This window comes from Massilia norwichensis (genome assembly GCF_024753245.1).
GTDB classification, from domain to species: Bacteria; Pseudomonadota; Gammaproteobacteria; order Burkholderiales; family Burkholderiaceae_D; genus Telluria; species Telluria norwichensis.
Map to the genome: position 1 here is coordinate 57039 of NZ_JANUGX010000006.1, position 55156 is coordinate 112194.

Here is a 55156-nt window from a genome sequence, read left to right on the forward strand (position 1 = left end):
GTCTTCGCTGCGGCGCAGGCGCAGGGCTGCTTCGACGATGTCGGCCGCGCGCGGCGTGCCGCCGGCCTGGGCCAGGCTGGCGGCCTGCACGTCGAGCTGCTCGCCGAACTGCGGCTCGTCGAACAGGCGCCGCAGCTGGCGTTCGATGGTGCCGGGGCCGGCCAGCCGTGCCGAGGCGCGCAAGCCGATCCCGGCGTGCAGGACGCGGGTCGCGGTGCCGGGCTGGTCGAAGGTGACCGGCATCGCCAGGATCGGCGTGCGCGCTTCGACCGCGTCCATCACCGTGTTGATGCCGGCGTGCGAGACCACGGCATCGGCCTGCGCCAGCGCTTGCCGTTGCGGCGCGAACGCGCAGACCCAGCTGGCGCCGGCGCGCTTGAGCGCCTCTTCCTGCGCCGCGTCGAGGCCGCCGCAATGGGCCACCAGCAGCTGGGCGTCGAGCCGGCGGCAGGCCTTGGCGACGCGCTTGAAGATGCCGAAGCGGTGGCCCTGCAGCGTGCCGAGCGAGGCGAACACGAAGGGCCGGCCGGCGTCGATGTTGGGGAGCGGCGTCGGCGCCGTGGCACCGGTGTCGGCGGCGGCGCGCAGCGGCCCCACGTGGTGGAAATGCGGCGGCAAGGCGCGGCGCGGGAAATCGAAGGCGACAGTGGTCTGGCTGACCTGGGCCAGCGGCGACAGGCAATCGTGCAGGCCGCTGCGATTCGACAAGCCGAGACGGCGCGCCTGCGCGGCGATCACCGCGCCGTGCGGCCGCATCATCCAGTCGTAGACACGGGTACTGCCCTCGACAACCTGTGCGGCCTGTTCGGTGTCGGCGTAGGCGAAGGGCATCACGGCCAACGGGATGCCGGGCTCGCGGTTGACCGGCATCGCGCAGGCCACCGAGACGAAAGGCAGGCCGAGCGCCTCCGCCACCAGGCCGCCGGCTGCTTCCATCTGGTCGGCAAGCAGCGCGTCGACGCCCAGGCCGTGCAGCGCGGCCGGCAGTTCGCGGCACAGCATCTCGGTGCCGCGCGCCATGTCGAGGATCACCTGGCGCAGCCCGAGCGGGCCACCGGGATTGGCCGCGCGGCGCAGCGAAGCCGCCAGCGATCCGGGCGGATGGGTGTCGGCGCCGACCGCGTGGAAGCCGATGCGCGCGTCCTTCAGATACGCGGCAGCGTCCGGCCGCTGCAGGAAGGTGACGCGGTGGCCGCGTTTGAGCAGTTCGAGGCTGAGCGCGGCCAGCGCGCTGAAATGGCTGTAGAACGCCGGTGCAACCACGCCGAAGTGGGCCATGCGCTTCCCCGCTCCGCTTCAGTGACGGGCCAGGCTGACGCCGGCGCCGGCCGCATGCAGGTGCGCCGTCGCGGCCGGCGTGAAGGCTTCCACGCCATTGGTGCGCGTGAACAGGCCGGCGACGAAACGGCGGGTATGGCCCTTGCCGCCCAGCGCCGCGCTCAGGTGGCGTTCGGCCTCGAGCAGGTGGTGGTCGAGCCGGCGCCGCGCCTCGTCGTGGCCGAGGGTGTTGACGAAGGTCCGCTTGCCGAGGTCCTTGCCGGTGTCCTTGCCGGTGATGGCGCTGTCGTTGGCGACGTCGTCCTGGAAGTCGTCGCGGATCTGGAAGGCCTGGCCGGCCGCCAGCGCGAAGGCGCGCAGCGACTGGGCCACGCAATCGTCGGTCTCGGCGATGATCGCGGCCATGTCGACCGCCACGCCCAGCAGCACGCCGGTCTTGAGTTCGTTGGTGACGGCGATGTCGGCCGCGCTCTGGCGGCTGCCGCGCAGGTCGAGGAACTGGCCCTTGACCAGGCCCTGGTCGCCGACCGTCTCGGCCAGCTTGGCAACCAGCCGTGCGCGGACCTCGGCCGGCACTTCGCGCGCCGTGGCCAGCAGGCCGAAGGCGCGGCTGAGCAGGCCGATCGCGGCCAGCACCGCGACGTCTTCGCCGAACTGCACGTGGATGGTCGGCTTGCCGCGCCGGAGCATGGCGTTGTCCATGCACGGCATGTCGTCGAGGATCAGCGAGGCCGCATGCACCATCTCGACCGCGCAGGCGACGTCGACCAGGGCTTCCGATTCGCAGCCGAGGTCGCGCGCGACCAGCATCAGCAGCAGCGGCCGCATGCGCTTGCCGGCGCTCAGCGCCCCCGCGCGCATCGCCAAAGTCAGGAGGTCGGCCTGGTCCGGGCTGTGCGCCAGGTGCTGACCGATACGTTCTTCCAATTGCTGGCGCAGCTGGTCGATACCGAACCCGCCAAACCGCCGTGTCTGTGTCGTCATGCGCCTCCCTGCCGGACGGAAATTGATGAAATTGAGCCTCATGATACCGGATTCATGTTAAACAATAGTTAATTTTGTTTAAACGTGCGCACCTGCCTGCCACACTTGCGCAACATGCCTGCAACATGCCCCCGGCACACGCATGACCTGCTCTGCCTGGCAACTTTGCTATGATTGGCTTTCCGCACATAACCGGAAAGACGCGATGAAGTTGCTTGTCCCGCTCGTCCTGCTTGGCCTGGCCGGCTGCGCCGCCGCGCCGCTCAAGGACGGCATTTATCCCTTGCAGCCCAACCAGCGCGTTGCCTTGTCCGGCACCACCACCCTCACCTACGACAGCTTCAGCGACAGCCGCTGCCCGGCCAACGCGCGCTGCATCTGGGCCGGGCGGCTGAGTTTCCAGTTCGTGCTGGACGGCCCCGACGGCCGCGAAGAGTTCTCGCTGGGCCCGGACCAGCTGGCGGCCATGCCGAAGTCCCTGCATGGCGCCCGCGTCGCGCTCGACCCGGCCGGCATCCCGCCCATCCGCACGACCAATGCGACGCGCCCCGGCGACGTCATCCCCGTCACGCTCAAGATCACCAGCCCATGACCACCTCCTGCAAAGCGCTTGCCGGCGCCCTGATCCTGTCCATCGTCCTCGCGCCGCCGCTGGCGCTGGCCAAGACCCCGGTCGCCACCGGTACCGGCGGCGCCGTCGCCACCATCAGCGAAAAGGCGTCCGAATCGGCGCTCGCCATCCTGAACAAGGGCGGCAATGCGATCGATGCCGCCGTCGCCGCGGCCGCCACGCTGGGCGTGACCGACCCGTTCAGCTGCGGCATCGGTGGTGGCGGCTTCATGGTCATCTACCTGGCCAAGGACAAGCGCGTGATCACGATCGACCACCGCGAGACCGCCCCCAGCTCGTTCAGCCCGGCCGTGTTCCAGGAAAACGGCAAGGCGATCGACTTCGACACGGCAGTCGCCAGCGGCGCCGCGGTCGGCGTGCCGGGCACGGTGCGCGGCTGGCACGAAGCCCTGCAGCGCTACGGCACGATGAGCTTCAAGCAGGTGCTGGCGCCGGCCATCGATGTGGCCACCAGGGGCTTTCCTGTTAGTGAAACTTTTCACAAATTAACAGCCGAAAATGAAAGGAAATTTCAGCTGTTTACGAGCACCAGCCAGCTCTACCTTCGCAACGGCAAGGCGGTCCCGACCGGCACCGTGCTGAAGAATCCGGACATGGCCAAGGCCTACCGCGAGATCGCCGCGCGCGGCTACAAGGCTTTCTATGAAGGGCCGATGGCGCAGGCGATGGTCGACGCCGTCAACCGTCCGCCGCTGGCCAAGGGCGCGCAGGTCCGGCCCGGCACGATGTCGCTGGCCGACCTGGCCAACTACGAGGCGCGCATCCGCCAGCCGATCCGGTCGACCTACCGCGGCTACGACGTGTACGGCATGCCCCTGCCCAGCAGCGGCGGGATCGCCGTGGCCGAGGCGCTCAACATCCTCGAAGGCTACGACCTGAAGAACCTGCCGCGCCCGAACGTCGAGCATCTCTACCTGGAAGCCAGCCGCCTGGCCTTCGCCGACCGCAACGCCTACCTGGCCGACCCGGAATACGTCGACGCGCCGGTCGACGGCATCCTGTCCAAGCAGTTCGCGGCCCAGCGCCGCTCGCTGATCCGTCCCGACAAGGCCGCCGGCGTGGTCCCGGCCGGCGACGCCTTCCTGTACGAGAACGACCAGAGCTTTCCGCTGCGTCCGCAGCAGAAGCTGATCCAGGAAGGCACGCACACCACCCACCTGACGGTCTCGGACAAGGAGGGCAACGTGGTCTCCTACACCTTCACCATCGAATCCTGGGGCGGCAGCGGGATCGTGGTGCCGGGCTATGGCTTCCTGCTGAATAACGAGATGACCGACTTCGACTTCACCGGCCCGGCGCCGAACATCCCGGAAGCCGGCAAGCGTCCACGCAGCAGCATGGCGCCGACCATCGTCATGAAGGACGGCAAACCGGCCTTCAGCATCGGCAGCCCGGGCGGCGCGACCATCATCACCACCGTGCTGCAGACCATCGTCAACCATATCGATCTCGGCATGAGCATGGACAAGGCGATCGATGCGCCGCGCCTGTCGCAGCGGAACGCCAGGGAAACCTCGGTGGAACCGGGCTTCATCGGCACCCAGCAGGCCAAGGGCCTGGAGAACTTCGGCCACAAATGGGAGACCAGCCCGGCGCCGGAAGAAATCGGCGCGGCCAACGCCATCGTGTTCAATCCGGACGGCACGGTGACGGCGGTCAGCGAAGGCCACCGCCACGGCATCGGCACCGCCCTGGTGCAGAAGCGCGGACATTGAGGAGACCAGGCATGAGCATGCAGGATTACCAGAACAAGCTGAAAGCCGCGCGAGCGGACTACCCCTTCAAACGCTGGGGCGAGAGCGGGCTGGATCAGTACACGCCGGAGGCCTGCGCGGCCTTCACCCGGATCTTCGACAAGCTGATCGCCGACCTCGGAAAACTCGGCGTGAACGCGGCGGACGACGCCAAGCTGGCGGCCTTCGAACAGGCGGTCCTGGCCCTGAACGACCTCGACGACGAGGACGAGCGCCTGATCGAGACCGACGAACGCGAACAGCTCTGCGAACTGGTCAACACCATCGCCCGTGCCGCGGGCCTGGACCCGAAGGACTACGGCGACGGCGAAGGGCCGGCCAGCGAATGGCGCGAGTGGTAAGCCGCACGGCCGGCATCGTGTGACATTTCGCGGGTTTTTCTCTTGTTGCCATCTGGTACGCTTGCGGCACTCGCAACCGTTTCAGACAAGGACCTCATGGTAATCAAGAAAGGATGGGCAATCGCTTCCCTGTGCGCGCTCGGCAGCACGATCGCCTCCGCCACCGAAGCGCCGATCCAGAGCGTGACGCTGTATCCCGGCAGCGCGACGGTCGAACGCGCGGTCGAGATCGCGCCCGGCATGACCCAGGTCGAGATCACCGGCCTGCTCGCCAACTTCAATACCGACACCATCCGCCTGCAGGCCGACCCCGGCATCCAGATCGGCCAGGTGCTCACGCGCGACCGCACGAATGCGGACAGCCCGAGCCCGCGCGAAGCGGAACTCGAAGCGAAGATCCTGGCGCTGCAGGACCAGATCGCCGCCATCGAGGTCGATGCCAAGTCGGCCCAGACCGCCCAGGCCTGGCTCGAGCACCTGGGCAGCGGCGACGGCGCGCTGCGCCCCGCCCCCAGCGATCCGAAGACTTTGCTGGGCACCGTCGACGCCATCCGCAAAGGCAGCGGCGATGCCCTCGAACGCATCCGCAACGACGACATCAAGAAGCGTGCGCTGGCCAGGCAGCTCGACGCCCTGAAGCGCGACCTCGGCAAGCTGCAGGCGAACACGCGCGACAGCCGCAGCATCACGGTCCACCTGGCCGCGAAGCAGGCCGGCCGCCTGGTCCTGAGCTACCAGGTCAACCGCGCAGGCTGGAAACCGGCCTACCGCGCCGCCCTCGATTCGAATGCCTCCACCGTGGCCCTGGAGCGGCTGGCGACGATCTCGCAGAAGACCGGCGAGGACTGGAGCCGGGTCAAACTGACCTTGTCGACCGGGCAGCCGACGCTGTCCGTGTATCCGCCGAACCCGCAGCCGTGGTTGCTGAACTACCGGCCGCCGGTGGAACGCGCGACCTTGCAGTACGCGCCGCCCCCGCCCGCCGCCCCGGCAGCGCCGGCGCCCTTATTCGCGCGTGCCGCCAGGAACAGCGAGGACGACGATTACGTGGCACCGGTGCTGCAGACCCAGGGTAACTTCAGCACCGAGTACCAGGTCCCGGCACGGGTCGACCTGGCGGCGGACGGGCGTGAGATTTCGGTCGGGCTGACGAAACAGTCGCTGCAGGTGAAACAGCGCGTGCAGATCTCGCCGCGCACCAGCAGGGACCTGGCGGTGCTGACCGCCGAGACGCCGCGGCCCGAAGGGGTCTGGCTGCCGGGCCAGGTGCAGCTGCAGCGCGACGGTTCGTATGTGGGCGCGCTGTACTGGGATCCGCAGGCGAAGGACCGCTTCGAGTTCGCCTTCGGGCGCGATCCGCTGGTCCGCGTCGCGGTCGAGCACCGCAACGAGCAGTCCGGCCAGACGGGCCTGTTCAAGCGCGACAACCAGCGCCGCGTCGACGACAGCTATGTGGTGACGAGCTTCCACCGCCAGCCGGTCGAGATCCTGGTGCTGGAACCGACCCCGGTCAGCCAGTCGGACAAGGTCGAGGTGAAGGCGACCCTGGTGCCGGAACCCAGCGTGAAGGATTGGGATCAGCGGCGCGGCCTGGTCGGCTGGGAACGCACGCTCAAATCCAACGAGACGGCGCGCTTCAACGTCGGCTACGTGATCGACTATCCGAAAGAAGGCAACGTGCTCGGGCTGCCATGAAGCACATGTTCACATCGGCGAGCGCTTTTCGCCGATGTGAGAAAGTGTGATTATTTCTTTTGGTTAAACTGTCACAATGACGGGGTTGCCGTTTGCCAGAGCCTCGCCATGCCCTTCCCGTCCCTCGCCGACATCGACGCGCTGACCGGCGAGTTCGCGTCACGCAAGAGCGAAGCCGCGTTTCTCCAGCACAGGCAAACACAGATCCAGCCCCTGCTCGGCTTCACCCTGGTCTTCTGTACGCTGTTCTATCTGGCGTTTGCGCTCACCGACCTGGCCGCGCTCGGATTCGGCACGGATTTCCTGTCGCTGCTGGCCGCGCGCATGCTGGTCGCGCTCACGGCCGGCAGCTGCGCGTGGCTGGCTTACCGGCGCCGCCTGAGGGTACGCGCGCTCCGGCTGGCCGCTTCGCTGTCGGAAGCGGTGGCGCTGGGCTGCTTCATGCTCGTCGCCACCCTGCGCCCGGCCGAATTCCACTGGCATGCGATGTCGCTGGCAATCATGCTGATCGTGGTCTACCTGTACATCCCGAACAGTTTCGTCAACGCGGCGCTGCTGGCATTCGCGTCGACCGCCATCCTCCTCGTGCTCGCGCTGCGCCTGGGCCGGATGAGCCACGCCGACGTGATCACGATGAGCATGCTGCTGGTGCTCGCCAACGCCTTCGGCGCACTGGCGGCGCGGCGCTTCAACCGCGTCTCGCGCGAGGAATACCGTGCCCAGATCGAGCTGCAGCATGCGGCCGAGCGCGACCACCTGACCGGTTGCCACAACCGGCGCTACCTGCACGACAGCCTGATGCGGACCGGGACGCGGCATGCCGGCCTGTGCGTGGTCCTGTGCGACATCGACAACTTCAAACGCATCAACGACACCTGGGGCCATGCCGACGGCGACGAAGTCATCCGCAGCTTTGCGCGCCTGCTCGGCGCCATGACGCGCGACGGGGTGGACAGCGTGATCCGCTACGGCGGCGAGGAATTCCTCGCGATCCTGCCCGCGACCTCGCTCGAAGAAGGCATCGCCTTCGCCGAGCGCCTGCGCACGCGCTTTGCCGCCAGCGCCACCCCGTCGGCCGACGGGCGCGACAGCATCCTCACCACCGCCAGTTTCGGCGTGGCCGCCGCCGGCATGCGCGGCGACGGTGCGGCGCCGCTGCTGCAGGACCTGATCTCGGCTGCGGACAAGCTGATGTACGAAGCCAAGCGCAGCGGCCGCGATTGCGTACGCGCCATGCACCTGGCTTGAAGGGGAAGACGGACAAAAAAAGACGGCTCCTCGAAAGGAGCCGTTAAAAGAACCCGGACGCCAAGCCGCCCGGGCCGGGAACTACTGGAGACGGGTGATGCGATTACAGGTGCGGCGTCATCAGCGGCATCAGGTCGTCGAAGGTACGGCCGCTGCCGTTCTCGCCGATCGCATGCATCTTCCATTCGCCGTTATGGCGGTACAGCTTGGCCATGATCTGGGCCGTGTGCGAGCCCTGCACCGACAGGTCGTAGCGTGCGATCTCCTTGCCGTTGTTGGTGTCGAAGATGCGGCAGAAGGCGTTCTCCACGGTCGAGAAGTTCTGGCCGGTGAAGCTGTTCACGGTGAACACCAGCGACTTCACGCCGGGCGGCACGCTGCGCAGGTCGACGATGATCTGCTCGTCGTCGCCGTCGCCGGCGCCGGTGCGGTTGTCGCCGGTGTGCACGATGCTGCCGTCCTTGCTCTTCAGCTGGCGGAACCAGACCACGTCGACCGGGCGGTTCGATTCGTCGAACATCACCACCGACGCATCCAGGTCGACCGGCTGGCCGGCGCCGCCGCCGAAGCCGAAGAAGCCCTTGCTCTTGGCGACGTCCCAGCCCAGGCCCATCGTGACGCGCGACAGTGCGCCGCCGGCTTCCTTCTCGAGCGAGATCTTCTGCCCTTTTTGCAGGTTGACTGCCATGTCCTTACTCCTTCTTTGTAGGTTGAATCCGTTCAGCGTGCCGGCGTCTGCATCCAGGCTTTGAATGCGGCGCGGTTGCGCGAACAGACGTAAATCTTGCCGCGACCGGAAAAGCGCAGGACGATGCCTTCGCCGCTGGTCTGGCTGTTGATCAGGTTGCCCAGGAAGCCGCTGCTCTGGCCGGTCGTCACCGAGACTTCGTAGTGCAAGGTCGAGTCCCAGGCCACGACGTGCGAGTTGTCGATGATCGCGTCCTTGCCCGGCTCGACCTCCAGCATGCTCATCGAACCGAAGCCCGACACCACCACCTGTCCACTGCCCTGGGTTTCAGTGACGAAGAAGCCGCCGCTGCCCGCGAACAGGGCGTTGCCGACGCCCTGGGTGCGCACCTTCAGGTCCACGCCCGAGCTGGCGGCGACGAAAGCGCCGTCGCTGATGATGTACTGGCTGCCCGGGCCGCAGTCGACGATCTGCATCGCGCCCGGCAGGGTCGGCGACAGCAGGCAGTCGCCGTCGCCGCGGGCGGCTTCGATGTGCTGCTGGAAGAAGGACTCGCCGTTGGCGAAGGTGCGCATCAGCGCGCTGCCCAGGCCACCGCGCATCTTGCCCTTCAGGTCGAGCGTCGATTCCATCATGACCATCGCGTCGGATTCGCAGTAGATGGTCTCGCCGTGGCGCATGGACACGTGCAGGAAGGGATCGACGTCACCGGTAACGGTAAATTTAGGCATAACTTGGCTTCCTTTTGTTTTGGTGTTACCGCCCCACCCGCGGACAAGGGTGAGGCGGCTGGATCGATGCTTAGACGTTCACGCCGTAGTTCTTGGCGAGGGGGCCCAGACCGCCGTTGAAGCCCTGGCCCACCGCGCGGAACTTCCAGTCCGCGCCATTACGATATACCTCGCCGAAGATCATGGCCGATTCGGTAGAGCCGTCTTCCGACAGGTCGTAGCGGGCGACTTCGGTGTCGTTGGCTTCGTTCACGCAGCGGATGAAGGCCTTGCCCACCATGCCGAAGTTCTGGCGGCGGGTATCGCCGTCGTGGATGGTCACGGCCAGCACCACGCGGTCGACGTCGGCCGGTACCTTGCTCAGGTCGATGCTGATGCTCTCGTCATCGCCTTCGCCGGCGCCGGTGCGGTTGTCGCCCGAGTGGACGATCGAACCGTCGGCCGACTTGGCGTTGTTGTAGAAGATGAAGTCGGCATCCGAGCGTACTTTGCCCGATTGGTTCAGCAGGAACGCGACACCGTCCAGGTCGAACGCAGCGCCATCGGTGGCGCGCACGTCCCAGCCCAGGCCCAGCTTCAGGCGGGTCAGGCCCGGTGCTTCTTTCGACAGGTTGACGTTACCGCCTTTTTGCAGACTGATTGCCATTTGAGACTCCTTGTTTTGGTTGAACACCTTCGGTACTGCTGCAGCGAACTGGTGTTCTGCCGTTCGCCGCAGATTCTTGGCGTGGGCACGGCGTGCCCACCCTACGTCACTGAATTTCTGCTACTTCCTTGTGGCCCGCGCCCATCGCTTCCATACGCTTGCGGTAGCGGATCGAGCTCCACACCGAGGCGGCGATGAAGGCCACGCCAGCCAGGCCGGTCACCAGTTCGGGCACGTGGTACTTCATGCTTGCCAACATGATCGCGGCCAGGATACCGATCGCGTAGTGGGCGCCGTGCTCCAGGTAGACGAATTCATCGAGCGTGCCCTTTTCCACCAGGTAGACCGTCATCGAACGCACGAACATCGCACCGATCGCCAGGCCCAGCATGATGATCACGACGTCGTTGGTGATCGCGAAGGCGCCGATCACGCCGTCGAAGCTGAACGATGCATCCAGCACTTCCAGGTACAGGAAGCCGCCGATACCGCCGCGCTTGACCATGTCGCCGACCTCGCCGCCACCCTCTTCCGACTTCTCGAGCATGTTCGACAGCACATCCACGCCGACGTAGACCAGGATGCCCCACAGGCCGGACATCAGCACCACCATCTTCTGGGCTTCGGTCACCAGCGCCAGGCTGGCCATCAGGACGCCGATCGCGATCATCACCGAGATCGAAGACACCTTGCCGAGCGAACCGAGCTTCTCTTCGAAGTGGCCCAGCCAGTGGTGTTCCTTCTCGTCGTCGAACAGGAAGTTCAGGAACACCAGCAGCAGGAACATGCCGCCGAAAGCCGCCACCTCAGCGTGGTGGTTGGTCAGGTGCATCGAGTACTCTTTCGGGTTCTCCAGCGCCATCCGCCAGACGTCGCCCATGCCCAGGTCGGCCGCCACCGCCACGATCACCAGCGGGAACAGCAGGCGCATGCCGAACACGGCGATGATGATGCCCACGCCCAGGAACAGCTTTTTCCAGAACGCGTCCCAGGTCTTCAGGACCGAGGCGTTCACCACCGCGTTATCGAAGGACAGCGACACTTCCATCACGGCCAGGATCGCGGCGACGCCCATCGCCGTCAGCGCGGTTGCCCATCCGCCGTGCGTGTAGCCCCACCACGCCGAGCCGATCAGGCACAGCGCGGTGACAAAAAATGACACCCTGAAATGCTTCATCTTGGTTTCCCCTTGTTGTGTTTCGTTATTGACTTAGCGCAGTGTAGAGAGGTGACGAGAAAGGAAAAAGCGAAGATAATGAGAGAATTACTTCGATAAAACCTGAGACACTCATCCACACCATGAAAAGCGACCTGAATTACCGCCACCTTTATTACTTCTGGGTGGTCGCCAAGGAAGGCGGCATCACGCGCGCCGCCGAGCGCCTGAGCCTGGCTGTGCAGACCGTCAGTTCGCAACTGACCCTGCTGGAGCAATCGCTGGGCAAGGCCCTGTTCTCGCAGCAGGGCCGGCGCCTGGTGCTGACCGAGGCCGGGCGGGTGGCGATGAACTACGCCGACCAGATCTTCCTGCTGGGCCTGCAGATGCAGGAAGCGGTGAGCGAGGCGGACAGCGGCCGCATCCGGCTCTCGGTCGGCATCTCGGACTCGCTGCCCAAGCTGTCGGCCTACCGCATGCTCGAGCAGGCGATGAAGATCGACAAGAAGGTGCGCCTGGTCTGCTACGAAGACCAGTTCGAGGCGCTGCTGGCCGACCTCGCCCTGCACAAGCTGGACGTGGTGCTGACCGACCGCGAAGTGCAGCCGGGCAGCGCGCTGAAGGTGTTCAGCCACCAGTTGTTCGAAAGCGAGATGCTGGTCGTGGGCGTACCCGGACTGGCGGCCGATTACGGAAAAGATTTCCCGAAGAATCTGAACGGCGCGCCCTTCCTGCTGCCGACGCGTAATAATGCCCTGCGCGGCAAGATCGACGAGTGGTTCCTGCAGGAGAACGTGAAACCCGACGTGGTCGGCGAGTTCGAAGACAACGCCCTGCTGAGCACCTTCGGACGGCGCGGCCTCGGCCTGTTCTTCGCCCCGGCGGCGCTGGCGGGCGAGATCGAAGCGCAGTTCGGCGCGGTGCAGGTGGGTGCGGTGCCGGGCGTGCGCGAGCAGTTCTTCGTGATCTCGAACGAACGCAAGATCAAGCACCCCGCGGTCGAAGCCATTCTCGCGACGGCGGCGGCTGAGCTGTACAATGGTGCCGGCATTGCCCCTTGATTAACCCTACATTTGTATGCAAAACCTCTTATTCGTCGTTCTGGCCTTGTTCCTGGTGGCGCTGAACGGCTTCTTCGTGGCAGCCGAATTCGGCATCGTCACCCTCCGCAAAACCCGCGTGCGCGCGATTGCGAAAAGCGGCGGCCTGCGCGGCCGCATCCTCTACAAAGTCCATAGCCAGCTCGACGCCTACCTGTCGGCCTGCCAGCTCGGCATCACCCTGGCCTCGCTGGGCCTGGGCTGGGTCGGCGAGCCGGCGTTTGCCCGCATCCTCGAACCGGCCTTCGGCCTGCTCGGCGTCACCAACGAACAGCTGATCCACGGCGTGTCCTTCGTGATCGCGTTCGGCGTGATCTCCTTCCTGCACATCGTAGTCGGCGAACTGGCGCCGAAGTCGCTGGCGATCCGTACCCCGGAAGTGGTCGGCCTGTGGAGCGCGATCCCCCTGTACGGCTTCTACTGGGCGATGTACCCGGCGATCTGGGTGCTGAACGCCAGCGCCAACATGGTGCTGCGGGTTGCCGGCCTGTCCGGCGCCGGCGGCCACGAGACCCATTACTCGAACGAAGAACTCAAGATGATCCTGCGTACAAACACCAGTACGACAGGCGAGAAGGAAAAGTTCACCCACGACGAGCGCCACATCCTGGCGCAGTCGCTGGAGTTCGGCGAGCATTCGGTGGCGGACCTGATGCGCCCGATTAACGAGGTGAGCGCGCTGTACGCCAGCCGTTCGCTCGAGCAGAACCTCGACACGATGCGCCGCAACCGCTTCTCGCGCTACCCCTACTTCGACGAGGAAGGCGAGGAAGTGCTGGGCGTGATCCACCTGAAGGATCTGTTCCTGGCCGAGCAGTCCGGCAAGGACGTCACCGTGCTGTCCGAATACCTGCGCCCGGTCGAGACCTTCTCGGCGCGCACCCCGGCGATCGAGCTGTTCCGCCGCTTCCGCACCGGCGCCCCGCACTTCGCGCTGATCGGCGAAAAGGGCAAGCGCCCGGTCGGCTTCATCACGCTGGACAACATGCTCGGCGCCATCGTCGGCGAGATCCGCGACGAGTTCCGCATGAACGAGAACGACTGGATGCGCCAGACCGACGGTACCTTCATCGGCAAGGCCAGCCTGCCGATCGTCTCGCTGGAACGCGTGCTCGGCATCGACATCGACAACGAAGCGATGGGCCTGGACGAGGTGGAATCGGTCGGCGGCCTGCTGATGGCCAAGCTGGGCGACATTCCCAAGCAGGGCCAGCGCATCGAGTTCCCGCGCTTCGACGTGGTGGTCAAGAAGACCAACGGCCCGCGCATCCTGCTGGTGAAGGTGATTCCGCGCCTCGAGCGCGGCGCCGACGAGGACGAGCTGGACTGATCGAGCCCGATCCCGCTGCGCTGCGTTGCGCATTTGCCGCAGCGCGGCGGGATCCCGGCAGACAGGCGTGGTAAAGCGTGGCATCATCCGGGGTTTTTCCCACCGGCAATTCCGATGTCCGCTGCGGTCCGCCTGCTTGTCCTTCTCTCCCTGATTCTTGCCGCGGCCTTCGCCCGCGCCGAAGCGCCCAGTCCCAAGCCCACGCCTACGCCCACGGCCAAACTCGCCGTCGGCGCGCGCACCATCTTCGTGTTCAGGTCGGCCATCGCCGGCTTTCCGCCCCAGGACCGCGCCGACGGCGCGCGCAAGCGCCTCGACCGCGTGCTGGCCGCGGGCGGCGCGCAACGGCCCAGCATCCGCTCGATCGGCGAAGGGACGCAGGTGCTGCTGGACGGGCAGCTGCTGTTCCTGGTCACGCCGGCCGACGTCAACGCCCTGGCCGGCGATACCACCGATGCCGTCGCCGCCGACAGCGCGGCAATGCTCGGCAAGGCCCTGCTGGAACAGCGCGAGCAAGGCAGCCCGCGCTACCTGCTGACCGCCGGCGCCTGGTGCCTGGCCGCCACCGTCGCCTATGTGCTGGGTTTGCGCGGCCTCGGCGCGCTGCACCGGCGCATCCGGGTCTGGACCACGCGTTCGGTGGGGCGCCGGCTCGACCGCATCCGGGTTCGCAACGTGGCCTTGCTGGACGCCGGCCACGTGGTCCGCTTCGTGCGCCAGGGCTCCGGCGTGCTGGCGTGGTCGCTGCGGCTGTTCGCGACCTTCCTGTGGGCCAGCTTCCTGCTGGGGCACATCCCGTATTTCCGCAGCTGGCACGAGCGCCTGAGCGACTATCTGCTGGAGACCGCCCTCGAGGCCGCCGCCAGCGCGGCGCGGGCCGTGCCCGGCCTGCTGGTGGTGGCCGCGATCGCGGCGCTGGCGCGCCTGGCGATCCTGACCGCCGGCTCGCTGCTGCGGCGGGTCGAAAGCGGCGAACTGCAGGTCGGCTGGCTCGACCGCGACACGGCGCTGCCGACGCGCCGGCTGCTCAACGTCGGCATCGTCCTGTTTGCGCTGGCAATGGCCTATCCCTACCTGCCGGGCGCGCATACGGCCGCGTTCCAGGGCGTGACCGTGCTGGCCGGCCTGATGGTGTCGATCGGCGGCTCGAGCCTGGTCGCGCAGGGCGCGTCGGGACTGATTCTGACCTACACGCGCTCGCTGCGCAAAGGCGACTACGTGCGCATCGGCGAGTCCGAAGGCACGGTCCTCGAGATCGGCATGTTCGAAACCCGCCTGCACACCGGACTGGGTGCCGAAGTCTCGATCCCGAATGCGCTGGTGCTGTCCCACACGACCAAAAATTTCTCGCGTACCGCGCCCGGCGCCGGCCACGCGCTCGAGGCGGCGGTCACGGTCGGCTACGACACGCCGTGGCGCCAGGTGCACGCGATGCTGCGCCAGGCGGCGCGCGAGACCGACGGCATCCTCGCCGACCCGGCGCCCTACGTGATCCAGGCGGCGCTGTCCGACTTCTACATCGGCTACCGGCTGGTGGCCCAGGCCGGCGCCGCCTCGCCGCGCGGCCGCGCCGAGCTGCAGGGCCGCCTGCACCAGCGCATCGTCGACGTCTTCAACCTGAACGGCGTGTCCATGACCTCGCCGCACTTCGTGCAGGAGCCGGTGAAGCCGCACGTGGTGCCGCCGTCGTCCTGGTCGCCGCCACCGGCAGCGGCCCAGGCAGCGGCACCGGGAACGGAGCAGCAGCCGGGCTGAACGCAGTTCATCCCCCATTTTGTGCAGCCTGTCGCAAGCCGGACGTCCGGACGTCCGCTTGTGCCTACAGTAGCGTATCGCCACTGGCCACGCTACGGAGCTCGCACCATGCTGGAACTGCAGGACGTCACCAAAACCTTCGGCAAACAGGCCACGGCCGTCGCCGACCTGTCCCTGCGCCTGGCACCGGGCGTGGTCGGCCTGATCGGCCACAACGGCGCCGGCAAGACCACGCTGATGCAGATGATCGCCACGCTGACGAAACCGAGCAGCGGCCGCATCCTGCTGGACGGCACCGACATCGTCGCCAGGCCCGAAGCGATGCGGCGGCGCCTGGGTTACCTGCCGCAGGACTTCGGCGTCTACCGCAATGTCTCGGCGCTCGAATTCATGCAGTACTTCGCGGCGCTCAAGGGCGTGCGCGATCCCGCCCGCGTCCGCCGCCTGCTGGAACTGGTCAACCTGCACGACCAGGCCGGACGCCAGGCCAGCAGCTTCTCGGGCGGCATGCTGCGCCGCCTCGGCATCGCCCAGGCCCTGCTCAACGACCCGGACGTGCTGGTGATCGACGAGCCCACCGCCGGCCTCGATCCGGAAGAGCGGCTGCGCTTTCGCAACCTGCTGGCGGAGCTGGGCTTCAATAAACTTGTCATCATCTCCACCCACATCGTCTCCGACGTCGAGAGCATCGCCGGCCAGCTGGCCATCATGCGCAAGGGCCGCCTGGTGGCCTGCGACACGCCGGACGCCATCCTCGGCCGCGCGCGCGGCCAGGTGTGGTCGGCGAATGTCGACAACGACGAATACGAGCGCCTGCGCGCCAGCACCCACGTGCTGCATGCGGCGCGCCAGGATGGCCGGATGCAGCTGCGCATCGCGCATCCGGGCCAGCCCTGCGCCGGCGCCCAGCCTTCGGAGCCCAGCCTGGAGGAAGCGCTGATGGCGCAGCGCTACGCCGTGAAGGAAGCGGCATGAAGCGTCACCCGCGCGCCGATGCGATCCGCACCCTGGCGCTGCTGGAGGCGCGCGTGCGCCTGCGCCGGCTGTCGACGCTGGCGACGCTGCTGGCGGTGGTGGCGCTGAGCTGGCTATTGATCACGGACCCGGCCGGCGGTTACAGCCTGATCACGACGGCCGGCGCGCGCGCGCGTTACACCAGTTCCGCGCTGGCGATCGGCAGCGCCATGCAGGGCTCGCTGCTGTTCGCGCTGGCCGGCTTCTACCTGCTGCGCGGACGCATGGGCGAAGACCTGCGCAGCGGCCTCGGTGGTGCGATCGGCGCCTGCCCGGTGAGCAGCGCGCTGTTCGTGCTGGGCCGCTGGTGTGGCGGCGTGCTGTATCTGTTTGCCCTGATCGGCGCCTTCATGCTGACCGTGATGGCCTGCCACGCGGTGCGCGGCGAGGGCGCGATCGAAGCGCTGGTCTACCTGCAGACCTATGTGCTGGTACTGGGACCGATGGCGCTGTTCACCGCCGGCTGCGCGATGCTGTTCGACAGCTGGGCGCCGCTGATGGGCAAGCGCGGCGACATCCTGTATTTCTCCCTCTGGGTCGGCCAGGGGGCGATGCTGCCCATAGCCACCGAGGGCATGGGCAATGCGCCTTTCGCCATCCCGGTCGACTTCACCGGCATGAGCGCCAGCATTGCCGCCCTGGCCGCGCAGCTGGACTTCCATCGCACGACGGTCGGCTTCGGCGAATACGATCCCGCCAGGGCGCCGATCACGCTGGCGACCTGGATGTGGAGCGGCGAAGTCACGGCGATCCGCTGCCTCAGCGCGCTGCTGGCCTGCCTGCCGCTGCTGCTGGCCGTGCGCCTGTTCCACCGCTATTCGCCGGACCGCGTCAAGCCGGCCGGTTCGCGCGCGCGGCGCTCGCCGCTGGCCTTGCTGAACGGCTGGCTGCGCCCGCTGGCGCGGCTGACGCGGCCCCTGTTTGCGTTGTCGGCGCGTCTGCCGGGCATCGCCGGCCAGGCCCTGGCCGACGTCGCCCTGACCCTGGCCTCGGCGCCGGCGGCGATCGCCCTGCTGCTGGCTGCGTCGCTGGCGGCGCTGTGCGTCGGCCTGCAGGCCCTGCCGCCGCTGGCGCTGGGCTGCGTGGCCTGCTGGGGCGTGCTGGCCAGTGACCTGCCGACGCGCGACCTCGACGCCGGCTGCGCCCTACTCGGCGCCGCCGTCCCCGGCGGCAATGCGCGCCGTTACTGGCGCCAGCTGGCAGGCAGCTTCGTCCTGGGCCTGCTGTTCACCGGCGTGGCGATGCTGCGCCTGGCAGCAAGCGACCCGCTGCGCGCATCGGCCCTGCTGGCCGGCGTGTTCGCGCTGGCCGCCCTGGCCAGCCTCTTGGGCCGTACCAGCGGCACCGGGCGTACCTTCCTGGTGCTGTTCCTGCTCGGGCTGTACATGGGCACCCAGGTCGACAACGTGGCGCTGGCCGACGTCGTCGGCTTCCACGGCACGGCCACCGGCGCCTCGGTGCTGGCCTGGCTGGGCCTGGGCCTGCTGTCCGCCTGGGGCGGGCATCTGTGGAACCGCCACCGTCGCCTCTCATGACACCCGCAGGCTGCGCGGCACCCCGCCATGCACCGTTCACCGCATCGCATGCACGGGTCGGCGCACGACGATGGACCGCCGGCCCGCGCCTGCTTATCGTGAGGACTTTCCATCACAGGAGGTCCCATGCGCGTATTCCTTTCCGCAGTCCTGATCGCCGCTGCCTGCCTGGCCGCCCCGGTGCACGCCGCCGACCATCCGCACGCGGCGGATGTGGCCGCGATCAACCGGGTGGTCGAGCAGTTCAAGGCTGCCATCGTCGCCCATGACGGCAAGACGCTCGATACCCTGTTCCTGCAAGACCATGACAGCTGGCTGGTGGTGGCCGCGGTCGACGACGCGACCTGGGCCACCGTCAAGGAGCGCAACCCGAAGGCGCGCAGGGTGCTCGCAGACTCGCGCAAGCAGTTCGTGGAGTTCGTCCAGAACAATCCGAAATCCATCGAGGAGCGCTTCTACAACGTCCGCATCGACACCAACGGCGCGGTCGGTTCGGTCTGGTTCGACTTCGATTTCGTCCAGGACGGCAAGGTCACCAACCGCGGCAGCGAAACCTGGCAGATGGTGCGGGCGGAAGATGGCTGGAAAATCGGCGCGATGCTGTATTCGATGGGCAAATGAGACGGTAGAATTGCAAGATCGTCAGTATCCGGAAGCCGTGGCGTGAAAGTCGAAACACCCCTGCTCGTCCCCATGCTCGCCGCTCTGCCGGTGTGCGCCTGCATGGCCATCCTCGGCTTGCCGGATCTCGGCCACGTCTATGCCACCGCCTTCCGCAGCCTGTTCTTCGTGGCCTGCCTGGTGTGGATCGTGCCGCTGGCATGGCTGCAGCGCGCCCTGTGGCGCCGCGAATGGCGCTGGCTGCCGACCGCGCTGATCCTGCTCGGCGCCAGCTATGCGATGTCGGTCGCGAATGCCGTGCTTGGGCAGCGCCTGGCCATCTCGCTGGGGCTGGAGACCGGGTATCGCTGGTCCCGGCTGGTGCAGGGCCTGGACGGCTGCTGGCTGGCGCTGATCGCGTTCTGCGCGATGCACGCGGTGGCGGTCTACTACCTGTCGCTGCAGCGCACCCAGCTGCAGCTGGCCCAGGCCCAGGCCGCGGCGCGCGACGCCGAACTGCGCGCGCTGCGCCTGCAGGTCAATCCGCACTTCCTGTTCAACTCCCTGAACGCGATCTCGGCGCTGGTAGCGAACCAGGCCAACCGCGAAGCGAACCGCATGCTGGCCTGCGTCTCGGACTTCCTGCGCGCCACGCTCGCGCACGACGGCCGCCACGAACACACGCTGGCCGAAGAACTGGCCCTGCTCGACGCCTACCTCGAGATCGAAAAGGCGCGCCTCGGCGAGCGCCTGCGCCTGACGATGAAGGCCGGCCCCGACCTGCTCGACAGCGCCGTGCCCTACCTGATGCTGCAGCCGCTGGTCGAGAACGCGATCCGCCACGGCATCGCGCCGCTTAGCGCGCCGGGCCGGCTCGACATCCTGGTCGAGCGTGCCGGCGCGCGCCTGCTGCTCGACGTCCGCAACGACGGCCGCCGGCCGGCGCAGACGGGTGCCGACGGCATCGGCCTGGCCAACGTGGCGCAGCGCCTGCGCCACCTGTACGGCGATGCCCAGCAGGTCGATGCCGGCTGGGGCGAGGATGGCCGCTTCGGCGTGCGCATCGCCCTGCCGCTGCGCGCCGTGGAGGCCGCGGCATGAGCGGCGTGCGCATCCGGGTGGCGATCGTCGACGACGAACCGCTGGCACGGCTGGCGGTCAAGGTCCGCCTGGCGGCGCGCAGCGAGTTCGAACTGGTCGCGGAATACGGCGACGGCGACAGCGCGCTCGAGGGCATCGCGGCGTTGCGCCCGGACCTGGTGTTCATCGACGTCGAAATGCCGGGCCGCAGCGGCATCGAGGTGCTGTCCGCGCTGCCGCGCCGGCAGCGCCCGATGACGGTCCTGCTGACCGCCTGGGACAACTACGCGGTGCAGGCCTTCGACCTGGCCGCGCTCGACTACCTGCTCAAGCCGGTCGACGACGAGCGCCTCGACGAAGCGCTGGACCGTGCGCTGCACGCCTTCCCCTACCGCCGCGATACGCAGGCCACAACGATGCCGTCGCAGTGGCTGCGCAGCTTCGCGGTGCGCAGCGGCACGCGCACGCTGCTGGTCCCGACCGGCGAGGTCGAACGCATCGAGGCCGACGGCGACTACGCCACCCTGCACGCGGGCGGCAAGACCTGGCTGGTGCGCGAACGCCTGCACACCCTGGCGACCAGGCTCGATCCGCGCGTCTTCCAGCGCGTGCACCGCTCGACCATCGTGCGGCTCGACCAGATTGCCGAGCTGCGCGCCCTCACCAACCGCGACGCCCTGCTGCGCCTGCGCGACGGCAGCCTGCTGCGCGCCAGCCGCACCTATATGCCGGCGCTCGCGGACGCACTCGATTACCTCAACCAGAAAACCGCCTGATGCACACTGCAATGCAAGCGCCCCGGCTCCAGGGCCTGGACACCCTGCGCGCCCTCGCCATCGCGCTGGTGCTGATGTCCCACTACAACGGCTTCGTGGCCCAGGGCTCCATGTTCGGCTTCATCGGCGAGGTCGGCTGGGCCGGCGTCGACCTGTTTTTCGTCCTGAGCGGCTACCTGATCGGCAACCAGCTGCTGGCGCCGGCCGCGCGCGGCGAGTCGCTGCAGCTGAAGACCTTCTTCGCGCGCCGCCTGCTGCGCACCCTGCCCAACTACTACGTGGTGCTGGCGGTCTACCTGCTGCTGCCGCATAGCGTCATCTGGGGCAAGACCATGGCGCCGGCCTGGCGTTATCTCACCTTTACCCAGAACTTCGGGCTGCGTTACGGCGAGACCTTTACCCATTCGTGGTCGCTGTGCATCGAGGAGCAGTTCTACCTGGTGCTGCCGCTGCTGGTGCTGGTGGGCACGCGGCGTTCAGCGCGCCTGCTGTGGTGCGCCCTGGTGGCCGCCATCGGCGCCGGCATCGCCACGCGCGGGTTCAACTTCATGCATGGGCAGGAAGCGTTCTCGGCGCCGGCGTATTACTCGACCTGGTGCCGCGCCGACGAACTGCTGCCGGGCGTGGCCATCGCGATGCTGAAGAACTTCCATCCCGGCCTGTTCGAACGCCTCCTCCAGCGCGGCAATGTCCTGCTGGCGGCCGGCCTCGCGATGGCGGGGGCGGTGCTGTACGGCGTGCGCTACGACGCGCCGAATCTGTTCCTGGCCTCGACCTTCGGTTTCTCGCTGGTGGCGATCGGCTTCGCGCTGCTGACCTGCGCCGCGCTCAGCCCTTCGTCGCTGCTGAATCGGGTGCGCCTGCCCGGCGCCGCCAGCCTGGCGCTGTGGTCGTATGCGGTTTACCTGGTGCACAAGCCGGCATTCATGGCGCTGCGGCCGGAACTGGTCCGGCGCGGCATCGATACCGGGGCGCCGCTGACCATCGCCGCCGTGATGGCGGCCGGTGTGTTCGGCGGCTGGCTGCTTTACCGTCTGGTGGAGACGCCGTTCATGCGGCTGCGGGCGCGCTGGTTCCCGGTGGCGAAGACAGCGCCTTGCGTGACGAAACCTGCTCAGGAAGCGTCCGGCGCCTTGACCGTACGATAGGAAACGCTCACTTCCTTCATGAAGAAGGCCAGCTTCCTGCTGTCCTGCGCCGACGGTGCGGCCGGCGCCTGGTGCTGGAGCTGAATATGCAAGGCATCGCCAATGTCGACCCCTTGCAGCGGAATCCGGTTTGGCCGGTCGAGATGCCAGGTGCCGAGATCCTTGCCGTTGATCGACACCCGGGTGCCGGTATTGCCGATCCTGTAGACGCCCCGAATCGTGATCGCCTCGGCATCCACCTTGGCGACGGCCGCGCGAATCGTCAAGCGCGAGGTGTCGCCAACCGACCAGACGCCGCTTTCCGTCGGCGCGCCGATTTCGAAACGGCTCCAGCCATCCCGCAGCAGCGCAGCGTCCTGCTGCTGGAACCTGACCATGTCGAAGCGCTCGACGTAGGGCCGCGTGCTGTCGCATTCGAGCTCGCCATTCAGATACGTCCAGCCGTCGTACGACGCCTGCACGATGGAGGCCGCGCCGGGCCGCCCGCCGTCCGGGCAGAGCGTGGCGATCCCTTTCTCGGAGCCGGCGTAATACAGGGTTTTCGGTATTGCGCCCAGTTGAGCACGATAGACCGTATCGAAGTCCAGAATGGGTTCCGCATGCGTGGAACGGTCGACGAAAATTTCCGGCTCCGGATTGTAATATTGCGGCGCGTGCACCAGGAACCAGCGTGCGACCGGGCTGAATTCGGTGTGGACGTACTGCCGGCTATGTGCCAGGCAGGCAAACTGCACAAGGAAAAACACGATCGCCACGCCTGCGCCCCATTTGGCGCGTTGGCGCAAACAGGCAAACAAGAGATAAAGGACCGGCGCCGAGCCCCAGGTGATGTAGCGCATCATGCCGGCGGAACCGGCATTCCAGTTTTGCGTGCTCAATGCCGGCACTGCCAGCATGACCGCACAGAGAAGGGTCGGCACCAGAATCGGCAACAGCCGCCTGTCACGCACCAGGAGCCAGGCGGCGATCAGCCAGACCCCTGGAATGGCGACGATCACTCCCTGGTTCAGGTCCAGATAATAAGAAACGAAGCGCGACAGGCTGACCATGCGGGGGTCGGTCGCGCCGGTGGCAATCACATTCCAGGTGCCGAAGTGCTGCATGCTGAAATAGACCGGCACGAGGGCCAGCGCGCAACCGAGCAGAAAAGCCAGCGCGACAGGTCGCGCCTGGGCGCGTATGGCTGCCAGCGAGACCGCCGCCCTGCCCTGGGTCGCCAGCCGTTCTGCCATGACAATCATGGGCCCCATCCCGAGCAGGCCGAGAATGGGGGGGTTCTGCATGGACGCCATACCGACTAACAGCCCGGCGACGATGTACGCCGAATTGGCCATCAGCATGAGTGCTGCCAGGCTCAAGGCGGCGGAAAAGAATTCGGGACTGGCCCAGTTCCAATACGGGATACCGACACCCATGAGGAAAATGAGGGCCGCGCCCCCGGCCCGTTTCGTCGAGCCGAAATAGGTATGCGCTGCCAACAGCAGAATCAACAGGCAGAACCAGTCTACCCACAGGAAGCACTTCATCGGATTCAGTCCCGCCATCTGCAGCAGCTTGAATGGAATCGCTGCAATTGCCGAATAGCCGAAGTGATGGATGGCGTGTACTTTCTTGTCCTGGCCCTCGAGAAACCCGGGCGGCAGATGGGCGCCCTCGGTCCAGTGCTTCTCGATCGATTCATGGAACCAGGCAAATTCGGGCACCAGGCGCTTGGCCAGTGCCATGTCCGACGGACGGATGTCCGGACTTCCATGCTCCGCAACGGCGATGGTGAGGGCGGTGTATTCCGCCGCATCGCCTTTGAAGCTTGGCTTCGTGATCCCGATCAGCAGCAAGCCCAGAAGAAAGTGAACGACGAGAATGCGCAGCTTCGATGTACGCAATCCGATGCGTAGGTCGATACCGAGAGCATGCTGGAGCCGGCCGCTTGCGCGCGGCAGGAAGGGATTTGTTGGAATCATCCGTTTTTACTGATCGAGTACACAGGGCTGACAGGCGGCTATGGCTGTGGCCGGTTGCCGAGCAGTGTACAGAGAGAAAACGGATGAAAATGCGCACAAATTCACAGCCAAAGGCCGTCATTTCCTCAACTCCGCCGGCTCAAGGGTGCCAGCCGGTGTCCCGACTGCTCGTCAGCGGACATAACGTCGCTTAAATCAAACAGTTCCTGGTTGCAACAAGCGATTCGGCGCAATCAACTGGGCATTCTTCATCTTCGCACTTGATTGATGTTCATCATGCAAGATATGATCGATAAAAAGTTCCTGAAAGAAACATAAATCAGGTACCGACAACTATTTTTGTAACCGACTCAAACACGCTAGAACTCAAGGAATTACACATGGCAAACGATTTGGACGAAGTGACAGGCCCAATTAACACGGATGGGCGCGACGTCAACGTCATCAGCAGACAAATCCCCGTTCAAATCGGTGTCGGCTCCCTGATCTTCGAAATCGCACTCTGGGCCGTGCTTCCCGTGATTGGCCTCTTGAGCTTGATGACTGGTGCCTTGCCGCGCGAGTACAGCCTGGGGCTTCTCATTCTGGGCGCCCTGCCGGGCCTGGTCTTCCTGTTCATGAAGATCTCTGCCCTGGCGTATCTGCGCAAGCTGCAGCAGAAAATCCAGGCCGATGCCTCGCAGATCGACAATTATCTGGAGCAGCGCGTCGTCGTCTTGAACAATGTCGTTGGGCTGGTCGCAAAAGCGATCGATCTCGACAAGGATGTGATGAAGTCGGTAGCGGCTTACCGGAGCGGACATAACGCCGATGCCGAGCGCAATCAGGCTTCCCAGAAGATCGACGGTATTTTTTCCCGCATCAACCTGGCCTGCGAAGCCTATCCGGATCTGAAAGCGCAAGCCGTGATCGCGGATGCCATGCGCCAGAACAGTTACCTTCAAAAGGAGGTCACCGCAGCGCGCTCGCTTTATAACGATACCGTCGGCATGTGGAACCAGGACATCTTTGCCTGGCCGACCAAGCAGATCGTTGCGGCGCGGGCCGGCTATACCACGCGCATTCCTTTCACCGCCTCGGCTGAAACCAAAGCTGCCGCCAGGAGTGTGTTCTTTTGATCGATGACGTCCACGAGCCGCTGGGGCAGTATTCGTCCCAGTTCAAGGCTGCCCACATCAACCATACATCGGACTTTTTCGAGGATCTTGTTCGCCAGTCCGGTGTAGACGAAAACGCCAACATCAAGACGGTGCGGGAGTTGCGTGAACTCGAGAAGCAGGCTGCAGGCGCGGGTTCGACCAACAAGTGGTGGCGCATTCTGCGCGGCGTCACCATCGCGGCCGCGGTGCTGGCGGCGCTCTACATCTTTGCCAATTACTGGTGGCCGTGGCTCGCGCTTCCTGCGGTCGTGTTTGGGGTTGCTGTCTATATGCTCAACCGCGTCATCAACGACTCCGACGCCCAGTTAAAGCGGCTACGGGAAGCCTGTGACGCGAAGCGCGCGGTGGCGTGGGGCCAGATGGCGCCGCTGAACCGCCTGTTCGACTGGGATATCGTGGCGAAGCTGATGGCAAAAACGGTGCCCCGCATCGCATTCGACCCGTATTTCAGCAATGGGCGCATGCAGGAACTGCAGAATACCTTTGGCTGGTCCGGGCATCTCGGGGAGGCGCATTCGATTGTGTTTTCACACAGCGGCGTCCTGAATGGCAACCCGTTCATTCTTGCGCGAACCTTGTCGCATTGGATGGGCAGCAAGACCTACCATGGCTCCCTTCAGATCAGCTGGACAGAGCAGTACCGCAATTCGCAAGGCAAATGGGAAACCAGAACCCGTCACGAGACGCTGCACGCATCGATCGAGCGCCCGTTCCCGGAATACGAAAACCAGACGTTCATCGTCTACGGCAACGAAGCCGCGCCCGACCTGGTGTTCAGCCGTCACCCTTCAAAACTTTCGAAGCTGGAAGACGGCTTATTCGACAAATGGCGGAAAAATCGCGCCATCAAGAAGCTGGAAGCGAAATCCCGTGACGTTAGCGAGGGCAACACGTTCACGGTAATGGCCAACCGCGAATTCGACGCCTTGTTCGGTGCGACGGATCGCAACCATGAGGTGCAGTTCCGGCTGCTGTTCACGCCCCTGGCGCAGCAAGAAATGCTGAAGCTGCTCAAGGACAGTCAAACAGGTTTCGGCGACACCTTCGTGTTCGAAAAAACGCACATGATCAACGTCGTGCAATCCGGGCATATGCGCCATACCGATATCAGCGGCGACCCGGGTAAATTTCATGCTTACGAACTCGCCCAGGCACGGATGTTTTTCAACGGCTACCACAACGACTTTTTCAAGTCGTTCTACTTCGGGATTGCCCCGCTGCTTACCATTCCCTTGTACCAGCAACATCGCCCGCACTCGGACATTTACAAGGACACCTACTCGCAAAATCCCTGCTTCTGGGAGCATGAAGCGATTGCCAATTACCACGGCGAGGCGGCATTCAAGCACCCCGAGTGCGTTACCCGAAGTATCTTGAAGACAAGCGCGCAACACGAAGCCGACGGCTCGCAAAAAGTGCACGTGACGGCCAGCGGCTTTGGCAGCGTCGAACGGGTTCAGTATGTCTCGGTCCGTGGTGGAGATGGGCGCTCGCATCAGGTACCGGTGCGTTGGGACGAGTATTTCGAAGTCCAGAACAGCGCCAGCATGCTGGTAAAGGAAATGGCTTCGCCCGGTAATAGGGACGCATTGCCGGCAGCGTTTTCACAGCATGACATCGATGCCGGGAAGGCTGTCCTGCGCCGGTCGATCGTTTCGGCCGTCTTGCCTGCTTAAGCGGTATGGCGCGGGGCCTTCGACTCAAGTCCCCTCGCCGTCCTGCTTCACGATCGGATTCCTGGTGTGCGTCCACCCGCTCATCAAGGAATACCCCACCGCCAGTAAAGTCGGCCCGATGAACAAGCCGACGAAGCCGAACGCGATCACCCCGCCCAGCACGCCGAGCAAGGTCAGCAGGAAGGGCAAACTCGAGCCGTGACTGATCAGCATCGGCCGCACCACGTTGTCGACGCTGCTGATGCCGAAGAATCCCCACACCAGCATGAAGATGCCCCAGCCGGTGCTGCCCTGGGCGAACAGCCAGACCGCGGCGCCGCCCCAGATCACGGGCGGGCCGACAGGGATGAGGGAGGAAACGAATACCAGCACCGACAGCAGCAGCACCGCCGGCACGCCGGCGATGGCAAAGCCGATCGCCGCCACCAGGGCCTGGGCCAGCGCGGTGCCCAGCAAGCCGTACATCACGCCGCGCACGGTGTTGGCGACGGTGTCCATGACCGCCCCGGCTTCCTCGTTCATGATGCGCCTGACCGCCCCATCGATGACGGCTTTCAAGGCTTCGCCGTCGCGGTAGAAGAAGAAGCTCACAAAAGCTGCCAGCGCCATCTGCACCACGCCGGTGCCCAGCACGATGCCGCCGGCGACCAGGTAGTGGCGCGCCGGCTCGGCCAGGCGGCGCGCCAGGTCCATCATGCGGTCGCGGCTGGCGAGCAGCTCGTCCAGGTAGGTGGCCAGTTGTTCGCCGACCAATGGCAGGCCGCGAATCCAGGGCGGCGGGTGCAGGTCGCCGGCGCCCAGCCGGCGCAGCTCGTCGAAGGCGGCGGCGGCATTGTCGGCCAGGTTCCAGGCGACCAGCGCCAGCGGGATCACCACCAGCAGCGTCAGCGTGAGGGTCATGGTCAGCGCCGCCAGCGTGCGGCGGCCGCGCATCCGCAGCCGCAGGCGCAGATACAGCGGCCAGGACGAGATGACGACGGCGGCGGCGAACAGGATCGCCGCCAGGAAGGGCCGCAGGACGTACAGGCAGCCGAGCGTGAGAAGAATGACGGCGGCGGCGCGGGTCGTGTTCCTGCCTGGACGCTGGTCCATGGCCCGGGCTTAGCTCAGCAGCTGGCGGATGTCGTGGACGATCGCATCGGCGCTGCCGCCGTGGCGGATGAACAGGCGCAGCCTGCCGTCGCGGTCGAACACATAGCTGCCGGCCATGTGGTCGATGGTATAGCTGCCGGGGTCCTTGCCCGGTACCTTCGAGAAGAACACCTTGAAGTCCTTGGCGGTCTTCGCGGTCTGTTCAGGCGTGCCGTACAGGCCGACGAAGCGCCTGTCGAAGGCCGGCACGTAGCTGGCCAGCAGCGGCTGGGTGTCGCGTTCGGGGTCGAGGGTGATGAACAGCACCTGCACCTGGTCGGCCTGCGGGCCCAGCTTCTGCATCACGCCGGCCATTTCCGCCATCGTGGTCGGGCACACGTCCGGGCACTGGGTGTAGCCGAAGAAGACGATCACGACCTTGCCCTTGTAGTCGGCCAGGGTGCGCGGCTTGCCGGTATGGTCGGTGAGCGAGAAACCCTTGGCGTAATCGAGGCCGGTGACGTCGGCGTTCTGGAAGCTGGCGGCCTGCTTGCCCGGCAGCTTGTCGCATGCGGAGAGAGAAAACGCCAGCGCGGCGGCGACAAGAATGGGCAGCAGTTTTCGCATATCAGAATTTGAAGTAGTGATCGACCAGCAGCGCCGCGAACAGCAGCGACAGGTAGATGACGGACCAGCTGAAGGCCTTGCGCGCGATCTGGTCGCTGTAGCGCTTGTGCACCAGCCAGCCGTAGCGCAGGAACACCGCGTTCAGGACGATCGCGGCGCCCAGGTACAGCAGGCCGCTCATGCCGACCGCGAACGGGAACAGGGTGCAGGCGGCCAGCGCGATCGAATACAGCCAGACCTGCTGGCCGGTGTACTGCATGCCGTGGGTGACCGGCAGCATCGGCAGGCCGGAGCGCACGTAGTCGTCGCGGCGGTACATGGCCAGCGCCCAGAAGTGCGGCGGGGTCCAGACGAAGATGATCAGCACCAGCAGCCAGGCTTCCATCGGCACGTTGTCGGCGACCGCGGCCCAGCCCAGTGCCGGCGGCATCGCGCCCGAGAGTCCGCCGATCACGATGTTCTGCGGCGTGTTGGGTTTCAGCAGGATGGTGTAGATCAGCGCATAGCCGACGAAGGTGACGAAGGTCAGCCACATGGTCAGCGGGTTGACCATCGTGTACAGGATGCCCATGCCGGCGCCGCCGAGGACGGCCGAGAACAACAGGGTCTGGGTGGTCGAGAGTTCGCCCATCGCGGTGGCGCGGCGCGCAGTGCGGGCCATGCGGGCGTCGACTTCGGCTTCGATCAGGCAGTTGACGGCAAACGCGGCGCCGGCCAGCAGCCAGATGCCGAGCGTGGCCCAGAACAGCACGTGCCAGCCGGGGAAGCCATCGGTGGCGAGGAACATGCCGATCACGGCGCAGAAGACGGCCAGCTGGGTGACGCGCGGCTTGGTCAGCGCCCAGTACTGCGAGATGCGGCTGGGCGGTTTGTGGGTAGCAGTTTGGGTAATCATGAATGGCCCGCAGGCGCCGCTACTGCGTGAGCACGGGCTTGCGGCTTCGTTCCGAGTTGATACTGTACCTTGTAGTTTAACATGGTCACCAACAGGACAAGGAGGGCTGCCCCTGCGTTATGCAACACGGCAATGGCAAGCGGGAAGTTAAAAAACACGGTCGCGACGCCCGTAAAAGCTTGCATGAATAATACTAGAGCCAGGTTGCGCGCGGTGCCATGCAGGCCCGGCAGACGCCAGGCGCGCCAGGCCGCAAGCCCCAGAACCAGCACCACGACTGCCGCGAAGTTGCGGTGGACCCAGTGGATGGCCGTCAGTGCCGAAAATGGCAGGTAATGGCCGGCGGCGGTCTTGCCGAGTTCGCGCCACAGCGTGAAGCCGTGTTCGAAGTCCATTTCTGGGACAATTTGTCCTTGGCAGAGTGGAAAGTCGTTACAGGCCAACGTCGCATAATTGGTACTCACCCACCCGCCCAGGGCCAGCTGGACCAGCAGCACGGCACCGGCGAGCCAGGCCAGCGGGCGCAGGCTGCGCAGTTTTGCGGCCTCGAGCGGGGCCAGCGCCGGGCCCGGTCGCAGCAGATGATCCTCGCGCCCGCCCAGCCAGGCGGCCAGTGCCAGCAGGGTCATGCCGAACAGCAGGTGCAGGGTCACGATGACCGGCTGCAGTTTCAAAGTCACGGTCCAGGCGCCGAACGCGCCCTGCACGATCACCCAGAAGAACAGCAGCGTCGGCAGCCAGGGCGAGGCTGCGCGCCCTTCCGTGCGCCCGTTCGAGCGGCGCCACTGCATCCAGGATGCGATCATCAGCCCGATGATCAGGAAGCCGATGCCCATCGCCAGGAAGCGGTGGATCATTTCGATCCAGGCTTTCACTTTCGTCACCGGGCCGGTCGGCATCAGGGCCTCGGCGGCGGCGATGTGTTCGTGGGCCAGGAAGGGATTGGCTTCGCCGTAGCAGCCCGGCCAGTCCGGGCAGCCGAGTCCCGAATCGGTCAGGCGCGTAAAACCGCCGAACACGATCAGGTCGAAGGTGAAGAAAACGATGACCCAGGCCAGCTTGCGGTAGCGGTGGGTGCCGGTCGCCATCCAGACCATGCACAGGGGTACGGAGGCGGCCAGGATGCCGGTCAGGGCCAGCAGGATGAAATTCGTCGCTTGCATTGTTGCTCAGTGTTGATGCGTTCAGCCGACCGAAGAAGCCTTCAGCAGCTTGTAGATGTCCTTGTGTACCTTGCGCGGTTCCGGGTCCTTCGGGAAGCGCATCATCAGGTGACCCAGCGGATCGATCATGTAGATATGGTCGGACACGCTGGTACCCGGATCGACCGGCAGCCAGTTGGCGATGGCTTGCGCATCGGCGCGCAGCATGTGGGTGCCGTCGTATTCGCGGATGACCATGGTGTCGAGCGGTTCGCGGTCCGTGATCAGCCACACCCGCTCGATCCGGTCCATCTCCTTGCCCTGCATGGTGCGCAGCTGGCGCATCGCGAACAGCTGCTTGTGGCAGGCCTCGTTGCAGGCGCCGGGAGCCGCCATCAGCATCACCCACTTGCCCTTGAACTGTTCCAGCGCCGCCGGCTTGCCATCCAGGGTGGTGGTCGCCATGGCCGGGATCGGGTGCGCGCGCTGGTCGATCAGGGTGCCGTAGTTGTTGCGCTTTTCCGGCTTGATCACGTAGTAGGTGAAATACGAAGCGATTATCGGCGAGGCGCAGACCAGCAGCACCAGCCAGAGCATCCAGCGGCCGCGCTTGCGTTGTTGGGGTTTATCCACGTCGGAATCCTGTGATTACAAAAAATAAAAAGGCCATCGCCGCCAGCGCATACCACTGCAGCGCATAGCCCTTGTGGCGATCGATGTCCAGGCTGGGTGCGGGCCAGTTGCGCTGCAGGCCTTCGCCCGCCACCTCGGGCCCGGTCTGTTCGACCACGACCGGCAGCAGGTCCAGGCCGCTGGCACGGGCCAGCTCGGCCGGCTCGAGGTTCTGCACCAGCGCGTTCGGTGTCAAAGGCCCCGGCGCCCCCAGCTGCATCACGCGCGCCAGCTGGCGCACCGCCCTGCCCTCGAGCGTGATCTGCCCGGCCGGCGTGGCGTACGGCGGCAGCCGGTCATGCTCGGCCGTATTGCGTGGCAGCCAACCGCGCGCCACCAGGACAGCCTTGTCCGATCCCGCTATTTTAAACGGCATCAGCAGAATGAACCCGGTGCGGCCACTTTGCGGCCGGTTATCGAGGAACACCGGCCAGTTGGGGACGAACTCGCCGCGCACAATGACACGATGAAACGCCAGCCGCGCCGGATCGACCGCGCCGCCGTCGAGCACCAGCGGGGCCGCGGCCATGCCTTGCTCCAGCCTGGCCTGCAGTGCGGTTTTCTCGGCCGCGCGGCGGGTCTGCCAGTTGCCGAGCACGATCCCGAGCAGCACGAGAACCAGGGTGGCGACGAAGGGAACTGTCCTGAAACGGAAGCGAAGTGGCATACAATGATTGTTACTATTCCATCTCGGGACACACCATGAAAATCGTCGTCGCGGTCGCTTTCGTGCTCATCATCGGCAGCCTGGCCTCCGCCCTGTTCTTCCTGATGCGCGACAAGGGGCGCAGCAACCGCACCGTGCAGGCGCTGGCGATGCGTGTGGGACTGTCGATCACGCTGTTCCTGCTGGTGCTGTTTTCTTACAAGATGGGGTGGATACAGCCGACGGGTATTCGCTAAAACGTCATTCCCGCGGAAGCGGGAACCCATACTGAATCGATCGAAGACACTCAGCATGGATTCCCGCTTCCGCGGGAATGACGTGCATACCTTGCGGATTACAGCCAGTAGACGACGACGTACAAGCCCAGCCAGACCACGTCCACGAAGTGCCAGTACCAGGCCGCGCCTTCGAAGCCGAAGTGGTGGTCCGCCGTGAAGTGGCCCTTCATTACCCGGTACAGCACCACCGACAGCATGATCGCGCCCATGGTCACGTGGAAGCCGTGGAAGCCGGTCAGCATGAAGAAGGTCGAACCGTAGATGCCGGACGTGAGCTTCAGGTTCAACTCGGTGTAGGCATGGTGGTATTCGTAGGCCTGGAAGCCCATGAAGATCGCGCCCAGCAGGATGGTGGCGAACAGCCAGAACGCGGTCTTGCTGCGGTGGCCGGCGCGCAGGGCGTGGTGGGCGATGGTCAGCGTCACGCCCGAGGTCAGCAGCAGCGCGGTGTTGATGGTCGGGATCGGGAACGGGCCCATGGTGTTGAAGGACTCGACGGTGCCGGCCGGGCCGACGTTGCCCCAGTGGCCGGCGAAGTCCGGCCAGATCACCTTGTGGTCGAGGTCCGACAGCCAGGGCATGGTCACCGCGCGGGCGTAGAACAGCGCGCCGAAGAAGGCGCCGAAGAACATCACTTCCGAGAAGATGAACCAGCTCATCGACCAGCGGTAGGAGGTGTCGATGCGGGCGCTGTACTGGCCCGATTCCGATTCGCCGATGGCGTCGCCGAACCAGAAATACAGCACCACCAGCATGGCCAGGATGCCGGCGACGCACACGCCCGGGCCCCAGGACGCGCCGTTCACCCAGCCGGCGGCGCCGGCCATCGTGACCAGCATCGACAAGCCGCCAGCCATCGGCCACCGCGAGGGGCCGGGGACGAAATAGTACGGCGCATTGTGTGGCGAACTCATTCTCATCTCCTCAAACGAACTTTTGATTTATCGAATTTCTGTTGCAGCCTGGTTCCGTATTTCTTATTTCGCTACCGCCATCCGTACCACCAGCATCAGGATGCCGATGAAGATCGCCACGCCGATCAGCGCGCCGACGATCACATGGATCGGGTTCAGGTTGGCGGCGTCGTGCTCGTAATCCTTGCGCTTGCGTACCCCGAAGAAGGACCAGAACACGGCCTTCATCGTGGCGCTGAAGTTGGCCCTACCTTCGCTGGCTTTCCTTGGTTCGTTCATTTCGTCGCCACCACCGCCCCACCGATCTCGAAGAAGGTGTACGACAGCGTGATGTTCTTCACTTCGCGCGGCAGCGCCGGATCGATGAAGAACACGACCGGCATCTGGCGCGCCTCGTTCGGTTTCAGCACCTGCTCCTTGAAGCAGAAGCACTCGACCTTCTTGAAATGCGGGGTCACCAACTGCGGCGCGTAGCTCGGGATGGCCTGGGCCTTCACGGTGCGCGCCTGGGTGTTGACGACTTCGTAGACCACCGTCGCCATCTCGCCCGGGTGCACGGCTATGCTGCGCTGGGTCGGGCGGAAGCGCCACGGTCCCTGCGCATTGCCGTCGAGTTCCACGGTGACGGTACGCGTCATGTCGACCTGGGTGTTGGCGGGCCGCTCGACCGTGCCGTCCTTCTGCGTCAGCACGTTAATGCCGAGCACCTCGCACACCTGGCGGTAGACCGGCACCAGCGCATAGCCGAAGCCGAACATCAGAACCGCCACCACCACCAGCTTGGTGAAGGTGCTGCGGTTCAGCGCGAGGCGGCCGCTTGGCTCAGTACTGCTCCCGGTGCTCATCTCAGTTCAGCCAGAGCCGCTTGACGAACAGCAGCACGAAGAAGAACAGCGCCAGGCCGCCTACAGCCAGGGCCGTGCGCAGGTTCTTCCTGCGCATCTCCCCGTCCCTGCCGTGCTTGTGGCCATGCTCAGCCATCATCATCTCACTTCACCAGCGGCGGGTTCTCGAAGGTGTGGAACGGTGCCGGGCTCGGCACGGTCCACTCGAGGCCTTCCGCGCCTTCCCAGGGCTTGGCGTCCGCCTTCTGGCCACCGCGGATGGTCGGGATCACCACGAAGAACAGGAAGTACACCTGCGACAGGCCGAAGCCGAAGGCGCCGATCGACACGATCTGGTTGAAGTCGGTGAACTGCACCGCGTAGTCCGCATAGCGGCGCGGCATGCCGGCCAGGCCCAGGAAGTGCATCGGGAAGAAGGTGATGTTGAAGGTGATCAGCGACAGCCAGAAGTGCATCTTGCCGCGGAATTCAGGGTACATGTGGCCGGTCCACTTCGGTGCCCAGTAGTAGAAGCCGGCGAACAGCGCGAACAGCGAGCCGGCCACCAGCACGTAGTGGAAGTGGGCCACCACGTAATAGGTGTCCTGCACCTGGATGTCGATCGGGGTCACGGCCAGGATCAGGCCGGTGAAGCCGCCCATCGTGAACACGAAGATGAAGCCGACCGCGAACAGCATCGGCGTCTCGAAGGTCATCGAGCCCTTCCACATGGTGGCGACCCAGTTGAACACCTTCACGCCGGTCGGCACCGCGATCAGCATGGTGGCGTACATGAAGAACAGCTGGCTGGTCACCGGCATGCCGGTGGTGAACATGTGGTGAGCCCAGACGATGAAGGACAGGATCGCGATCGACGCGGTCGCGTACACCATCGAGGCGTAGCCGAACAGCGGCTTGCGGGCGAAGGCCGGGATGATCTGCGAGACGATGCCGAAGGCCGGCAGGATCATGATGTAGACCTCGGGGTGGCCGAAGAACCAGAAGATGTGCTGGTACATGACCGGGTCGCCGCCGCCTGCCGCGTTGAAGAAGGAGGTGCCGAAGTGGCGATCGGTCAGGGTCATGGTGATCGCGCCTGCCAGCACCGGCATCACGGCGATCAGCAGATAGGCGGTAATCAGCCAGGTCCAGCAGAACATCGGCATCTTCATCAGGGTCATGCCCGGTGCGCGCATGTTCAGGATGGTGACGATGATGTTGATCGAGCCCATGATCGACGAGGCGCCCATGATGTGCAGCGCGAAGATCGCCATGTCCATGCCCGGCCCCATCTGGGTCGACAGCGGCGCGTACAGCGTCCAGCCGGCGGCGGTGGCGCCGCCCGGCGAGAAGAAGGACGCGGCCAGCAGGATCGCGGCCGGCGGCAGCAGCCAGAACGAGAAGTTGTTCATGCGCGCGAAGGCCATGTCGGAGGCGCCCACCTGCAGCGGGATCATCCAGTTGGCGAAGCCGACGAAGGCCGGCATGATCGCGCCGAACACCATCACGATGCCGTGCATGGTGGTCAGCTGGTTGAAGAACTCCGGACGGAAGAACTGCAGGCCGGGCTGGAACAGCTCGGTGCGGATCATCAGCGCCAGCACGCCGCCCGAGAGCAGCATGGTGAACGAGAACCACAGGTACAGGGTACCGATGTCCTTGTGGTTGGTGGCGAACAGCCAGCGGCGCAGGCCGGTCGGGTGGTCGTGGTCGTGGGCGTGATCGTGCGCGTGGTCGTGGCCGTGTGCGTGATCGTCGTGTGCGTGATCGATGGTGGAACTCATGTCAGTGTCTCCGATTCCAAACGCTTATTTGCCGCGGGCGGCCAGGACTTCCGACGGCTGCACGATGTTCTCGTCGGCCTTGTTGGTCCAGTTGTTACGGGTATAGGTGATCACGGACGCGATGTCGGAATCCGACAGCTGCTTCCATGCGGGCATCGCGCTCGGGTACTTGCCGCTGTGCTTACCGTTCAGCAGCACATTGATCTGCTCGGCTTTCGGACCCGTCACGACCGGCGAGCCGACCAGCGAGGCGAAGGCGTTCGGCACGCCCTGGCCGCTGGCCTGGTGGCAGGCCACGCAGTTGGCGGCATAGATCTTCTCGCCCTTGGTCTTCAGTTCGTCGATGGTCCAGACCTTGTTCGGATCGTCGGCCAGGGCCGCCATTTCCTTCTTCTTGACGTTGACCCAGTTGGTGTACTCCTCTGCCGACACGACTTTCACGACGATCGGCATGAAGGCGTGTTCCTTGCCGCACAGCTCGACGCAGTTGCCGCGGTAGGTGCCGACTTTTTCGGCCTTGAACCAGGCGTCGCGCACGAAGCCCGGGATCGCATCCTGCTTGACGGCGAAGGCCGGGATGGTCCACGAGTGGATGACGTCGTTGGCGGTCAGGACCAGGCGGACCTTCTTGTTGACCGGGACCACGACCTCGTTGTCGACTTCCAGCAGGTAGGTTTCGGTACGCTTGGTGGTCGGCTCGACGCCCGGCTCGCCGACGGCGGTGCGCGGGGTCGACAGGTTGGACATGAAGGAAATGCCTTCGCCCTCGCCCTTCAGGTAGTCGTAACCCCATTTCCACTGCATGCCGGTGACCTTGATGGTCAGGTCCGGGTTCGAGGTGTCCTTCATGGCGACGACCGCATGGGTGGCGGGCAGCGCCATGCCGATCACGATCAGGAAGGGAACGACGGTCCAGGCGATTTCGACGGCGGTGGATTCGTGGAAGGTGGCCGGCTTGTGGCCCAGCGATTTGCGGTGCTTGAACACCGAATAGAACATGACGCCGAACACACCGATGAAGATGATCAGGCAGACCAGCATCATCCAGTTGTGCAGGCTGTAGATGTAGTCGCCGATTCCCGTGACGGGAGGCTGCATGCCGAACTGGTGCTCGACCGGCCGGCCGGTAATGTCAGGCTCCGGCCGCGCCAGGGCCGGGATGCTGGCCGCTACCGCGAGACCGAACATCAACGCTTTTAATCGCTTTGCATAAGTCATGTTGTCCCCAACCACCCAAAAAAATATGAATTTTCTTAAACGGTCGGCATTTCCATGAACGAACTGCCGCCGCTCCGAAATCCTTTACTGCAAACATCGACCATCAGGACTCCAAGGACCTCGATGAACGCCGGCTTGCTCGGGCCCCGGCACCGCGATCACGGTTTGCCGAAGCCTTTGGTGTTGCTGCAACCAGTTCGACTACACGCTGTTTTTGCTGATGTTTTTAGCGCGATGACTGCTTCAGTCGAAAAAAGTGTCTTTGATTATACTTAAATCGCTAATTTTTATTCAAGGAAAATTACCTCACCGGCATGGCTGTTGCATGATGCACTGCGGCAAAAATGCCTTCTATTCGGGACGCGGCGGCTGCGGGCGTGGCTGGAAACGCACAATCGCCTCGCCGGCGGCGGTGACCTTGGGCGCCGGCCGGAAGGCGTGGCCGTAGATGACCTCGAAGCTCAGCCCCAGCTTGCCGTCCGGACGACGCTGGGCCTCCAATGCATCCAGCATGCGCTGCCAGGCGGCGCGCCCGACCAGGCCGCGGCGGCGCGTGGCCAGCGGATTGCCGCCGAAGGCGCGGACGTCGGCCAGCAGGGCCTGGGCCGTATCGTAGGTGACCGTGATCTGCTCCATGTCCATCACCGGCGTCGTGAAGCCCGCCTCCACCAGCTGGTCGCCGAAATCGTGCATGTCGACGAAAGGCAGGGTGTGCGGCGTCTCGTCCATGGCGGCGAAGGCGTTGCGCAGCTCGCGGAAGGTGTCCGGGCCGAAGTTCGAGAACATCAGCAGGCCGTCCACGCGCAGCACGCGCCGCCATTCCGCGAACACGCGGTCGGGTTGGGGATGCCAGTGCAATGCCAGGTTGGACCAGACGAGGTCGATGGAGTTCGGTCCCAGAGGCAGTTGGCCGAAGTCGGCGCAAAGCAGATCGATGCCGCTCTTGGCCGGCAGCAAACGGCTGAGGAAAGAGCGCGGCGCCTGGTTGCCGCCGCCGGCCGCGGCCAGCATCGCCGGAACGGCATCCACGCCCAGCACCTGGGCGGCGGGATAGGTCTTCTGCAGCTGCGCCAGGTCGGTGCCGATGCCGCAGCCGGCATCCAGCACTTGTTGCGGGGAATTCTTCACCAGCGCCAGGCGTTCGAACATGCGGGTCGCGATCTCGCGGCGCAGGAAATCGGAGGGAGCGATGCGTGCCGGCTCGGCAAACAGCTGGCACACGCGCGCCTGGTCGATCGGCGCGCTCATCTTGGAGGGGGATTGGGGTGAGGCCATGATTAACTGCGGTCAAATGGGACGATGGCGGCAGTGTACATGATGGGGGCCGAACCGATCGGAAGCCCTCCCATGACTCACGCTACCTACCGCTGGCCACGCGCCCTGCTCTCCCTGCTCATGCCTTCCAGCTGCGCCCTGTGCGGCGCCGGCTGCGCGGGCGTGGTCTGCGCGCCCTGCCGGGATCATTTTTGCTTGCCAGTCACAAATCGCTGTGCGCGGTGCGCCAACCCGATTGCGGGCGGCGACACCTGCAACGGCTGCCAGGCCTACCCACCCGCCTACGAAGCCACGGTCTGCGCCGCCGACTATGCCCCGCCACTCGACCACCTGGTGCTGCAGCTCAAATTCAGCGCCCGCCTGCCGCTGGCGCCCTGGTTTGCCGAGATGCTGCGCGACGCCGTGCTGGCCCGCCCCGGCCTGCCCCTGCCCGATCTGCTGTGCCCGGTGCCGCTGGGCCCTGCCAGGCTGGCCGAGCGCGGCTACAACCAGGCGCTGGAAATCGCCCGGCCGCTGGGCCGGCTGCTGGGCGTCGCCGTGCATGCGCGGCTGGCGCTGCGCCAGCTCGACACCCGCGCCCAGTCCGGCGTCTCGCCGCACGAGCGCGCCGAGAACATCCGCGGCGCCTTCGCCATCGAAGACCCCGGCCTGATCGAAGGACGCCACGTCGGCCTGGTCGACGACGTCATGACCAGCGGCCACACGCTGGAAGAACTGGCGGCCACCTGCAAGCGCTTCGGCGCGGCGCGCGTGAGCAATCTGGTGTTTGCGCGTACGCCGCCGCGTGGCGCGACACTATAATGGCGCCTTCATGCAAGGAGAACCATCTTGTTTCACGTCGTCCTGGTCGAACCCGAAATCCCGCCGAACACCGGCAACGTCATCCGCCTGTGCGCCAACACCGGCGCCCAGCTGCACCTGATCGAACCGCTGGGCTTTCAGCTGGACGACGCCAAGATGCGCCGCGCCGGCCTCGACTACCACGATTACGCCACCATGAAGGTGCACAAGAACTGGGACGCGTTCCTGGAAGACACCAAGCCGGACACGACCCGCATGTTCGCCATGACCACCCACGGCTCCTCGCCCTTCGCCGACGCCGCCTTCCGGCCCGGCGACGTGTTCGTGTTCGGCGCCGAGTCGCGCGGCCTGGATCCGGCGCTGCGCGAATCCTTCCCGCCGGCCCAGCGCATCCGCCTGCCGATGATGCCGGGGAACCGCAGCCTGAATCTGTCGAACACGGTGGCGGTGGTGGTGTATGAGGCCTGGCGCCAGAACGGCTACGCCGGCGGCTCGTAAATACGCCAGCACGTCAGCATGCCGGCGCACAGGCCGGGCTGGTAAATCTGCCAGCTATACCCCAGGCGGGTCGGCGGATAGGATGAAGCCTTTCTACTTCATCCATTTTCCGCAATGCGTAGATTCATCGCTCTTGTACTGCTGGCCGCCTCGCACACCGCCCAGGCCGGCGACGACGCAGCGCTGCTGGACCTGCTGCTCTGCCGTCAACCAAGCGACCCGGCGCGCGCGGCGGCAGCGTCCGGCGAACTCGAGGCCAAAGGCCGGAAACTTGGCCGCAACGGCGACAATGGCCGCTACCTGGAGGGCCCGATCCGCAGCGGCGAGGTCTGCATCGAGCACGCCACGGCGAGCGCCGCGTTCGGCGTGATGATGGTGAGTGCCAGCGTCTGCGAGGGAAAAACCGGGCCGCTGGAAGCCTACCTGGCGCGCACTGTCGGCCAGCTCAAGCCCAAGGCCAGGCCGGCGGGACCCGGCGTGATCAAGGCCCTCGAAGCGGGGAATTATTCGATCGTCCTGTTCCACGGGGCGCCGGACATTGCGATCCGCCCCGACCCCGCCAGCAAGACCGTTTCGTATATCTGTGGCGTGCACGGCGGCGGCCCGCAATAACCAAGGGCCGAACTAAGCGCCGAACTGCCTGATCCTGGCCACCAGCTTGGTGGTCGAGCGGTCGTGCGCGAAGTCGATCGCGACCGCCTTGCCGCCCTGGGCGATGACTTCCTTCCCTTCCGGGATGTCGGTCATGACGTAGTCGCCGCCCTTGGCGTAGATGTCGGGGCGGGCTTCCTGCACCACGGCCAAAGCGGTGTCCTCGTCGAATTCGACGACCAGGCTGACCGACTCCAGCGCGGCCAGCACGGCCATGCGGTCGACCATCGTGTTGAGCGGGCGGTCGTCGCCCTTGCCCAGGCGCTTGACGGAAGCGTCGGTGTTGACCGCGACGACCAGCGAGGCGCCCAGTTCGCGCGCCTGGGCCAGGTAGGTGACGTGGCCGCGGTGCAGGATGTCGAACACGCCGTTGGTGAGGACCACGGGTTTCGGCAGTTGGGCGATGCGCTGCTGCAGTTCGGCGCGGGTGGTGAGTTTGGATTCGAAGGTAGGCATGGGAACTTGGATTCCCGCCTGCGCGGGAATGACGATTCAAAGGTTCGGGAATGACGATTCAAAGGTTCGGGAATGACGATTCAAAGGTTCGCTATTGTAATCAGCTCGCGCCCGCTTCCGGTTCGTCTTCCAGCATCGACAGCTCGGCCTTGCCCGCGGCGCTGCCCGCGCCGCCCGGTGCGCGGCGTTCGCCCGACAGCTTGATCTGCAGGCGCAGGCCGTTGGCCGAGTCGGCGTTGCGGATCGCCTCGTCGTAGCCGATGTAGCCGGCGTTGTACAGCTCGTAGAGCGCCTGGTCGAAGGTGCACATGCCCAGTTCGCGCGACTTGTGCATGATCTCCTTGATGCCGTGGAAGTTCCCCTTCAGGATCATCTCGCTGATGGTCGGCGTGTTCAGCAGGATCTCGATGGCGGCCTTGCGGCCCTTGCCATCCTCGGTACGGATCAGGCGCTGCGAGACGATCGCGCGCAGGTTGGCCGACAGGTCCATCAGCAGCTGCGGCCTTCTCTCTTCCGGGAAGAAATTGATGATCCGGTCCATGGTCTGGTTGGCGTTGTTCGCGTGCAGCGTGCCCAGGCACAGGTGGCCGGTCTCGGCGAAGGCGATCGCGTGCTCCATCGTTTCGGTATCGCGGATCTCGCCGATCAGGATCACGTCCGGCGCCTGGCGCAGCGTGTTCTTCAGCGCGTTGTGCCAGGAGTGCGTATCGACGCCGACTTCGCGGTGGGTCACCAGGCAGCTCTTGTTCTTGTGGACGTATTCGACCGGGTCTTCGACGGTGATGATGTGGCCGGCCGAGTTGGCGTTGCGGTAGTCGATCATCGCCGCCAGCGTCGTCGACTTGCCGGAACCGGTGCCGCCGACCACCAGCACCAGGCCGCGCTTGGTCATCACGACGTCCTTCAGCACTTCGGGCAGGTCGAGCTTCTCGAAGGTCGGGATCTCGGACGCGATGGTCCGCACCACCATGCCCACGCTCTGCTGCTGCACGAAGACGTTGACGCGGAAGCGGCACACGTTCGGCAGCGAGATCGCGAAGTTGCACTCCATCTCGGCCTCGAACTCGGCGCGCTGGCGCTCGTTCATCAGCGACAGGGCCAGCGCGCGCGTCACCTCGCCGGTGAGGCGCTGGCTGCTGAGCGGTTTCATCGCGCCCTGATGCTTCATGCTGGGCGGAAAATCTGCGGAGATGAAGAGGTCGGAGCCGCCCTGCTGCTGCATGACGGTCAACAGCTTGTGCATGTATGCCTGGGCTTCCGCGGGGCCGAAGGTGGAGGACATGATGGCCTTTTATTAACGATGGGCAACGTTACCCGGAGCGGCCCATTATATCGAGAGGTTTATCGGTAAAATAGATCTCATCCTCTCCCAATGTGGGACTGTTGTAATCCGGAAGCCCATGACCCTGACCGAACTGAAATACATTGTCGCCGTGGCACGTGCCCGGCATTTCGGCCACGCTGCCGAGGCCTGCTTTGTTGCGCAGCCGACCTTGTCTGTGGCCATCAAGAAGCTCGAGGACGAGCTGGGCGTGACGCTGTTCGAACGCGGCGGCTCCGAAGTCTCGGTCACGCCGCTCGGCGCGCAGATCGTGGCCCAGGCCGAGCGCGTGCTGGAACAGACCGCCGCCATCAAGGAGCTGGCCAAGCAGAACAAGGACCCGCTGTCGGGTCCGTTGCGCCTGGGCGTGATCTACACGATCGGCCCTTACCTGCTGCCGCCGCTGGTGAAGAACCTGATCGAGCACGTGCCGCAGATGCCGCTGGTGCTGCAGGAGAATTTCACCGTCAAGCTGCTCGACCTGCTGCGCCAGGGCGAACTCGACGCGGCGATCATGGCCCTGCCGCTGCCGGAACACGGGATGGCGGTGCAGCCGCTCTACGACGAGCCCTTCGTGGTCGCGATGCCGAAGACCCACCCGTGGGCCAGCCGCAAGGACATCTCCGCCGAAGACCTGAAAAGCGAGACCATGCTGCTGCTCGGCGCCGGGCACTGCTTCCGCGACCAGGTGCTGGAAGTCTGTCCGGAGATGGCGCGCTTTTCGTCCTCGCCGAGCGCCGGCAACGGCATGCAGCGCACCTTCGAAGGCTCGTCGCTGGAGACGATCCGCCACATGGTCGCCAGCGGCATCGGCCTGACCGTGCTGCCGCGCGCCTCGGTGCCGGACATGAAGGACCCGAACGGCATGCTGACCTTCGTGCCCTTCCAGGAACCGGCCCCCTCGCGCCGCGTGGTGATCGTCTGGCGCAAGAGTTTTACGCGCCGCGCGGCGATCGACGCCGTGGTGGGCGCCGTCGCCGATTGCCAGCTGCCGGGCGTCGAGATGGTCACGCTTCAGGCCGCAGCCTGAAACGCGGCGGCTGCGGCTGCGGCACCGATACCGTGGCCGTCGCCGGCTCCGGGTGAAAGCCGGGCAGCTTGCACGTGCCCGGCGCGGCCGGCCGCCGCGCCGCGATATTTTCGAGCAGCTCCGCGCTGCGTCGCGGCGGCTCGATGCCGACCGTGCAGCGCACCGGTTCCCAGGTGGCGCCAACCTGCCTGAATTCCATCGTCTGTACCTGGTAGCCGCGCCCGCCCTGCTCGACCGCCACCACGGCGGTATCGCCGTTCACGGCGCCGAGCGCGAAGCGGCGCTGCGGCAAGCCGCCGCCCAGCACATCGCCGCTGTTGAAACTGGTGCCGCGGTCGGCAATCCCGCCCTCTTCGCCCAGTCCCACGCCCAGCAGGGCCTGGACGCCCGCCGGCAGCTCGCGCAGCGATTGCGCCTCGGTCCAGTCGGCCTCGATCCGGTCCGCACGTGCCTCGCCCGACCTGGAGCCGGCATCGGCCAGCGCACAACAGCCGAGCCCGATACCGGCCGCCACCACGATACTTGCGAATTGCATCCGTCTCTCCTTCTCGTTTTTACCCACGAAAGCCGGCATCGTAGCCCGGCCGGGATCGTCATACTTTGTGCATAGTCGATCGTGCGCCACGAACAGGCTAAAATCCTGACCTTGCTAATTTTCAAGTTCGAATTGAATCGAACCCTCACGCGATGAACAAGCTGGCGCTCTACTTCCGCCTGATCCGCGCCGACAAGCCGATCGGCATCCTGCTGCTGCTGTGGCCCACGCTGTGGGCCTTGTGGATGGCGTCAAGCGGCCATCCCGATCCGACGATCGTCGCCATCTTCGTGCTCGGCACCGCGCTGATGCGCTCCGCCGGCTGCGCGATCAACGATTACGCCGACCAGGACTTCGACCGCCACGTCAAGCGCACCGTCGACCGCCCGCTGACCAGCGGCCGCATCAAGGGCTGGGAAGCGGTGACGATCGCGGCGGTGCTGGCCCTCGTCTCCTTCCTGCTGATCCTGCCGCTGAACACGCTGACCAAGCAGTTGTCGGTAGTGGCCCTGATCGTGGCCGGCAGCTACCCCTACTTCAAGCGCTTCTTCGCCATCCCGCAGGCCTACCTGGGCATCGCCTTCGGCTTCGGCATCCCGATGGCCTTCGCCGCCGTGCAGGACCAGGTGCCGGCCGTGGCCTGGTGGCTGCTGGTGGCGAACATCTTCTGGGCCGTGGCCTACGACACCGCCTACGCGATGGTCGACCGCGACGACGACATCAAGCTCGGCATGCGCACCTCGGCGATCACCTTCGGCCGCTTCGACGTCACGGCCATCATGCTGTGCTATGCGGCGGCGCTGGGCATCGACCTGGTGTGCGGCTGGTGGCTCGGCCTGCGCTGGTGGTTCGTGGGCGGCGTGCTCGTGGCCGCCGGGATGGCGCTGTACCACTACACCCTGATCCGCGAGCGCGACCGCATGAAGTGCTTTGCTGCGTTTCGTCATAACAACTGGCTGGGGGCCGCACTGTTCGCAGGTGTCGCGCTAGACTATGCATTCGGTTAATATTGTCCGTAATACACAACCCATATCGACGAGGTTCTCCCCATGATGGAAAAAATCCCGACCCAGAGCGGCGCCCGTGACCAACTGCTGTCCGACCTGAAGACCGTGATCCAGGACGCCGAAGCCTGGCTGCGCCACAGCGGCCACCTGACCGGCGAAGAATTCAAGGCCGCCAAGGCCAAGTTCGAGCGCACCATCGTCAAGGCCAAGGACGACATCGTCCGCCTTGAAGAAGCCGTGGTCGAGAAAACCAAGGTCGCCGCCAAGGCCACCGACGAGTACGTCCAGGAAAACCCGTGGAAGTCGGTCGGCATCGGCGCCGCCGTCGGCGTCGTGATCGGCATGCTGATCGCCCGCCGCTAATGGCTTTGTTCTCGGCGCTCGGCCGCGTCGCGTCGACCCTGGTGGCGATGGTCGGCACGCGGCTGGAATTGGCCGCCGTCGAATTCCAGGAAGACGCGCGCCGCCTGCTCGGCTACCTCGCGTGGGCCTTGCTCGCGGTGTTCCTGGCTGCAGGCAGCATCATGCTGGTGGCGCTGTTCGTCATCCTGCTGTTCTGGGATAGCTACCGCCTGCAGGCGGTGGCCGGCATGGCCGTGCTGCTGGCGGCCGGCGCCGGCTTCATCGCGATGTCGGTGCGCGCCAGGCTGAACGCCCAGTCGCCGCTGTTCGCCGACACGCTGGCCGAACTGCGCAAGGACGTCGACTACGTGCGCCATGTGGCTGCCGCGCCGCACACCGGAGCGATCGATGAATAAACCGACCTTGGCTGCGCGCCGCGCGGCACTGCTCGAACGCTGCGCCGAGCAGCGCACCGGCCTCGCTTACGAACTACAGTCGCTGCGGCCTTCGGCCATGCTCGATCATCCGGTGGCGGGCTATGTGGTCGGCCACAAGAAGCTGGTGTTCGGCGCGCTCGGCGCCACCCTGGGGATGGCGCTGCTGCGCCGCAAGCGGATGCTGGCGCTGGCCGGATCGGCGATGTCCGCCTGGCGCATGGCGCAGGGTGGGCTGGCGATGCTGGCGCAACTGCGGCGCTGAACCGTGGCCGTGCGGCTTCCTGCACGGCGCGAACTTCTCCTGGGCAGCGTGCCCTGCCGTACACGCAACGCTGACGCGGGCGCTAGTCCTGCTGCATCATGCCGCGCGTCAGTCCGCTCGGATCTGCCGGCTTCCTCGGTTGGAACACCCAGGTCAGGCCGCGCACATAGCCGTCACCCTTGACGCTGGCGTGGTCAATGCCTTCCATCGCGTAGTTCTGCAGCGCCAGCCCCTGGTAATGCCGGGCCGCGAGCTGTTTCTGGAATGCGGCGATGGGCTCGCGGAATCCCGGATACTCGGCCGTACCGTAAGAAATGAACATCCGCGCATTCAGGGTCTTGTGGTCCTTCGCGTAGCGCTCGTCCAGCTTGCCGAGTGCGCCCTTGTCCCAGCCAGCCGCCGGGCTGATGGCGATGTGGCCGGAGAAAAAGCCCGGCGCCTTGTAGGCCGCCGCGATGGCGAACAGCCCGCCCAGCGAACTGCCGGAGATGATCCGGCCGGTCTTCTCGCCACGGAAGCGCGATTCGATCAGCGGCGCGACTTCCTCCGTGATGAAGTGCAGGAAGGCGTCGGCCTTGCCCGAACCGGCGTCCATTGCCGTGATGGTGTAGTCCTTGCGCCGCTCGACGTCGTAGTTGAAGCCCGACGGATAGGACAGGCCGACCATGATGAACTCGGGCACCTGGTTATCGTAGATCAGGTTGCCGTAGGTGGCCGTCAGCAGCGGCGTGTCCCAGTAGGCATCCAGAAAATACAGTACCGGATAGGTTTTGCCGGGATTCGATGCATAGCTGGCCGGCAGCACGACCACCAGCTCGTGCGCCTTGCCGGTGGACGCCGATTGCACTGGAACGATCTGCGTATTTGCCAGCACGAACGGCTTGTTCGCCGGCTGTGCAGATGCGGCGCCGATCAAACCCGTCAACAGCGCCAGCAGCGCCAACAGTTTCCTGCTCATCTCGTCTCCAATGCGTGGTGAGGATTATTGTTGAGGCATGGTCGCATAGGTCTTGCTGTCTGTCAGCAGCCTTCCGCTTCCAGGCGCACGGGCGGGATGGCCTCGATCGGGCTGGCAGAGATCAGCGGGCTGGTGCTGCAGCCGTATCGGGAACTGGGGATTGCGCTGACGCTGGCCTAAGGCCCCGCGTCAGCGGACGGCCTGGCCGTTCAGCGTGTAGCTGATGCGCGCCTCATCGGACCAGCCCTTGTCGCCCAGTACCGGCTGGTGCTTGTCGGTCGATGCCAGCACCAGGCGGCGGCTGCCATCCTCGATCGTCACGCTGTCGTAGCCCTTCGGCGCCTCGATCTTCGTGGCCTCCAGTTTGTCGCAGACATTGAAGCCGAACAGGCTCGCGGTTGCCAGCGCCGCGCGGAACTTCAGCCCTTCGGACTTCGCCATTGCCATCTGCGCGGCGCAGGCCAGGCGCAGGTCGCCCATGCGCTGCACGCCGTCGGGCAGACCGGGCGAGCGCACCTGCACCAGCGGGTGGTTGAATTCGCCCTTGGGGAAGTTGCGGTTGACGACCACCATCGAATCGCTGTCTTCAGCCAGCGTGCCGCGTTTCAGCGCGAACGTGGTGTTCGATGCCATCGGCAGCGGCACACGGTGGTCCGCGCCGACCAGCTCGACCTGGTTGCCGGCCTGCCCGGCATCGACTTTCGGCAGCCGGAAGCTCAAGGTGGCGCCCGGTGCCTTTTCGGGTGCGCGCTTGTCGAACACGTCGCGCGCCGTCTCCAGCAGGCGCAGGCGCCAGGCCATGGGTTTGGCTTCATCCGAATCGGTCTTGTGGCCGATGTTGATCTCGTTGGCGTGGACGCTGCCGGCGACGGCCAGCAGGAAGAAGAAAGAACGAAGACGCATGGGAGTACCCTGGCTGTATGGATGCTGAACATTAGCATTTCAACATCGCGGCCAGGCGTGGCCATGCGACGAACGGTCGAATTCCCGGGTTAAACGGCGTCCTTGCCCAATTCGTCACCCAGCTCGCGCCCGCGCGCCGCCGCCGCCTTCATCGCCTCGACGATGGCCTGCTTCACGCCGGCCTGCTCCATGCTGGTGATGGCCGCGTAGGTGGTCCCGCCCTTCGAGGTCACGCGCTGGCGCAGCACCTCGACCGGCTCCTCCGACTGCGCCGCCAGCTGGGCCGCGCCGGTGAAGGTGGCGATGGCCAGTTCCCGGCCCTGCTCAAGACTCAAGCCCATCTCGACGGCCGCCTCCTGCATCGCCTCGAGGAAGAAGAACACATAGGCCGGACCGCTGCCCGACACCGCCGTCACCGGATCGATCATGTCTTCCGACTCCAGCCACACGGTCTTGCCGACCGCGCGCAGGATGCTGTCCGCCGCTTCTTTTTGCGCCGCGCTGACGCCGGCCATCGCCACCATGCCGGTGATGCCCTGGCCGATCAGCGCCGGCGTATTCGGCATGGTGCGCACGATGGCGCCATAGCCGCCGAGCCAGCGCGACAGGTCGTTGGCGCGGATACCGGCCGCGATCGACAGCACCAGCGGCCTCGCCTCGAGCTGCGACTGCAAACGCAGGGCGACCTCGCGCATCTGCTGCGGCTTCACCGCCAGCACGATGACCTCGCTGGCCGCGACCGGTGCGCCGATCTCGGGCGCGGTGCTGACGCCATACTGCCCGCGCAGCTTTTCCAGCGCGTCCGGATTCGGGTCGATCACGTGGATGTCGGCCGCCTGCGCGACCTTGCCGGCCAGGCCGGCGATGAGGGCGGTGGCCATGTTGCCGCCGCCGATGAAGCTGATTTTCATGGTGCTCTCTTCATTCATAATGACGCGCGCCGAAGATGGCGCTGCCCACGCGCACGATGCTGGCGCCTTCCAGCACCGCCGCGCGCATGTCGCTCGACATGCCCATCGACAGCGTGTCGAGGTGGATGCCGGACTTGACGATGTCCTGGGCCAGCTCGCGCAGGCGCGCGAACGGCACGCGCTGCAGCTCGGGATCGTCCTGCGGTTCGGGGATGGCCATCAGGCCGCGCAGGCGCAGGTTCGGCAGCGCGGCCACCGCTTGCGCCAATGCCGGCAATTCATCGGGCGTGACGCCGCTTTTGCTCGCTTCGCCGCTGATGTTCACCTGCAGGCAGATGTTGAGCGGGCCGAGTGCGAAAGGGCGCTGCTCGGACAGGCGCTGCGCGATCTTGAGGCGCTCGACCGTGTGCACCCAGTCGAAGTTGGCCGCGATCGGGCGCGTCTTGTTGGACTGGATCGGGCCGATGAAATGCCACTCCAGGCGGGTATCCGGTAGCGCTTTTGCGACAGCGGCGATCTTGTCGACGCCTTCCTGCAGGTAATTCTCGCCGAACGCGCGCTGGCCTGCCGCCACCGCCTCCAGCACTGCCTCAGCAGGGAAAGTCTTGGAAACGGCCAGCAATTGGACCGTCGAACGGGGCCTGCCGGCGGCCTCGCAGGCCACCTGGATTGTCGCTTCGACAGCTTGCAAGTTCCCGGCGATTGTGGACATAATGGTTTTCTACAGGAAATATTTTTCGGTTACATACAGTGTACTGAACGACTTCCGTCGTTCCCGCGAAGGCGGGAACCCAAGCTCGGATCACCTACCGGTAAAACTTGGATTCCCGCCTGCGCGGGAATGACGTTCGAGATGCAGCACAAGGATTATATATAAATGGACATTTCTGAACTCCTCGCTTTCTCGGTCAAGAACAAGGCCTCGGACCTGCACCTCTCGGCCGGCCTGCCGCCGATGATCCGCGTGCACGGCGACGTCCGCCGCATCAACCTGCCGGCGATGGAGCACAAGGACGTCCACTCCATGATCTATGACATCATGAACGACGGCCAGCGCAAGCAGTACGAAGAGATGCTGGAGTGCGACTTCTCGTTCGCGATCCCGGGCCTGGCACGGTTCCGCGTCAACGCCTTCAACCAGGAACGCGGCGCCTCCGCCGTGATGCGGACCATTCCGTCCAAGATCCTGTCGCTGGAAGAACTGAATGCACCGAAGATCTTCGCCGAACTGGCGATGAAGCCGCGCGGCCTGGTGCTGGTCACCGGCCCGACCGGCTCCGGCAAGTCGACCACGCTGGCCGCGATGATCAACCACCTGAACGAGAACGAGTACGGGCACATCCTGACGATCGAGGACCCGATCGAATTCGTCCACGATTCCAAGAAGTGCCTGATCAACCAGCGCGAAGTCGGCCCGCACACGCTGTCCTTCAACAATGCGCTGCGTTCGGCGCTGCGCGAAGACCCGGACGCGATCCTGGTCGGCGAGCTGCGCGACCTCGAGACCATCCGCCTGGCGCTGTCGGCGGCCGAGACCGGCCACCTGGTGTTCGGTACCCTGCACACCTCGTCGGCGGCCAAGACCATCGACCGTATCGTCGACGTCTTCCCGGCCGAGGAAAAGGAGATGGTGCGCGCGATGCTGTCGGAATCGCTGCAGGCCGTGATCTCGCAGACCCTGCTGAAGACCAAGGACGGCTCGGGCCGCGTGGCCGCGCACGAGATCATGATCGGCACCCCGGCGATCCGCAACCTGATCCGCGAAGCCAAGATCGCGCAGATGTACTCGGCGATCCAGACCGGCTCCAGTGTCGGCATGCAGACCCTGGACCAGAACCTGACCGACCTGGTGCGCCGCAACGTGATCTCCAGCGCCGCCGCCCGCAGCGCTGCCAAGATTCCGGAAAACTTCCCGGGCTGAGCAAGGAATCGAGATGGAACGCGACCAGGCCTCCAAATTCATGTTCGACCTGCTGCGCCTGATGGTCAGCAAGGGCGGCTCCGACCTGTTCATCACCGCCGGTTTCCCGCCTGCGATCAAGATCGACGGCAAGATGACGCCGGTGTCCAGCCAGGCCCTGTCCGGCGGCCACACGGCCGACCTGGCGCGCGCCATCATGAACGACAAGCAGGCCGCCGGCTTCGAATTGTCGAAGGAAGCCAACTTCGCGATCAGCCCCGGCGACCTGGGACGCTTCCGCGTGTCGGCCTTCATGCAGATGGGCTGCGTCGGCATGGTGCTGCGCGTGATCACGACCACCATCCCGAAGTTCGAAGACCTCGAACTGCCGGACGTGCTGAAGGACGTGATCATGGCCAAGCGCGGCCTGGTGATCATGGTCGGCGCCACCGGCTCCGGCAAATCGACGACGATGGCGGCGATGGTCGGCTACCGCAACGAGAACAGCTACGGCCACATCATCACCATCGAAGACCCGGTCGAATTCGTGCACCCGCACCGCAATTGCGTGATCACCCAGCGCGAAGTCGGCGTCGATACCGACAGCTTCGAGGCCGCGCTGAAGAACTCGCTGCGCCAGGCGCCGGACGTGATCCAGATCGGCGAGATCCGCGACCGCGAGACCATGGAGCACGCGATCGCCTTCGCCGAGACCGGCCACCTGTGCCTGGCCACACTGCACGCCAACAGCGCCAACCAGGCCCTGGACCGCATCATCAACTTCTTCCCGGAAGAGCGCCGGCAGCAGCTGCTGATGGATTTGTCGCTGAACCTGAAGGGCCTGATTTCGCAGCGCCTGATTCCACGAAAGGAAACCAAGGGCCGTGTGGTAGCGATCGAGATCCTGCTGAATTCTCCCTTGATTTCGGACCTGATCTTCAAGGGCGAAGTCCACGAGATCAAGGAGATCATGAAGAAGTCGCGCGAACTCGGCATGCAGACCTTCGACCAGGCCCTGTTCGACCTCTACGAACTCGACAAGATCTCGTACGAAGACGCGCTGCGCAACGCGGACTCGGTGAACGACCTGCGCCTCAATATCAAGCTCAACAGCAAGCATGCGAAGAACCGCGATTTGTCGGCGGGGACCGAGCACCTGGGGATCGTCTGAGCCCGCCAGTTCGCTGCACACAATTGAGAAAACACTAAAAGTCCGCTTGCGCGCACCCTAATGTCATACACATAGACCGACCGATCACCCGAGGAGGCCGTGATGTGGAGTCAAGTGTATAACCCGTTGGGAAATGCCGTCCTGTCGACCCTGGCAGCCGCCGTTCCGGTTGCCGTGATGCTGGTCGCGCTCGCTTTCTTTCACATCAAGGCACACATCGCCGCCCTGCTCGGCCTCGCCGCCGCGCTGCTGGTGGCGATCTTCGCATACGCGATGCCGGCGCCCACCGCGCTGGCGGCGGCCCTGTACGGCGCCGCCAATGGCCTGCTGCCGATCGGCTGGATCATCCTGAACGTGATCTTCCTGTACCAGCTGACCGAGCGTAAGGGCTACTTCAAGGTCTTGCAGGAATCGATCACCGGCATCACCACCGACCGCCGGTTGCAGTTGCTGCTGGTGGCGTTCTGCTTCGGCGCCTTCTTCGAGGGCGCCGGCGGCTTCGGCACGCCGGTCGCCGTCACCGGCGCCATGCTGATCGGCCTCGGCTTCGCGCCGCTGGCCGCTTCCGGCCTGTCGCTGATCGCGAATACGGCGCCGGTGGCCTACGGCGCCCTCGGTGCGCCGCTGATCGCACTGGCCGGCGTCACCGGCCTCGACCTGCTGCAGCTGTCGGGCATGGTCGGCCGGCAGCTGCCCTTCTTCTCGCTGCTGGTGCCGTTCTGGCTGATCTGGGCCTTCTGCGGCTTTGCCGGCATGGCCGCGATCTGGCCGGCGATCCTGGTCTCCGGCGTCGCCTTCGCCGTCCCGCAATTCCTGATTTCGAACTTCCACGGTCCGTGGCTGGTGGATGTGGGCGGCTCGCTGATCTCGATGCTGTGCCTGACGCTCTTCCTGCGGGTCTGGAAGCCGGCTTCGATCTGGACCGATACGGCGGGCAGACTCAAGGCCACTACCGGAGATGGCGCCCCTGCCGGTGCCTATGCCGGTGCTGGTGCTTCGGCCGGCGCCGGTGCTGGGGCCGGTGCTGGCGCCGATGCCGGCGCGGGTGCCTACGTCGGTGTCAGTGCGGGCAGCTATGCCGGTGCCGGTGCCGGCGGCGGCACCTATGCCGGTGCGCCCGGCGGCAGCGGCGGCGGTACGCCTGGCTCCGCACCGGTGGTCCACAATCACCCGCGCTCGGCCGTATTGAAAGCCTGGCTGCCGTGGCTGATCCTGTCGGTGCTGGTCTTCCTTTGGGGCATTCCCGAGTGGAAGAAGATGCTCGACGGACTTTCGGTCTTCAAGTACGACTGGCCGGCGCTGCACAAGGTGGTGCAGAAGATGCCGCCGGTCGCCAGCAAGCCGACCGCCGAGGCGGCTGTCTACACCCTCAACTGGCTGTCCGCCACCGGCTCGGGCATCCTGGTCGCCGCCGTCATCTCCGGCCTGGTGATGGGCTACAAGGTCCGCGATCTGTTTGCCGTGTACTGGGACACGCTCAAGATCATGCGCTTCTCGCTGCTGACGATCGCCGCCATGCTGGCGCTGGGCTATACGACCCGCTATTCCGGCCTCGACTCGACGCTCGGCCTGGCCTTTGCGAACACCGGCGTGTTCTACCCCTTCTTCGGCACCCTGCTCGGCTGGCTCGGTGTCGCGCTGACCGGCTCGGACACCGCCTCCAACGTGCTGTTCGGCGGCCTGCAGAAGACCTCGGCCACCCAGCTCGGCCTGGACCCGGTCCTGATGGCGGCGGCAAATTCCTCGGGCGGTGTGATGGGCAAGATGATCGATGCGCAGTCCATCGTGGTGGCCTCCACCGCCACCAAATGGTATGGCCACGAAGGCGATATCCTGCGCTACGTGTTCTTCCATTCGATCGCACTGGCCAGCCTGGTCGGTATTCTGGTCACGCTGCAGGCCTACGTCTATCCGTTCACCGCGCTGGTCAGATGAAGGCAGCAGGAGCGGGAAGGCAGTACACTCTTGTGTATCGGTCAACGCTGAACACAGGAGTCTTCCCATGAACGTATTCGATTTCCAGGCCACCGCCCTGGACGGCAAGCCGGTCGACCTCGCCCAGTACCGCGGCAAGGTCCTCCTCATCGTCAACACCGCCAGCAAATGCGGCTTCACCCCGCAGTACCAGGGTCTGGAGAGCGTGTACCACGAACTGCACGGCCGCGGCCTGGAGGTACTGGGCTTCCCCTGCAACCAGTTCGGCTCGCAGGAGCCGGGTTCGGAAGAAGAGATCGGCGCCTTCTGCGAAAAGAACTACGGCGTGAGCTTCCCGATGTTTGCCAAGGTCGACGTCAACGGCGACGCCGCGCATCCACTGTGGAAGCACCTGAAGGCCGAGGCGCCGGGCGTGCTGGGCACCGAGGGCATCAAATGGAACTTCACCAAGTTCCTGATAGGGCGCGACGGCAAGGTCGTGCAGCGCTATGCGCCGACCACCAAGCCGGAAGAGATTGCGGACGATATCGAGAGGCTGCTGGGCTGACTCGAACCTACCTGAGGAAGCGCCCGGCCTTCGATTCCAGCACCGTAACCAGTTCCGGCTGCATGTAGTCGTAATCGTCGGGAATGTCCAGGCAGATGATCCGTTTGCCGTTCAGGTAGCGCTTGAACCTGGTCGACAATAAAGTCCGGTGTTTCTTCTCCATCACGAAGATGATGGTTGCCCATTCGATCTGCTCGGACGACAGCGGCACGTCGGCGTCGTTGCCCAGGCCGGCCGAATCCGTTTCGACGTCCGGCCAGGTCGAGAACACGTGTTCGGCGGTCGGACTGCGCAGACGGTTCTGCGTGCAAATGAAGAGTGCGCGTTTCATGTCAGGCTCAGCGCTTCTCGAACCACGCCATGATGGCATCGTACTCCGCCACCCCGGCCTTGCCGGCCTCCTCGCGCGACAGGCCATCCTTCACCAGCCCATGCCCGGCATTCGGCACGCGGCGGAAGGTCACATCCCTGCCCTGCACCCGCAGCTGGGCGTACAGCACCTCGGTCGACAGGATGGGTACGGCCCGGTCCTGCATGCCGCTGGCCAGGTAGACCCGGGCCCGCGAGCGCGTCAGATGGTCGGCCGTGGACTGGGCGAAAAAGCTGCTCCAACGCAGATAGGTATGGCCCCACAGGAATTTGCTGGTGCTCTTCGGATCGGCGGCGACGGCGCTGAAGGTCTCGTCGAGTTCACGCAGGCGCTCGAGCTTCTTCTCGTCGCTGTCGTTCGAGCGCTGGATGCCGGCCGCGAAGTCGTACAGCTGGGTCGAACCGGTAGCGCCGACCAGGGCCACGTCGGTCACCTCGGGAAATTCGCGCGCCAGGCTGGCGGCCATCGGCGCACCTTCGGAGACTCCGATCAGCAGCACGCGCCGCGCATCGACCTCGGGTCGCGACAGCGCATGGCGCAGCGCGCTCTTCAAGGTCGCGAGCCAGGTCTCGTACGAAAAATGGGCATTGAAATCGCCGGCGCAGCCCATCGCCGAACCGAAAGTCCCCTGCTGCGGCGCGTCCGACTGGTAGGGTTTATCGACCGCCATCACGGCGTAGCGCCCCTGTTTGGCCAGGGTCGCCCAGTAAGGAATCGTCGCCTTGCGCTCGGCGCCGTCCAGCATGAAGGACGGCACGCAGCCGGAACCCTGGATGAACAGCACCAGCGGCGCCTTTTGCGCAGGCCTGGCCAGGAAGTAGTGCACTGGCGCGCCGGCGCCGTCCTGCAGCGTCACATGGGACAGCGCCAGCGCGTTCGCTTCAAAGGGCACCTCCTGCACCTTGAGCGCTTGCGCATGGGCGCCGCCGCAGACCAGCATGCCGGCCAACAGCAGGCCGGATGAAGAACAGATGATGCGTGAGCCGATGCCGATCATGACGAGCCTTCGTGGAATCCAAACCCCGGATACTGCCACGAAGGGCGGCCCTGCAATCTATCGAATCCTCACTGCGCCTTGAACCGGATCGCCTGCCCGCCGCCCGGCGCCAGCTTCAGCTGCAGCACGTCCTTCGCGCTCACGGTACGGGTTTCGGTAACGAGATCGAAACGGTGCTCGTTGCGGTAGTCCGCCGCATCGCCATCGCGGTAGATCTCGGCCACATAGGTCTTGCCCGCGTCGAGGAAAGACAGGGGCAGCGCCAGCGTGCGTGCCTGGCCGTCCGTCACCGCGCCGACGTACCAGTCCTCGGACTTGCGGTCCTTGCGCGCGATGCTGACGTACTCGCCCACGGCGCCATTGACGACCTTGGTGTCGGCCCAGTCGGTCGGCACGTCGCGGATGAATTTGAAGGCGGCCGGGTACTTCGCGTAGTTCTCCGGCAAGTCGGCCGCCATCGCGATCGGCGA

The 55156-nt window shown here is 65.4% G+C and carries 59 protein-coding genes (2 of these 59 only partly in view); 29 read left to right on the forward strand and 30 right to left on the reverse strand.

Annotation, left to right across the window (positions count from 1 at the left end; translation table 11 throughout):
* Positions 1–1278 carry the 5' portion of a glycosyltransferase gene (locus tag NX782_RS07060; protein WP_258844727.1) on the reverse strand. The gene continues 42 nt to the left of window position 1, outside the view, so only the first 1278 of its 1320 coding nucleotides appear in the window; the start codon lies at positions 1276–1278; its stop codon lies beyond the left edge, outside the window.
* 18 nt (positions 1279–1296) lie between these two features.
* On the reverse strand, positions 1297–2262 hold the full coding sequence (locus NX782_RS07065) for a polyprenyl synthetase family protein (protein ID WP_258844728.1): 966 nt from the start codon (positions 2260–2262) through the stop codon (positions 1297–1299).
* A gap of 205 nt (positions 2263–2467) precedes the next feature.
* Here NX782_RS07065 and NX782_RS07070 point away from each other — a divergent pair, with 205 nt between their 5' ends.
* The 5 genes from NX782_RS07070 (at position 2468) to NX782_RS07090 (ending at position 7931) form a co-directional block, all read left to right on the forward strand.
* Positions 2468–2854, forward strand: a complete 387-nt coding sequence (locus NX782_RS07070; RefSeq protein ID WP_258844729.1) for a hypothetical protein — start codon at positions 2468–2470, stop codon at positions 2852–2854.
* Entirely contained in the window at positions 2851–4608 is a 1758-nt protein-coding gene (gene ggt / locus NX782_RS07075) for a gamma-glutamyltransferase (protein WP_258844730.1), read from the forward strand. The genes NX782_RS07070 and ggt overlap by 4 nt, the downstream gene beginning before the upstream one ends.
* Positions 4609–4619: 11 nt before the next feature.
* Positions 4620–4988: a hypothetical protein gene (locus tag NX782_RS07080; RefSeq protein ID WP_258844731.1), complete on the forward strand. Its 369-nt coding sequence runs from the start codon at positions 4620–4622 to the stop codon at positions 4986–4988.
* A 96-nt stretch (positions 4989–5084) separates the two neighbouring features.
* Positions 5085–6683 (forward strand): mucoidy inhibitor MuiA family protein, encoded by a 1599-nt coding sequence (locus NX782_RS07085; protein WP_258844732.1) that lies wholly within the window; start codon positions 5085–5087, stop codon positions 6681–6683.
* A 108-nt stretch (positions 6684–6791) separates the two neighbouring features.
* On the forward strand, positions 6792–7931 hold the full coding sequence (locus tag NX782_RS07090) for a GGDEF domain-containing protein (protein ID WP_258844733.1): 1140 nt from the start codon (positions 6792–6794) through the stop codon (positions 7929–7931).
* Between the two features lie 103 nt (positions 7932–8034).
* On the opposite strand, the gene NX782_RS07095 is transcribed toward NX782_RS07090, so the two are convergent.
* The 4 genes from NX782_RS07095 to NX782_RS07110 form a co-directional block, all read right to left on the reverse strand.
* Entirely contained in the window at positions 8035–8619 is a 585-nt protein-coding gene (locus tag NX782_RS07095) for a TerD family protein (protein ID WP_258844734.1), read from the reverse strand.
* 32 nt (positions 8620–8651) lie between these two features.
* Complete coding sequence (locus NX782_RS07100) at positions 8652–9350, reverse strand: TIGR00266 family protein (protein WP_258844735.1); 699 nt, start codon at positions 9348–9350, stop codon at positions 8652–8654.
* Between the two features lie 70 nt (positions 9351–9420).
* Positions 9421–9996, reverse strand: coding sequence for a TerD family protein (locus tag NX782_RS07105; RefSeq protein ID WP_258844736.1), 576 nt, complete (start codon positions 9994–9996; stop codon positions 9421–9423).
* Between the two features lie 106 nt (positions 9997–10102).
* The gene (locus tag NX782_RS07110) at positions 10103–11173 is read right to left on the reverse strand and encodes a DUF475 domain-containing protein (RefSeq protein ID WP_258844737.1); all 1071 of its coding nucleotides are present in this window, start codon (positions 11171–11173) and stop codon (positions 10103–10105) included.
* Positions 11174–11295: 122 nt separating this feature from the next.
* Here NX782_RS07110 and nhaR point away from each other — a divergent pair, with 122 nt between their 5' ends.
* From nhaR to NX782_RS07155, 9 genes are all read left to right on the forward strand, one after another.
* Positions 11296–12213 (forward strand): transcriptional activator NhaR, encoded by a 918-nt coding sequence (nhaR, locus tag NX782_RS07115; RefSeq protein ID WP_258844738.1) that lies wholly within the window; start codon positions 11296–11298, stop codon positions 12211–12213.
* A gap of 16 nt (positions 12214–12229) precedes the next feature.
* Complete coding sequence (locus NX782_RS07120) at positions 12230–13582, forward strand: hemolysin family protein (RefSeq protein ID WP_258844739.1); 1353 nt, start codon at positions 12230–12232, stop codon at positions 13580–13582.
* Between the two features lie 114 nt (positions 13583–13696).
* Positions 13697–15337: a mechanosensitive ion channel family protein gene (locus NX782_RS07125; protein WP_258844740.1), complete on the forward strand. Its 1641-nt coding sequence runs from the start codon at positions 13697–13699 to the stop codon at positions 15335–15337.
* Positions 15338–15445: 108 nt separating this feature from the next.
* Positions 15446–16312 carry an ABC transporter ATP-binding protein gene (locus tag NX782_RS07130; protein WP_258844741.1) on the forward strand — a complete coding sequence of 289 codons (867 nt, stop codon included), beginning with the start codon at positions 15446–15448 and terminating at the stop codon, positions 16310–16312.
* Complete coding sequence (locus NX782_RS07135) at positions 16309–17886, forward strand: hypothetical protein (protein WP_258844742.1); 1578 nt, start codon at positions 16309–16311, stop codon at positions 17884–17886. Before NX782_RS07130 ends, NX782_RS07135 begins: the two co-directional genes overlap by 4 nt.
* A gap of 126 nt (positions 17887–18012) precedes the next feature.
* Complete coding sequence (locus NX782_RS07140) at positions 18013–18507, forward strand: nuclear transport factor 2 family protein (protein ID WP_258844743.1); 495 nt, start codon at positions 18013–18015, stop codon at positions 18505–18507.
* Between the two features lie 42 nt (positions 18508–18549).
* Entirely contained in the window at positions 18550–19587 is a 1038-nt protein-coding gene (locus tag NX782_RS07145) for a sensor histidine kinase (protein WP_258844744.1), read from the forward strand.
* Positions 19584–20342: a LytR/AlgR family response regulator transcription factor gene (locus tag NX782_RS07150; RefSeq protein ID WP_258844745.1), complete on the forward strand. Its 759-nt coding sequence runs from the start codon at positions 19584–19586 to the stop codon at positions 20340–20342. The genes NX782_RS07145 and NX782_RS07150 overlap by 4 nt, the downstream gene beginning before the upstream one ends.
* An 11-nt stretch (positions 20343–20353) precedes the next feature.
* The gene (locus NX782_RS07155; RefSeq protein WP_258844746.1) at positions 20354–21490 is read left to right on the forward strand and encodes an acyltransferase family protein; all 1137 of its coding nucleotides are present in this window, start codon (positions 20354–20356) and stop codon (positions 21488–21490) included.
* Here NX782_RS07155 and NX782_RS07160 read toward each other — a convergent pair.
* Positions 21457–23451, reverse strand: coding sequence for a hypothetical protein (locus NX782_RS07160; RefSeq protein WP_258844747.1), 1995 nt, complete (start codon positions 23449–23451; stop codon positions 21457–21459). The two genes, NX782_RS07155 and NX782_RS07160, sit on opposite strands and share 34 nt — an antisense overlap.
* 380 nt (positions 23452–23831) lie before the next feature.
* On the opposite strand from NX782_RS07160, the gene NX782_RS07165 reads away from it, so the two are divergent.
* Both NX782_RS07165 and NX782_RS07170 read left to right on the forward strand, forming a co-directional pair.
* Entirely contained in the window at positions 23832–24569 is a 738-nt protein-coding gene (locus NX782_RS07165) for a LemA family protein (protein WP_258844748.1), read from the forward strand.
* Complete coding sequence (locus NX782_RS07170) at positions 24566–26287, forward strand: MAG1210 family protein (protein ID WP_258844749.1); 1722 nt, start codon at positions 24566–24568, stop codon at positions 26285–26287. The genes NX782_RS07165 and NX782_RS07170 overlap by 4 nt, the downstream gene beginning before the upstream one ends.
* A 24-nt stretch (positions 26288–26311) precedes the next feature.
* Here the strand turns inward: NX782_RS07170 and NX782_RS07175 are convergent, their stop codons facing one another.
* From NX782_RS07175 to NX782_RS07200, 6 genes are read right to left on the reverse strand one after another with little or no spacing between them, the layout of a single operon-like run.
* Complete coding sequence (locus tag NX782_RS07175) at positions 26312–27379, reverse strand: AI-2E family transporter (RefSeq protein WP_258844750.1); 1068 nt, start codon at positions 27377–27379, stop codon at positions 26312–26314.
* Between the two features lie 9 nt (positions 27380–27388).
* Positions 27389–27985: an SCO family protein gene (locus NX782_RS07180; RefSeq protein ID WP_258844751.1), complete on the reverse strand. Its 597-nt coding sequence runs from the start codon at positions 27983–27985 to the stop codon at positions 27389–27391.
* Between the two features lies 1 nt (position 27986).
* Positions 27987–28880, reverse strand: coding sequence for a heme o synthase (cyoE, locus tag NX782_RS07185; RefSeq protein ID WP_258844752.1), 894 nt, complete (start codon positions 28878–28880; stop codon positions 27987–27989).
* Positions 28877–30043 (reverse strand): COX15/CtaA family protein, encoded by a 1167-nt coding sequence (locus NX782_RS07190; protein ID WP_258844753.1) that lies wholly within the window; start codon positions 30041–30043, stop codon positions 28877–28879. The genes cyoE and NX782_RS07190 overlap by 4 nt, the downstream gene beginning before the upstream one ends.
* Before the next feature lie 21 nt (positions 30044–30064).
* Positions 30065–30619 (reverse strand): SCO family protein, encoded by a 555-nt coding sequence (locus NX782_RS07195; RefSeq protein WP_258844864.1) that lies wholly within the window; start codon positions 30617–30619, stop codon positions 30065–30067.
* Between the two features lie 28 nt (positions 30620–30647).
* Positions 30648–31361 (reverse strand): SURF1 family protein, encoded by a 714-nt coding sequence (locus NX782_RS07200; RefSeq protein ID WP_258844754.1) that lies wholly within the window; start codon positions 31359–31361, stop codon positions 30648–30650.
* Between the two features lie 35 nt (positions 31362–31396).
* Between NX782_RS07200 and NX782_RS07205 the strand changes: the two genes are divergently transcribed.
* Positions 31397–31597: a twin transmembrane helix small protein gene (locus NX782_RS07205; protein WP_258844755.1), complete on the forward strand. Its 201-nt coding sequence runs from the start codon at positions 31397–31399 to the stop codon at positions 31595–31597.
* A 98-nt stretch (positions 31598–31695) separates the two neighbouring features.
* Here the strand turns inward: NX782_RS07205 and NX782_RS07210 are convergent, their stop codons facing one another.
* The 7 genes from NX782_RS07210 to NX782_RS07240 all read right to left on the reverse strand — a co-directional run bounded on the left by NX782_RS07210 (position 31696) and on the right by NX782_RS07240 (position 37654).
* Positions 31696–32559: a cytochrome c oxidase subunit 3 gene (locus NX782_RS07210; RefSeq protein ID WP_370661769.1), complete on the reverse strand. Its 864-nt coding sequence runs from the start codon at positions 32557–32559 to the stop codon at positions 31696–31698.
* A 57-nt stretch (positions 32560–32616) separates the two neighbouring features.
* On the reverse strand, positions 32617–32832 hold the full coding sequence (locus NX782_RS07215) for a DUF2970 domain-containing protein (RefSeq protein WP_258844757.1): 216 nt from the start codon (positions 32830–32832) through the stop codon (positions 32617–32619).
* Positions 32829–33398, reverse strand: coding sequence for a cytochrome c oxidase assembly protein (locus NX782_RS07220; protein WP_258844758.1), 570 nt, complete (start codon positions 33396–33398; stop codon positions 32829–32831). Before NX782_RS07220 ends, NX782_RS07215 begins: the two co-directional genes overlap by 4 nt.
* A 1-nt stretch (position 33399) precedes the next feature.
* Positions 33400–33540: a hypothetical protein gene (locus tag NX782_RS07225; protein ID WP_258844759.1), complete on the reverse strand. Its 141-nt coding sequence runs from the start codon at positions 33538–33540 to the stop codon at positions 33400–33402.
* 1 nt (position 33541) lies between these two features.
* Positions 33542–35161, reverse strand: a complete 1620-nt coding sequence (gene ctaD / locus NX782_RS07230; protein WP_258844760.1) for a cytochrome c oxidase subunit I — start codon at positions 35159–35161, stop codon at positions 33542–33544.
* Positions 35162–35185: 24 nt separating this feature from the next.
* Entirely contained in the window at positions 35186–36379 is a 1194-nt protein-coding gene (gene coxB / locus NX782_RS07235; protein ID WP_258844761.1) for a cytochrome c oxidase subunit II, read from the reverse strand.
* Positions 36380–36730: 351 nt separating this feature from the next.
* The gene (locus tag NX782_RS07240) at positions 36731–37654 is read right to left on the reverse strand and encodes a methyltransferase domain-containing protein (protein ID WP_258844762.1); all 924 of its coding nucleotides are present in this window, start codon (positions 37652–37654) and stop codon (positions 36731–36733) included.
* 72 nt (positions 37655–37726) lie between these two features.
* Here NX782_RS07240 and NX782_RS07245 point away from each other — a divergent pair, with 72 nt between their 5' ends.
* The 3 genes from NX782_RS07245 to NX782_RS07255 all read left to right on the forward strand — a co-directional run bounded on the left by NX782_RS07245 (position 37727) and on the right by NX782_RS07255 (position 39565).
* Positions 37727–38455 (forward strand): ComF family protein, encoded by a 729-nt coding sequence (locus NX782_RS07245; protein WP_258844763.1) that lies wholly within the window; start codon positions 37727–37729, stop codon positions 38453–38455.
* 27 nt (positions 38456–38482) lie between these two features.
* Positions 38483–38953: a tRNA (uridine(34)/cytosine(34)/5-carboxymethylaminomethyluridine(34)-2'-O)-methyltransferase TrmL gene (gene trmL, locus NX782_RS07250; protein WP_258844764.1), complete on the forward strand. Its 471-nt coding sequence runs from the start codon at positions 38483–38485 to the stop codon at positions 38951–38953.
* A gap of 114 nt (positions 38954–39067) precedes the next feature.
* Entirely contained in the window at positions 39068–39565 is a 498-nt protein-coding gene (locus NX782_RS07255) for a hypothetical protein (RefSeq protein WP_258844765.1), read from the forward strand.
* Positions 39566–39577: 12 nt separating this feature from the next.
* Here the strand turns inward: NX782_RS07255 and rfaE2 are convergent, their stop codons facing one another.
* Together rfaE2 and NX782_RS07265 are read right to left on the reverse strand one after the other, a co-directional pair.
* Entirely contained in the window at positions 39578–40060 is a 483-nt protein-coding gene (gene rfaE2, locus NX782_RS07260; RefSeq protein WP_258844766.1) for a D-glycero-beta-D-manno-heptose 1-phosphate adenylyltransferase, read from the reverse strand.
* A gap of 100 nt (positions 40061–40160) precedes the next feature.
* Positions 40161–41342 (reverse strand): PilT/PilU family type 4a pilus ATPase, encoded by a 1182-nt coding sequence (locus NX782_RS07265; protein WP_308632855.1) that lies wholly within the window; start codon positions 41340–41342, stop codon positions 40161–40163.
* A 118-nt stretch (positions 41343–41460) separates the two neighbouring features.
* On the opposite strand from NX782_RS07265, the gene NX782_RS07270 reads away from it, so the two are divergent.
* The gene (locus tag NX782_RS07270; RefSeq protein WP_258844767.1) at positions 41461–42411 is read left to right on the forward strand and encodes a hydrogen peroxide-inducible genes activator; all 951 of its coding nucleotides are present in this window, start codon (positions 41461–41463) and stop codon (positions 42409–42411) included.
* Here the strand turns inward: NX782_RS07270 and NX782_RS07275 are convergent.
* Positions 42389–42946 carry a hypothetical protein gene (locus NX782_RS07275; RefSeq protein ID WP_258844768.1) on the reverse strand — a complete coding sequence of 186 codons (558 nt, stop codon included), beginning with the start codon at positions 42944–42946 and terminating at the stop codon, positions 42389–42391. The genes NX782_RS07270 and NX782_RS07275 overlap by 23 nt on opposite strands.
* 152 nt (positions 42947–43098) lie before the next feature.
* Between NX782_RS07275 and ubiA the strand changes: the two genes are divergently transcribed.
* The 4 genes from ubiA to NX782_RS07295 are packed head-to-tail and all read left to right on the forward strand — an operon-like array spanning position 43099 to position 44994.
* Complete coding sequence (gene ubiA / locus NX782_RS07280; RefSeq protein WP_258844769.1) at positions 43099–43953, forward strand: 4-hydroxybenzoate octaprenyltransferase; 855 nt, start codon at positions 43099–43101, stop codon at positions 43951–43953.
* A 42-nt stretch (positions 43954–43995) separates the two neighbouring features.
* Complete coding sequence (locus tag NX782_RS07285) at positions 43996–44316, forward strand: ElaB/YgaM/YqjD family protein (RefSeq protein WP_258844770.1); 321 nt, start codon at positions 43996–43998, stop codon at positions 44314–44316.
* Complete coding sequence (locus tag NX782_RS07290) at positions 44316–44711, forward strand: phage holin family protein (protein ID WP_258844771.1); 396 nt, start codon at positions 44316–44318, stop codon at positions 44709–44711. The genes NX782_RS07285 and NX782_RS07290 overlap by 1 nt, the downstream gene beginning before the upstream one ends.
* A complete protein-coding gene (locus NX782_RS07295) occupies positions 44704–44994 on the forward strand; it encodes a hypothetical protein (RefSeq protein WP_258844772.1) in 291 nt (96 codons plus the stop codon). The genes NX782_RS07290 and NX782_RS07295 overlap by 8 nt, the downstream gene beginning before the upstream one ends.
* Before the next feature lie 82 nt (positions 44995–45076).
* Here NX782_RS07295 and NX782_RS07300 read toward each other — a convergent pair whose 3' ends face one another.
* From NX782_RS07300 to NX782_RS07315, 4 genes are all read right to left on the reverse strand, one after another.
* Entirely contained in the window at positions 45077–45952 is an 876-nt protein-coding gene (locus NX782_RS07300; protein ID WP_258844773.1) for an alpha/beta hydrolase, read from the reverse strand.
* A 189-nt stretch (positions 45953–46141) separates the two neighbouring features.
* On the reverse strand, positions 46142–46855 hold the full coding sequence (locus tag NX782_RS07305; protein WP_258844774.1) for a hypothetical protein: 714 nt from the start codon (positions 46853–46855) through the stop codon (positions 46142–46144).
* 89 nt (positions 46856–46944) lie between these two features.
* Positions 46945–47766: a pyrroline-5-carboxylate reductase gene (proC, locus tag NX782_RS07310; protein ID WP_258844775.1), complete on the reverse strand. Its 822-nt coding sequence runs from the start codon at positions 47764–47766 to the stop codon at positions 46945–46947.
* A gap of 10 nt (positions 47767–47776) precedes the next feature.
* Positions 47777–48478 (reverse strand): YggS family pyridoxal phosphate-dependent enzyme, encoded by a 702-nt coding sequence (locus tag NX782_RS07315; protein ID WP_258844776.1) that lies wholly within the window; start codon positions 48476–48478, stop codon positions 47777–47779.
* Positions 48479–48643: 165 nt separating this feature from the next.
* On the opposite strand from NX782_RS07315, the gene NX782_RS07320 reads away from it, so the two are divergent.
* The 4 genes from NX782_RS07320 (at position 48644) to NX782_RS07335 (ending at position 53319) form a co-directional block, all read left to right on the forward strand.
* Positions 48644–49687: a type IV pilus twitching motility protein PilT gene (locus NX782_RS07320; protein ID WP_258844777.1), complete on the forward strand. Its 1044-nt coding sequence runs from the start codon at positions 48644–48646 to the stop codon at positions 49685–49687.
* Positions 49688–49700: 13 nt separating this feature from the next.
* Positions 49701–50837, forward strand: coding sequence for a PilT/PilU family type 4a pilus ATPase (locus tag NX782_RS07325; protein WP_258844778.1), 1137 nt, complete (start codon positions 49701–49703; stop codon positions 50835–50837).
* A gap of 102 nt (positions 50838–50939) precedes the next feature.
* Positions 50940–52772 carry an L-lactate permease gene (locus tag NX782_RS07330; RefSeq protein WP_258844779.1) on the forward strand — a complete coding sequence of 611 codons (1833 nt, stop codon included), beginning with the start codon at positions 50940–50942 and terminating at the stop codon, positions 52770–52772.
* Between the two features lie 67 nt (positions 52773–52839).
* Complete coding sequence (locus NX782_RS07335; protein WP_258844780.1) at positions 52840–53319, forward strand: glutathione peroxidase; 480 nt, start codon at positions 52840–52842, stop codon at positions 53317–53319.
* 7 nt (positions 53320–53326) lie between these two features.
* Here NX782_RS07335 and NX782_RS07340 read toward each other — a convergent pair whose 3' ends face one another.
* From NX782_RS07340 to NX782_RS07350, 3 genes are all read right to left on the reverse strand, one after another.
* Positions 53327–53650: a low molecular weight protein tyrosine phosphatase family protein gene (locus NX782_RS07340; RefSeq protein WP_258844781.1), complete on the reverse strand. Its 324-nt coding sequence runs from the start codon at positions 53648–53650 to the stop codon at positions 53327–53329.
* Between the two features lie 7 nt (positions 53651–53657).
* Positions 53658–54686 (reverse strand): alpha/beta hydrolase family protein, encoded by a 1029-nt coding sequence (locus NX782_RS07345; RefSeq protein ID WP_258844782.1) that lies wholly within the window; start codon positions 54684–54686, stop codon positions 53658–53660.
* 68 nt (positions 54687–54754) lie between these two features.
* A protein-coding gene (locus NX782_RS07350; RefSeq protein WP_258844783.1) for a glycoside hydrolase family 97 protein crosses the window boundary here: on the reverse strand, positions 54755–55156 show its end. 1662 nt of this gene lie beyond the right edge of the window; only the last 402 of its 2064 coding nucleotides appear in the window; its start codon lies off the right edge, out of view — the gene reads right to left on this strand; the stop codon is at positions 54755–54757.

Coding starts and splice junctions, on each gene's coding strand:
- NX782_RS07065 (WP_258844728.1), bottom strand. CDS start 2,262: ATGACGACACAGACACGGCGGTTTGGCGGGTTCGGTATCGACCAGCTG.
- NX782_RS07070 (WP_258844729.1), top strand. CDS start 2,468: ATGAAGTTGCTTGTCCCGCTCGTCCTGCTTGGCCTGGCCGGCTGCGCC.
- ggt (WP_258844730.1), top strand. CDS start 2,851: ATGACCACCTCCTGCAAAGCGCTTGCCGGCGCCCTGATCCTGTCCATC.
- NX782_RS07080 (WP_258844731.1), top strand. CDS start 4,620: ATGAGCATGCAGGATTACCAGAACAAGCTGAAAGCCGCGCGAGCGGAC.
- NX782_RS07085 (WP_258844732.1), top strand. CDS start 5,085: ATGGTAATCAAGAAAGGATGGGCAATCGCTTCCCTGTGCGCGCTCGGC.
- NX782_RS07090 (WP_258844733.1), top strand. CDS start 6,792: ATGCCCTTCCCGTCCCTCGCCGACATCGACGCGCTGACCGGCGAGTTC.
- NX782_RS07095 (WP_258844734.1), bottom strand. CDS start 8,619: ATGGCAGTCAACCTGCAAAAAGGGCAGAAGATCTCGCTCGAGAAGGAA.
- NX782_RS07100 (WP_258844735.1), bottom strand. CDS start 9,350: ATGCCTAAATTTACCGTTACCGGTGACGTCGATCCCTTCCTGCACGTG.
- NX782_RS07105 (WP_258844736.1), bottom strand. CDS start 9,996: ATGGCAATCAGTCTGCAAAAAGGCGGTAACGTCAACCTGTCGAAAGAA.
- NX782_RS07110 (WP_258844737.1), bottom strand. CDS start 11,173: ATGAAGCATTTCAGGGTGTCATTTTTTGTCACCGCGCTGTGCCTGATC.
- nhaR (WP_258844738.1), top strand. CDS start 11,296: ATGAAAAGCGACCTGAATTACCGCCACCTTTATTACTTCTGGGTGGTC.
- NX782_RS07120 (WP_258844739.1), top strand. CDS start 12,230: ATGCAAAACCTCTTATTCGTCGTTCTGGCCTTGTTCCTGGTGGCGCTG.
- NX782_RS07125 (WP_258844740.1), top strand. CDS start 13,697: ATGTCCGCTGCGGTCCGCCTGCTTGTCCTTCTCTCCCTGATTCTTGCC.
- NX782_RS07130 (WP_258844741.1), top strand. CDS start 15,446: ATGCTGGAACTGCAGGACGTCACCAAAACCTTCGGCAAACAGGCCACG.
- NX782_RS07135 (WP_258844742.1), top strand. CDS start 16,309: ATGAAGCGTCACCCGCGCGCCGATGCGATCCGCACCCTGGCGCTGCTG.
- NX782_RS07140 (WP_258844743.1), top strand. CDS start 18,013: ATGCGCGTATTCCTTTCCGCAGTCCTGATCGCCGCTGCCTGCCTGGCC.
- NX782_RS07150 (WP_258844745.1), top strand. CDS start 19,584: ATGAGCGGCGTGCGCATCCGGGTGGCGATCGTCGACGACGAACCGCTG.
- NX782_RS07155 (WP_258844746.1), top strand. CDS start 20,354: ATGCAAGCGCCCCGGCTCCAGGGCCTGGACACCCTGCGCGCCCTCGCC.
- NX782_RS07160 (WP_258844747.1), bottom strand. CDS start 23,451: ATGATTCCAACAAATCCCTTCCTGCCGCGCGCAAGCGGCCGGCTCCAG.
- NX782_RS07165 (WP_258844748.1), top strand. CDS start 23,832: ATGGCAAACGATTTGGACGAAGTGACAGGCCCAATTAACACGGATGGG.
- NX782_RS07175 (WP_258844750.1), bottom strand. CDS start 27,379: ATGGACCAGCGTCCAGGCAGGAACACGACCCGCGCCGCCGCCGTCATT.
- NX782_RS07180 (WP_258844751.1), bottom strand. CDS start 27,985: ATGCGAAAACTGCTGCCCATTCTTGTCGCCGCCGCGCTGGCGTTTTCT.
- cyoE (WP_258844752.1), bottom strand. CDS start 28,880: ATGATTACCCAAACTGCTACCCACAAACCGCCCAGCCGCATCTCGCAG.
- NX782_RS07190 (WP_258844753.1), bottom strand. CDS start 30,043: ATGCAAGCGACGAATTTCATCCTGCTGGCCCTGACCGGCATCCTGGCC.
- NX782_RS07195 (WP_258844864.1), bottom strand. CDS start 30,619: ATGCTCTGGCTGGTGCTGCTGGTCTGCGCCTCGCCGATAATCGCTTCG.
- NX782_RS07200 (WP_258844754.1), bottom strand. CDS start 31,361: ATGCCACTTCGCTTCCGTTTCAGGACAGTTCCCTTCGTCGCCACCCTG.
- NX782_RS07205 (WP_258844755.1), top strand. CDS start 31,397: ATGAAAATCGTCGTCGCGGTCGCTTTCGTGCTCATCATCGGCAGCCTG.
- NX782_RS07210 (WP_370661769.1), bottom strand. CDS start 32,559: ATGAGAATGAGTTCGCCACACAATGCGCCGTACTATTTCGTCCCCGGC.
- NX782_RS07215 (WP_258844757.1), bottom strand. CDS start 32,832: ATGAACGAACCAAGGAAAGCCAGCGAAGGTAGGGCCAACTTCAGCGCC.
- NX782_RS07220 (WP_258844758.1), bottom strand. CDS start 33,398: ATGAGCACCGGGAGCAGTACTGAGCCAAGCGGCCGCCTCGCGCTGAAC.
- NX782_RS07225 (WP_258844759.1), bottom strand. CDS start 33,540: ATGATGATGGCTGAGCATGGCCACAAGCACGGCAGGGACGGGGAGATG.
- ctaD (WP_258844760.1), bottom strand. CDS start 35,161: ATGAGTTCCACCATCGATCACGCACACGACGATCACGCACACGGCCAC.
- coxB (WP_258844761.1), bottom strand. CDS start 36,379: ATGACTTATGCAAAGCGATTAAAAGCGTTGATGTTCGGTCTCGCGGTA.
- NX782_RS07240 (WP_258844762.1), bottom strand. CDS start 37,654: ATGGCCTCACCCCAATCCCCCTCCAAGATGAGCGCGCCGATCGACCAG.
- NX782_RS07245 (WP_258844763.1), top strand. CDS start 37,727: ATGACTCACGCTACCTACCGCTGGCCACGCGCCCTGCTCTCCCTGCTC.
- NX782_RS07255 (WP_258844765.1), top strand. CDS start 39,068: ATGCGTAGATTCATCGCTCTTGTACTGCTGGCCGCCTCGCACACCGCC.
- rfaE2 (WP_258844766.1), bottom strand. CDS start 40,060: ATGCCTACCTTCGAATCCAAACTCACCACCCGCGCCGAACTGCAGCAG.
- NX782_RS07265 (WP_308632855.1), bottom strand. CDS start 41,342: ATGTCCTCCACCTTCGGCCCCGCGGAAGCCCAGGCATACATGCACAAG.
- NX782_RS07270 (WP_258844767.1), top strand. CDS start 41,461: ATGACCCTGACCGAACTGAAATACATTGTCGCCGTGGCACGTGCCCGG.
- NX782_RS07275 (WP_258844768.1), bottom strand. CDS start 42,946: ATGCAATTCGCAAGTATCGTGGTGGCGGCCGGTATCGGGCTCGGCTGT.
- ubiA (WP_258844769.1), top strand. CDS start 43,099: ATGAACAAGCTGGCGCTCTACTTCCGCCTGATCCGCGCCGACAAGCCG.
- NX782_RS07285 (WP_258844770.1), top strand. CDS start 43,996: ATGATGGAAAAAATCCCGACCCAGAGCGGCGCCCGTGACCAACTGCTG.
- NX782_RS07290 (WP_258844771.1), top strand. CDS start 44,316: ATGGCTTTGTTCTCGGCGCTCGGCCGCGTCGCGTCGACCCTGGTGGCG.
- NX782_RS07295 (WP_258844772.1), top strand. CDS start 44,704: ATGAATAAACCGACCTTGGCTGCGCGCCGCGCGGCACTGCTCGAACGC.
- NX782_RS07300 (WP_258844773.1), bottom strand. CDS start 45,952: ATGAGCAGGAAACTGTTGGCGCTGCTGGCGCTGTTGACGGGTTTGATC.
- NX782_RS07305 (WP_258844774.1), bottom strand. CDS start 46,855: ATGCGTCTTCGTTCTTTCTTCTTCCTGCTGGCCGTCGCCGGCAGCGTC.
- proC (WP_258844775.1), bottom strand. CDS start 47,766: ATGAAAATCAGCTTCATCGGCGGCGGCAACATGGCCACCGCCCTCATC.
- NX782_RS07315 (WP_258844776.1), bottom strand. CDS start 48,478: ATGTCCACAATCGCCGGGAACTTGCAAGCTGTCGAAGCGACAATCCAG.
- NX782_RS07320 (WP_258844777.1), top strand. CDS start 48,644: ATGGACATTTCTGAACTCCTCGCTTTCTCGGTCAAGAACAAGGCCTCG.
- NX782_RS07325 (WP_258844778.1), top strand. CDS start 49,701: ATGGAACGCGACCAGGCCTCCAAATTCATGTTCGACCTGCTGCGCCTG.
- NX782_RS07330 (WP_258844779.1), top strand. CDS start 50,940: ATGTGGAGTCAAGTGTATAACCCGTTGGGAAATGCCGTCCTGTCGACC.
- NX782_RS07335 (WP_258844780.1), top strand. CDS start 52,840: ATGAACGTATTCGATTTCCAGGCCACCGCCCTGGACGGCAAGCCGGTC.
- NX782_RS07340 (WP_258844781.1), bottom strand. CDS start 53,650: ATGAAACGCGCACTCTTCATTTGCACGCAGAACCGTCTGCGCAGTCCG.
- NX782_RS07345 (WP_258844782.1), bottom strand. CDS start 54,686: ATGATCGGCATCGGCTCACGCATCATCTGTTCTTCATCCGGCCTGCTG.